Annotated in this window: 54 protein-coding genes and 4 pseudogenes; 25 read left to right on the plus strand and 33 right to left on the minus strand. The window is 68.5% G+C overall.

Annotation, left to right across the window (positions count from 1 at the left end; genetic code table 11):
- A partial coding sequence (locus tag ABZ717_RS11090) for a transposase (RefSeq protein WP_358508258.1) occupies positions 1–225 on the plus strand: 225 nt, incomplete at its 5' end.
- Here the strand turns inward: ABZ717_RS11090 and ABZ717_RS11095 are convergent.
- The 4 genes and pseudogenes from ABZ717_RS11095 to ABZ717_RS11110 all read right to left on the minus strand — a co-directional run bounded on the left by ABZ717_RS11095 (position 144) and on the right by ABZ717_RS11110 (position 1,307).
- The gene (locus tag ABZ717_RS11095) at positions 144–581 is read right to left on the minus strand and encodes a hypothetical protein (RefSeq protein WP_358508259.1); all 438 of its coding nucleotides are present in this window, start codon (positions 579–581) and stop codon (positions 144–146) included. The two genes, ABZ717_RS11090 and ABZ717_RS11095, sit on opposite strands and share 82 nt — an antisense overlap.
- A 13-nt stretch (positions 582–594) precedes the next feature.
- Positions 595–735 (minus strand): hypothetical protein, encoded by a 141-nt coding sequence (locus tag ABZ717_RS11100; protein WP_358508442.1) that lies wholly within the window; start codon positions 733–735, stop codon positions 595–597.
- Positions 736–898: 163 nt separating this feature from the next.
- Positions 899–943, minus strand: a pseudogene (locus ABZ717_RS11105) (hypothetical protein); the annotation flags it as partial.
- A 28-nt stretch (positions 944–971) separates the two neighbouring features.
- Complete coding sequence (locus ABZ717_RS11110) at positions 972–1,307, minus strand: transposase (RefSeq protein ID WP_358508261.1); 336 nt, start codon at positions 1,305–1,307, stop codon at positions 972–974.
- A gap of 495 nt (positions 1,308–1,802) precedes the next feature.
- Here ABZ717_RS11110 and ABZ717_RS11115 point away from each other — a divergent pair, with 495 nt between their 5' ends.
- The 5 genes from ABZ717_RS11115 (at position 1,803) to ABZ717_RS11135 (ending at position 5,636) form a co-directional block, all read left to right on the plus strand.
- Positions 1,803–2,564, plus strand: coding sequence for a response regulator transcription factor (locus ABZ717_RS11115; protein WP_358508434.1), 762 nt, complete (start codon positions 1,803–1,805; stop codon positions 2,562–2,564).
- Between the two features lie 380 nt (positions 2,565–2,944).
- Positions 2,945–3,604, plus strand: a complete 660-nt coding sequence (locus ABZ717_RS11120; protein ID WP_358508263.1) for a hypothetical protein — start codon at positions 2,945–2,947, stop codon at positions 3,602–3,604.
- A gap of 30 nt (positions 3,605–3,634) precedes the next feature.
- Positions 3,635–3,964, plus strand: coding sequence for a transcriptional regulator (locus ABZ717_RS11125; protein ID WP_358508265.1), 330 nt, complete (start codon positions 3,635–3,637; stop codon positions 3,962–3,964).
- 10 nt (positions 3,965–3,974) lie between these two features.
- Positions 3,975–4,859, plus strand: a complete 885-nt coding sequence (locus ABZ717_RS11130; protein WP_358508267.1) for an ABC transporter ATP-binding protein — start codon at positions 3,975–3,977, stop codon at positions 4,857–4,859.
- A 33-nt stretch (positions 4,860–4,892) separates the two neighbouring features.
- Positions 4,893–5,636, plus strand: coding sequence for an ABC transporter permease (locus ABZ717_RS11135; RefSeq protein ID WP_358508269.1), 744 nt, complete (start codon positions 4,893–4,895; stop codon positions 5,634–5,636).
- Between the two features lie 9 nt (positions 5,637–5,645).
- Here ABZ717_RS11135 and ABZ717_RS11140 read toward each other — a convergent pair whose 3' ends face one another.
- The 15 genes from ABZ717_RS11140 to ABZ717_RS11210 form a co-directional block, all read right to left on the minus strand.
- A complete protein-coding gene (locus tag ABZ717_RS11140; protein ID WP_358508271.1) occupies positions 5,646–6,128 on the minus strand; it encodes a hypothetical protein in 483 nt (160 codons plus the stop codon).
- Positions 6,129–6,328: 200 nt separating this feature from the next.
- The gene (locus ABZ717_RS11145; protein ID WP_358508273.1) at positions 6,329–6,514 is read right to left on the minus strand and encodes a thiazolylpeptide-type bacteriocin; all 186 of its coding nucleotides are present in this window, start codon (positions 6,512–6,514) and stop codon (positions 6,329–6,331) included.
- Between the two features lie 43 nt (positions 6,515–6,557).
- Positions 6,558–6,743 (minus strand): thiazolylpeptide-type bacteriocin, encoded by a 186-nt coding sequence (locus ABZ717_RS11150; protein WP_358508275.1) that lies wholly within the window; start codon positions 6,741–6,743, stop codon positions 6,558–6,560.
- Positions 6,744–6,787: 44 nt separating this feature from the next.
- Positions 6,788–8,041 carry an iron-containing alcohol dehydrogenase gene (locus tag ABZ717_RS11155; protein WP_358508277.1) on the minus strand — a complete coding sequence of 418 codons (1,254 nt, stop codon included), beginning with the start codon at positions 8,039–8,041 and terminating at the stop codon, positions 6,788–6,790.
- Entirely contained in the window at positions 8,041–9,327 is a 1,287-nt protein-coding gene (locus ABZ717_RS11160) for an aminotransferase class III-fold pyridoxal phosphate-dependent enzyme (RefSeq protein WP_358508278.1), read from the minus strand. Before ABZ717_RS11160 ends, ABZ717_RS11155 begins: the two co-directional genes overlap by 1 nt.
- Positions 9,324–11,324 carry a hypothetical protein gene (locus tag ABZ717_RS11165; protein ID WP_358508280.1) on the minus strand — a complete coding sequence of 667 codons (2,001 nt, stop codon included), beginning with the start codon at positions 11,322–11,324 and terminating at the stop codon, positions 9,324–9,326. The genes ABZ717_RS11160 and ABZ717_RS11165 overlap by 4 nt, the downstream gene beginning before the upstream one ends.
- Positions 11,321–12,055, minus strand: a complete 735-nt coding sequence (locus tag ABZ717_RS11170; RefSeq protein ID WP_358508282.1) for a hypothetical protein — start codon at positions 12,053–12,055, stop codon at positions 11,321–11,323. The genes ABZ717_RS11165 and ABZ717_RS11170 overlap by 4 nt, the downstream gene beginning before the upstream one ends.
- Positions 12,056–12,131: 76 nt before the next feature.
- On the minus strand, positions 12,132–12,947 hold the full coding sequence (locus ABZ717_RS11175) for an ABC transporter permease (protein WP_358508284.1): 816 nt from the start codon (positions 12,945–12,947) through the stop codon (positions 12,132–12,134).
- Positions 12,944–13,912, minus strand: a complete 969-nt coding sequence (locus ABZ717_RS11180) for an ABC transporter ATP-binding protein (RefSeq protein WP_358508286.1) — start codon at positions 13,910–13,912, stop codon at positions 12,944–12,946. The genes ABZ717_RS11175 and ABZ717_RS11180 overlap by 4 nt, the downstream gene beginning before the upstream one ends.
- Positions 13,909–15,717 carry a thiopeptide-type bacteriocin biosynthesis protein gene (locus tag ABZ717_RS11185; protein ID WP_358508287.1) on the minus strand — a complete coding sequence of 603 codons (1,809 nt, stop codon included), beginning with the start codon at positions 15,715–15,717 and terminating at the stop codon, positions 13,909–13,911. The genes ABZ717_RS11180 and ABZ717_RS11185 overlap by 4 nt, the downstream gene beginning before the upstream one ends.
- The gene (locus ABZ717_RS11190) at positions 15,714–17,078 is read right to left on the minus strand and encodes a hypothetical protein (protein ID WP_358508288.1); all 1,365 of its coding nucleotides are present in this window, start codon (positions 17,076–17,078) and stop codon (positions 15,714–15,716) included. The genes ABZ717_RS11185 and ABZ717_RS11190 overlap by 4 nt, the downstream gene beginning before the upstream one ends.
- A 10-nt stretch (positions 17,079–17,088) precedes the next feature.
- Positions 17,089–19,032: a TOMM precursor leader peptide-binding protein gene (locus tag ABZ717_RS11195; RefSeq protein WP_358508290.1), complete on the minus strand. Its 1,944-nt coding sequence runs from the start codon at positions 19,030–19,032 to the stop codon at positions 17,089–17,091.
- Positions 19,029–20,852: a hypothetical protein gene (locus ABZ717_RS11200; protein ID WP_358508291.1), complete on the minus strand. Its 1,824-nt coding sequence runs from the start codon at positions 20,850–20,852 to the stop codon at positions 19,029–19,031. Before ABZ717_RS11200 ends, ABZ717_RS11195 begins: the two co-directional genes overlap by 4 nt.
- Entirely contained in the window at positions 20,849–21,997 is a 1,149-nt protein-coding gene (locus ABZ717_RS11205) for a hypothetical protein (protein ID WP_358508293.1), read from the minus strand. Before ABZ717_RS11205 ends, ABZ717_RS11200 begins: the two co-directional genes overlap by 4 nt.
- Positions 21,994–24,669 carry a lantibiotic dehydratase gene (locus ABZ717_RS11210; RefSeq protein ID WP_358508296.1) on the minus strand — a complete coding sequence of 892 codons (2,676 nt, stop codon included), beginning with the start codon at positions 24,667–24,669 and terminating at the stop codon, positions 21,994–21,996. Before ABZ717_RS11210 ends, ABZ717_RS11205 begins: the two co-directional genes overlap by 4 nt.
- 606 nt (positions 24,670–25,275) lie before the next feature.
- Between ABZ717_RS11210 and ABZ717_RS11215 the strand changes: the two are divergent.
- Positions 25,276–25,590, plus strand: a pseudogene (locus ABZ717_RS11215) (transposase family protein); the annotation flags it as partial.
- 208 nt (positions 25,591–25,798) lie between these two features.
- On the opposite strand, the pseudogene ABZ717_RS11220 reads toward ABZ717_RS11215, so the two are convergent.
- The 6 genes and pseudogenes from ABZ717_RS11220 to ABZ717_RS11245 all read right to left on the minus strand — a co-directional run.
- Positions 25,799–25,945, minus strand: a pseudogene (locus ABZ717_RS11220) (IS5/IS1182 family transposase); the annotation flags it as partial.
- Between the two features lie 124 nt (positions 25,946–26,069).
- On the minus strand, positions 26,070–26,657 hold the full coding sequence (locus ABZ717_RS11225) for a hypothetical protein (RefSeq protein WP_358508298.1): 588 nt from the start codon (positions 26,655–26,657) through the stop codon (positions 26,070–26,072).
- 255 nt (positions 26,658–26,912) lie between these two features.
- Positions 26,913–28,124: an MFS transporter gene (locus ABZ717_RS11230; protein WP_358508300.1), complete on the minus strand. Its 1,212-nt coding sequence runs from the start codon at positions 28,122–28,124 to the stop codon at positions 26,913–26,915.
- A gap of 752 nt (positions 28,125–28,876) precedes the next feature.
- A complete protein-coding gene (locus ABZ717_RS11235; RefSeq protein ID WP_358508302.1) occupies positions 28,877–31,237 on the minus strand; it encodes an FtsX-like permease family protein in 2,361 nt (786 codons plus the stop codon).
- Positions 31,234–31,974 carry an ABC transporter ATP-binding protein gene (locus ABZ717_RS11240; protein WP_358508304.1) on the minus strand — a complete coding sequence of 247 codons (741 nt, stop codon included), beginning with the start codon at positions 31,972–31,974 and terminating at the stop codon, positions 31,234–31,236. Before ABZ717_RS11240 ends, ABZ717_RS11235 begins: the two co-directional genes overlap by 4 nt.
- Positions 31,971–32,498 (minus strand): PadR family transcriptional regulator, encoded by a 528-nt coding sequence (locus ABZ717_RS11245; RefSeq protein ID WP_358508306.1) that lies wholly within the window; start codon positions 32,496–32,498, stop codon positions 31,971–31,973. Before ABZ717_RS11245 ends, ABZ717_RS11240 begins: the two co-directional genes overlap by 4 nt.
- Before the next feature lie 231 nt (positions 32,499–32,729).
- On the opposite strand from ABZ717_RS11245, the pseudogene ABZ717_RS11250 reads away from it, so the two are divergent.
- The 4 genes and pseudogenes from ABZ717_RS11250 to ABZ717_RS11265 form a co-directional block, all read left to right on the plus strand.
- Positions 32,730–32,879: pseudogene (locus ABZ717_RS11250) on the plus strand (cell division ATP-binding protein FtsE); the annotation flags it as partial.
- Between the two features lie 86 nt (positions 32,880–32,965).
- Positions 32,966–33,877 (plus strand): permease-like cell division protein FtsX, encoded by a 912-nt coding sequence (ftsX, locus tag ABZ717_RS11255; protein ID WP_358508308.1) that lies wholly within the window; start codon positions 32,966–32,968, stop codon positions 33,875–33,877.
- Positions 33,878–34,382: 505 nt separating this feature from the next.
- The gene (locus ABZ717_RS11260) at positions 34,383–35,084 is read left to right on the plus strand and encodes an AAA family ATPase (protein WP_358508309.1); all 702 of its coding nucleotides are present in this window, start codon (positions 34,383–34,385) and stop codon (positions 35,082–35,084) included.
- A gap of 278 nt (positions 35,085–35,362) precedes the next feature.
- Positions 35,363–35,953, plus strand: coding sequence for a LysR substrate-binding domain-containing protein (locus ABZ717_RS11265; RefSeq protein ID WP_358508436.1), 591 nt, complete (start codon positions 35,363–35,365; stop codon positions 35,951–35,953).
- Between the two features lie 83 nt (positions 35,954–36,036).
- On the opposite strand, the gene ABZ717_RS11270 is transcribed toward ABZ717_RS11265, so the two are convergent.
- Both ABZ717_RS11270 and ABZ717_RS11275 read right to left on the minus strand, forming a co-directional pair.
- Positions 36,037–37,119, minus strand: a complete 1,083-nt coding sequence (locus ABZ717_RS11270) for an NAD(P)-dependent alcohol dehydrogenase (RefSeq protein WP_358508310.1) — start codon at positions 37,117–37,119, stop codon at positions 36,037–36,039.
- A 334-nt stretch (positions 37,120–37,453) separates the two neighbouring features.
- Entirely contained in the window at positions 37,454–38,071 is a 618-nt protein-coding gene (locus tag ABZ717_RS11275; protein WP_358508312.1) for a hypothetical protein, read from the minus strand.
- 499 nt (positions 38,072–38,570) lie between these two features.
- Between ABZ717_RS11275 and ABZ717_RS11280 the strand changes: the two genes are divergently transcribed.
- The 6 genes from ABZ717_RS11280 to ABZ717_RS11305 all read left to right on the plus strand — a co-directional run bounded on the left by ABZ717_RS11280 (position 38,571) and on the right by ABZ717_RS11305 (position 42,541).
- Positions 38,571–39,122, plus strand: a complete 552-nt coding sequence (locus ABZ717_RS11280; RefSeq protein ID WP_358508314.1) for a snapalysin family zinc-dependent metalloprotease — start codon at positions 38,571–38,573, stop codon at positions 39,120–39,122.
- A 79-nt stretch (positions 39,123–39,201) separates the two neighbouring features.
- On the plus strand, positions 39,202–39,846 hold the full coding sequence (locus tag ABZ717_RS11285; RefSeq protein ID WP_358508438.1) for a HemK2/MTQ2 family protein methyltransferase: 645 nt from the start codon (positions 39,202–39,204) through the stop codon (positions 39,844–39,846).
- Entirely contained in the window at positions 39,839–40,054 is a 216-nt protein-coding gene (locus tag ABZ717_RS11290; RefSeq protein WP_358508316.1) for a CDGSH iron-sulfur domain-containing protein, read from the plus strand. Before ABZ717_RS11285 ends, ABZ717_RS11290 begins: the two co-directional genes overlap by 8 nt.
- Positions 40,051–41,052, plus strand: a complete 1,002-nt coding sequence (locus ABZ717_RS11295; protein ID WP_358508318.1) for an iron-containing redox enzyme family protein — start codon at positions 40,051–40,053, stop codon at positions 41,050–41,052. Before ABZ717_RS11290 ends, ABZ717_RS11295 begins: the two co-directional genes overlap by 4 nt.
- Entirely contained in the window at positions 41,049–42,068 is a 1,020-nt protein-coding gene (locus tag ABZ717_RS11300) for an L-histidine N(alpha)-methyltransferase (RefSeq protein ID WP_358508320.1), read from the plus strand. The genes ABZ717_RS11295 and ABZ717_RS11300 overlap by 4 nt, the downstream gene beginning before the upstream one ends.
- A gap of 236 nt (positions 42,069–42,304) precedes the next feature.
- Positions 42,305–42,541, plus strand: a complete 237-nt coding sequence (locus ABZ717_RS11305) for a hypothetical protein (RefSeq protein ID WP_358508322.1) — start codon at positions 42,305–42,307, stop codon at positions 42,539–42,541.
- Positions 42,542–42,585: 44 nt separating this feature from the next.
- Here the strand turns inward: ABZ717_RS11305 and ABZ717_RS11310 are convergent, their stop codons facing one another.
- A complete protein-coding gene (locus ABZ717_RS11310; RefSeq protein ID WP_358508324.1) occupies positions 42,586–42,831 on the minus strand; it encodes a hypothetical protein in 246 nt (81 codons plus the stop codon).
- A 638-nt stretch (positions 42,832–43,469) separates the two neighbouring features.
- Between ABZ717_RS11310 and ABZ717_RS11315 the strand changes: the two genes are divergently transcribed.
- The 3 genes from ABZ717_RS11315 to ABZ717_RS11325 all read left to right on the plus strand — a co-directional run bounded on the left by ABZ717_RS11315 (position 43,470) and on the right by ABZ717_RS11325 (position 44,535).
- Positions 43,470–43,673, plus strand: coding sequence for a CsbD family protein (locus tag ABZ717_RS11315; protein WP_358508326.1), 204 nt, complete (start codon positions 43,470–43,472; stop codon positions 43,671–43,673).
- A gap of 178 nt (positions 43,674–43,851) precedes the next feature.
- On the plus strand, positions 43,852–44,010 hold the full coding sequence (locus ABZ717_RS11320; RefSeq protein ID WP_358508328.1) for a hypothetical protein: 159 nt from the start codon (positions 43,852–43,854) through the stop codon (positions 44,008–44,010).
- 87 nt (positions 44,011–44,097) lie between these two features.
- Positions 44,098–44,535 (plus strand): hypothetical protein, encoded by a 438-nt coding sequence (locus tag ABZ717_RS11325; RefSeq protein ID WP_358508330.1) that lies wholly within the window; start codon positions 44,098–44,100, stop codon positions 44,533–44,535.
- Here the strand turns inward: ABZ717_RS11325 and ABZ717_RS11330 are convergent.
- Positions 44,513–45,424, minus strand: a complete 912-nt coding sequence (locus ABZ717_RS11330) for a LysR substrate-binding domain-containing protein (protein ID WP_358508332.1) — start codon at positions 45,422–45,424, stop codon at positions 44,513–44,515. The genes ABZ717_RS11325 and ABZ717_RS11330 overlap by 23 nt on opposite strands.
- Positions 45,425–45,500: 76 nt before the next feature.
- On the opposite strand from ABZ717_RS11330, the gene ABZ717_RS11335 reads away from it, so the two are divergent.
- Positions 45,501–46,481: a bile acid:sodium symporter family protein gene (locus tag ABZ717_RS11335; protein WP_358508333.1), complete on the plus strand. Its 981-nt coding sequence runs from the start codon at positions 45,501–45,503 to the stop codon at positions 46,479–46,481.
- 64 nt (positions 46,482–46,545) lie between these two features.
- On the opposite strand, the gene ABZ717_RS11340 is transcribed toward ABZ717_RS11335, so the two are convergent.
- On the minus strand, positions 46,546–46,977 hold the full coding sequence (locus tag ABZ717_RS11340; RefSeq protein ID WP_358508335.1) for a Fur family transcriptional regulator: 432 nt from the start codon (positions 46,975–46,977) through the stop codon (positions 46,546–46,548).
- 145 nt (positions 46,978–47,122) lie between these two features.
- Positions 47,123–48,568, minus strand: a complete 1,446-nt coding sequence (gene argG, locus ABZ717_RS11345) for an argininosuccinate synthase (protein ID WP_358508337.1) — start codon at positions 48,566–48,568, stop codon at positions 47,123–47,125.
- Between the two features lie 269 nt (positions 48,569–48,837).
- On the opposite strand from argG, the gene ABZ717_RS11350 reads away from it, so the two are divergent.
- Positions 48,838–50,016, plus strand: coding sequence for an anhydro-N-acetylmuramic acid kinase (locus ABZ717_RS11350; protein WP_358508339.1), 1,179 nt, complete (start codon positions 48,838–48,840; stop codon positions 50,014–50,016).
- 64 nt (positions 50,017–50,080) lie between these two features.
- Positions 50,081–51,583, plus strand: a complete 1,503-nt coding sequence (locus ABZ717_RS11355) for a sodium:solute symporter (RefSeq protein ID WP_358508341.1) — start codon at positions 50,081–50,083, stop codon at positions 51,581–51,583.
- A gap of 34 nt (positions 51,584–51,617) precedes the next feature.
- On the opposite strand, the gene ABZ717_RS11360 is transcribed toward ABZ717_RS11355, so the two are convergent.
- Complete coding sequence (locus ABZ717_RS11360; protein ID WP_358508343.1) at positions 51,618–52,697, minus strand: RNA ligase (ATP); 1,080 nt, start codon at positions 52,695–52,697, stop codon at positions 51,618–51,620.
- A gap of 61 nt (positions 52,698–52,758) precedes the next feature.
- Complete coding sequence (locus ABZ717_RS11365) at positions 52,759–53,562, minus strand: protein phosphatase 2C domain-containing protein (RefSeq protein ID WP_358508345.1); 804 nt, start codon at positions 53,560–53,562, stop codon at positions 52,759–52,761.
- A gap of 129 nt (positions 53,563–53,691) precedes the next feature.
- On the opposite strand from ABZ717_RS11365, the gene ABZ717_RS11370 reads away from it, so the two are divergent.
- Together ABZ717_RS11370 and ABZ717_RS11375 are read left to right on the plus strand one after the other, a co-directional pair.
- Entirely contained in the window at positions 53,692–54,231 is a 540-nt protein-coding gene (locus ABZ717_RS11370) for a type I-E CRISPR-associated protein Cas6/Cse3/CasE (RefSeq protein ID WP_358508347.1), read from the plus strand.
- Between the two features lie 253 nt (positions 54,232–54,484).
- Positions 54,485–56,116 (plus strand): family 10 glycosylhydrolase, encoded by a 1,632-nt coding sequence (locus tag ABZ717_RS11375; RefSeq protein ID WP_358508349.1) that lies wholly within the window; start codon positions 54,485–54,487, stop codon positions 56,114–56,116.
- Positions 56,117–56,129: the final 13 nt, after the last annotated feature.

The following is a 56,129-nucleotide window of genomic DNA, read 5'->3' on the forward strand; positions in this document are numbered from 1 at the left end:
CTGCGCCGATGGCTCCGCGAACGCGGAATCGTCCATCGCCTGGCCCGCAAGGGTGTGGAGTCCTCCAAGAGGTTGGGGCGCCACCGCTGGCAGGTCGAGCGCACCATGGCCTGGCTGGCCGGATGCCGCCGACTCCATCGTCGCTACGAGCGCAAGGCTGAGCACTTCCTCGCGTTCGCCGGCATCGCCTGCACATTGATTTGCTTCCGCAGACTCACCAAATGAGATGAGCTCTTAGGGATGGCCACCACCCGGTAGCGGCCCGCACCGCAGGCGTGTTCGACCAGGTAGTGGTCGCCTTCCCAAGCCGGTATCCGCCCCAGATACGCTCCGGCCTGGACCACCTCGGCCAGGGCCGCTTGGTCGTTCGTGGTGTGGGGGAAGTAGGTCACGTCCACACTGGTGTGCGGGCTGATCGGCAACTGCGGGTGTTCTTCCAGAAAGGTCGCCAGAGCGCGCATGTCGGTGATGATGAGCTCGCGCAGCTCGGGGCCGGCGGCTTCGGTGAAGAACTCCCGCTCGGGCAGGAACGGGCCCGGCACGGTACGACGCTTGTCTTCTTCGGGTTGGGTGTGGCTCATGCCAGAGCCTCCATCACACCCGGCACGAAACATTGCGCTCCCAGCGCACGTTCAGTTTGCGGTAGGAGCCCGGCCAGGCGATGGAGCGCTCGACCTTGTGCCGGTGCCTGCCCAGCCGCTGGGAGGACTCGACGCCGGGGCGGGCGATGCGCACGCCGATCGGGCGTTCGCGCAGCCAGCGGCGCCGGTCGCGGGAGTGGTAGGCCTTGTCGCCGTGGAGCTTGGCGGCGTCGCCTGCGGGGTCCTCTGCGTGGGCGCACCGCTGGTATGCCCCGTACCAAGGGTTTGAGTGCTTCGGCGTCGTCGACGTTGGCCGCGGAGGTCGCGCAGGTCGGAGGCAATCCTTGGTTGTCGCAGAGCAGATGGAGCTTGGAGCCCGGTTTGCCGCGGTCAGTAGGTTTTGCCTCTCTTGGCGCGGATCGACCGGGAGTCGACGGTGGCGCGGGACCAGTCCAGCAGGGCCCTTCTACCCGGCTCGTCCACAACCGCGCGGTGGATCGTGGGACACAGGCCCATCTCGGTCCAGGCCTGGAACCAGCGGTGCTCGGTGGCACGGGTGATACCGAACAGCCCGTCGGCCCTCTCCCAAGAACAACCCGATGTCTGAAGGAACAGCACGGTGGTCAACACGGCTCTTTGGTCGGCGCGAGGGCGGCCGGTCTTCGGGGCCGGCGGCAGCAGGGGTTGGACGATCTCCCAGAGCCCGTCGGGCAACACATCGCTCACCGCACGTGATCATGCCAGGCTCAGCACCACCTCGCAGGGCTTTTGAGATGAGCTCTAACGCTGGGAGACATGAATGTCATTCAGCGTAGCGAAATGTCCCTTTTATAACGATTGTACACCTAGGACTCGGAGGCGGGTCCGGTGGATCAGCATGGGGTATGCAGGTAGACCGAACCCAATAACCGGCAACAGCCACAGACACTTATCCCGGACACCCGATAAAAAGAAAGCCGACCGACAGAAATAAGACACCCCGACCGGGCCGCGTACCAGGAAGACCGGTCAGAACAACCTATTTTTCCGGCACAGGACAACCGCCTCACCAGAGATAATAAGGCTCACATGCCTTCGCGCCCCCGAAGGCAAATGTTTTTTACACTGCTGCGATTCATGTAGGAAACGAGCCAAAAAATGGGCACCCAATCCAACGAGTTCGAAAAATTAGAACTTTTCTACGCACCCCTCGAGGAAACAGCGCAGGCAAACCTTCCCTCGATGGCTGGGACACAGGAAAACAAGGACTCTGCGAAAAGTTCGGCCGGTAAGACCGACGGTCGATGTCTCACGAAAATAGTGATAGCTGCGGACCATACTCTGACGCGGTTGGGACTCCGGGCTTTATTCGAACAGGTCAGTGGTTTCACTGTCACTGAAGTGGAGGCCGACCCCGAGCAGATATTGCATATCGTCCGAGAACGCCCGCTCAACATCCTCGTCACAGAGATGCGATTCACCGGAGAAGATGTCTCGCCGGACATTAGAAGCGCTTCGCGCACCGTACCCGTCATGGCATTCTCCGCCTATTGGATCCAGGAGAGCTTCCATCTCGCCCTGGAGTGCGGAGTTCGTGGGTTCATGACGAAGGATGCCGATGTTGAAGAAATCGTCAAATCCGCGCGCACCGTCGCCAACGGGGGTACCTATATCGACCCCCGACTCAGCACCCAACTGGTCGAAAGGCGCCTGACCTGCGAACTCACCGAACGTGAGACCGATGTGCTCCGGTTCATCGCGACCGGGCACACCACCTCGGAGGTCTCGCAGAGACTGCACATCAGCAACAGGACCACCGAGTCCGTCCGCTCGGCGCTCAAGCAGAAGCTCGGGCTCACCACCAGGGCCCAGATGCACACCTATGCCTGCGAGAACGGCTACCTGGCCACGACCTGCTCCTGTTCCGACGGGACGAACGAGAAGACACCGCTACTGCGGCCCGCAACCCGGGCGCTGCCGCCCAGGCCCGAGGGCACGCACTGACCGGCACACCACCCTGCCCCGCCTCCGGGCGGTCCGTTCAAAGGGGCGCCCTCGTGATGCCTTCAGTGGTCCGGTGACAGGACCCTCTGGCCCCGGGCCCGGCTCCGGGGGCGCCCCCGGAGCCGGGAGGCGCCGTCCTGAACGGGCACGCCCGCCCCGGCCGCACCGCCGTGCTCGGAAACCACACGTACGGCTCCGCGGCTGACCGGAGAGGTATCCGGGATCCCGGACGAACGGCCCGCCGGTGTCTGCACCGCTGACCCCCTGGTGTTCTGCGTTGTTCCGACACTTCTGCACCGGACCTGTCTATTGTTCCACCAACTAGTTTGTGTTATAAAGTTGTTTGTCTTCTGAACTCGACCGAACGAAGAGGCGAGACCATGTCCGGTCCCGAGATGCCCGGTCCCGACGAGGAAGAAGGTGAGTTCCTCCCACCCGCTGAAACCTTGGCCCTGGTCGAGCAGCAGCGGGCCGCGGCGAACGACGAGCTCTCACTCGACTGGCGGCTCATCTACGGGGTGTGGGGCTCTGCGTTCCTGTTCGGCTTCGGGGGGCTCTACCTCCAGCGCACGGCACTGGACTCGGTCCCGGCGGTCGTGGCGGGACTCGTCCTCTTCGCGCTCATCCTCATGGCTCTGACCGTCACGGCCACGCACACCTCGCGTGTGACCCGAGGGTTGCGCGGCGTCTCCGCCACGGCCAACTCGATGCTCGGCTGGACCTATCTGCTCGGCTTCGGCGGGGCGCTGACGATCACGTTGGCACTCTTTCGCGCCGGCGCCCCCGAATCCGTCACGGCCCTCTCCCTGCCCGCCCTCTCCCTACTCGTCGTAGGGCTGGTCTACATGACCTCGGCCGCGCTCGAACGCGCGCGGCTCCAGTTCCTGCTCGGAGCATGGATCGTCTTCACGGACACCACGGCGATGCTGACGGGCATGCCCACGGCCTACCTGGTGCTGTCGCTGGCCGGCGGCGGCGGTTTCCTCGTGGGCGCCGGCCTTCACATCCTCTTCCGGCGTCGTGGCCACAAGCCCCAGTAGCCGACCTGCCCGCAAGATCGGGGTCCACTCATGAACTCGTTGCCCGAACTCGATCCCGTGATCCACGCGCAGGCACGCCTACGAGTGATGGTCTCGCTCCAAGAGCTCCCGTACGGGGACCAGATGAAATTCTCACGCTTGCAGCAGCTCCTCGGGATGACCGCGGGGAACTTGTCGGTCCACATCCGCAAGCTGGAGGACGCGAACTACGTCGATGTCCTCAAGACCCACCACAAACGTGCACCGGTCACCTACCTCTCTCTGACGAAGGCAGGCAGACGAGCTCTGGAGGCATACGTGGACACGCTCCGCGACCTGCTCGACGGCACCGGACCTGGGCCGAAGACACCACGGAAGTGAGGAAACCAGAATGACGGAACACCTCGCACGACTGATCGATGTTTCGCGGTACTACGGTTCGACGGTCGCCCTGGATCACGTCGACCTGGACGTCGCCGCCGGAACCACGTTGGGGCTCCTCGGGCCCAACGGTGCCGGCAAGAGCACCCTGCTCCACCTGCTGGTGGGGTTGCGCCGCCCCTCCACGGGCCGGGTGGAGCTGTTCGGCGGTTCGCCCACCGACGCCTCCCGGCGCCGTCACCTGGGCATGACCCCGCAGCAGACCGGGTTGCCAGACACCCTGCGCGTCCGCGAGTTCACCGATTTCGTCGCTCGGCACTACCACTCCCCCGTCCCCTCCGGGGAGATATTGGAGCAGTTCGGCCTGAGTGACCTGGAGCGACGGCAGGCCGGAAGCTTGTCCGGCGGGCAGCAGCGTCGGCTCGCGGTGGCGCTGGCCTTCATCGGACGGCCCCGGCTGGTGCTCCTGGACGAGCCCACCACGGGCCTGGACGTGGAGGCGCGCAAAGCGCTCTGGGAAGGCGTGCGCGAGCACGCGGCCAAGGGCGGGACCATCGTGCTCACCAGCCACTACCTGGAGGAGATCGAAGCGCTCGCCGAACGGATCGTGGTGCTGGGTGCGGGCGGGATCGTCGCCGACGGCGACCTGGACTCCATCAAGGCGTCCGTGACGATGCAGGAGGTCCGTTTCACAGCGCCCGGACTCCCCGAGCTGCCCGGAATCGAGCACCACGAGCAGACGGGTGACCTCCACACCATCCGCACGGGCGACTCCGACCAATTCGTCCGCGAACTGATCCACAGCGGGGTCGAGTTCACGCACTTGGAGGTGCGCCGCCCTACCTTGGAGGACGCGTTCCTGAAGATCGACGGATCCACGAGCGCTGCGGCCTAGGGGCCGGCCCCCACCGACCGGTAGGAGAACCAGATGTCCCTCGCTCTCAACCACGCACGAATCCTGTTCCTGGAGACTGTGCGCGTACCCATCGCCCTGGTCTTCAACGTCGCTTTCCCCGCCGTCCTCCTGCTCTTCTTCGTACTGCCCAACGAGGCCATCTCCGGTGACCCCGGCGCGGCCACGGCAGCCACGATCCAACTAACCGTCTTCGCCGTGATGAACGCCTGCCTCCTGAACTTCGGGGTCGGTGTCGCTGAGGAGCGGAGCCGCTCCTGGGAGCCGTTCCTGCGTTCCCTCCCGGTGGGGGCGATGTCCCGGATGTCCGGGAGGATCATGAACGGAATGGCCTTCGTCGTCATGGCCGTGATTCCGGTGCTGATCATCGCGCCCCTCCTCACGGAGGCCACCGCGAGCCCGAGCCGGCTCATCCTCGGTTTCCTGGTCGTGCTCCTGTGCTCCTTGCCGTTCCTCTTCGGCGGCCTCGCGATCGGTTACTCCATGCCGATGAAGGCCGCTCTGCCGGTGGCCCAAGGGATCATGTTCCCGATGGCGTTCGTGGGCGGGCTCTTCCTCCCTCCGGAGATGCTCCCCGGCTGGGTCGACTCGGCGTCGATCGCACTCCCCACGCGAGCTGTCCGCGACATGGTGCTCTGGGCGGTGACCGGCCAGGATGTCTCGTTCTGGGCGGCCCCCTCGTTCATCGGGTGGACGGTGCTGACGGCTGCGCTCGCGGTGTGGGCCTACCGGCGGGACGAGGGGAAGCGTTACACGTGACCCGCGGACCTACGGAACTTCGGTCCCCGGACGCGGCCCGGGGACCGAAGGGGTCCGCTGCCCGGAGCGCACGATCAGGGTGAAGCCGACCACCGCCGGCGCCAGGAGGAAGACGACGATGTTGAGGACGACGTGCGGCAACGGCAACGAATCGAAGAACTGCCCCACCATCGTCAGCACCAGGGTCAGGTACGAGGTGGACATCAGGCGCTGGTGCCACGGCAGCCAGTTCCCGACCTTCCCGCGCAGCAGGACGGGCAGCGAGAGCCCGGCGGCCAAAAGGAGGGTCGCGGCGATCGACACCGCGTGGAAAACCCCGAAGAAGGCGTCCTCCGCCGATGCGATACCGAACGAGCTGACCAGCATGGTCACCATGCCCGCGGCGTACGTGCGGCCGGCGTATCTGTGCAGGCGGGTGCCTTTGGGCAGCAACAGGACCGCTCCGCCAACGAAGACCGCCAGTAGTCCCGACACGACGTGAACCGCAATCACCGGTGTCATGGTGTCCGCTCCCTCGTTGCCGCTGGGGTCGGTCTCTCGTGCACGCATGAGGGCCGCCACGCGGTACCGGGCTCGCACCGCGCTTACTTCGGAGCGTAGTGGCCCGCGTGGATCAACGGTGTGGTTCCATCACAGGGAGGTGGTTCCGGGACGCTTGCACCGTCCCGGAACCACCGTTTCACTCAGTGACCTCAGGTCGAAGTCAATGAGCAGCACGAGGTCGCCGCGCAGCACGAGCACGAGTCACACGAGCTGGCACCCGACGAAGCACCCGTCTCCGGCAACGCCACAGCATCACGCACCGTGGCAACCTCAACGGCATCGAACGACAGGTCCTCCAGGTCCAAGTCGCCGAAACCAATCTCCATCTTCTGCATCCCAATCACCTCCCTCCACAAACGATCCCGACACCCCGACCCATCAGGTCGAAGTCAACGAGCAGCACGAGGTCACCGCGCAGCACGAGCACGAGTCACACGAGCTGGCACCCGACGAAGCACCCGTCTCCGGCAACGCCACAGCATCACGCACCGTGGCAACCTCAACGGCATCGAACGACAGGTCCTCCAGGTCCAAGTCGCCGAAACCAATCTCCATCTTCTGCATCCCAATCACCTCCTTTCCCTTCGGTTTTTCGGAGCCGGTACGGGTCAAGGGACCCGGCCTGCGCTCCGGTAGAAGTCTTTGAGTACGGCACGGTCCACACCGGAGAGCCGACCCGTTCCGCTCCACCCCTCATGGGCGTGCGCGGCGAGCCGTCCGGGCGCGGAAGCGTTCAGACCGAGGTCCGTCAGGCCGCGCGGCATCTCCCATGTGCCCAGACGTCCGGGCAGTGACTCTTCCAATCCGGGGCCCGCGCCGAGTAGAGGGGACAGAACCGATTCGAGCCGGCGCATACGCGCCGACGAACCGAAACGCGCACCGAGTCCGCTCTCTGAGCGGATCTCACGCAGGTACGCGGGAAACAGTGCCGACATGGCCCTTCCCTTGGGCACTCCCGCCTCGGTGCACACCGCGTCTTGGAGGTACCAGAGCACATGCGCCCAGCGCCCCCGCCCCAGCCCAGCCAGGTGACTGGCCGAGACGGTGACCGTCCAGGCCAACTCGGCGCGGGCGGCGCCGTCCTCCGGGGAGCGGTACAGCCGGTCGACGGCCGACATGCACCGCGCGATGAGCGTCTCCGCGAGCCCGTCCGTGACATCGAGGGCGTCGTCCCCGGCCAGGTAGGGGCACAGAATCCGGGCGAGTGTCTCGACACCGCCCTCGACGAGAGCCGCCCCGGTCAGGGTGGAGGTCAGGTCGGGGTCGATCAGAGCGCAGCTGGGCAGCAGATGCCCGGAGACGAGGAGGCGCCTGCGTTTCGCGTGCGAGAGGGCGGCAACGCCGTTGGCCTCGGAGCCGGTCGCGGCGGTCGTGGGTATCAGGAGCGTGGGCAGAGCGGGCCGTGGATTCACCGACGGCGCCTCGTCCAGGTCGAGCAGTGGCCCTGCCGACCACTGCTCGGGGGAGAGCAACCAGGGGTTGGTCACCATCAGGGCGGCCAGTTTGGCGGTATCCATCGCGCTGCCGCCGCCGATGCCCACGACGGTGTCGCTGCCGGCCCCGGCGACCGCCCGCACCGCACGTTCGACACTGTCGAACGTGGGCGGGCCGGTGACGTCGACGACCGCCAGGGGAGGCTCCGTGTGCACCGACATCGACGACAGGAGTCCGGTACCGCGCTCGGTGGCGCCGAAACGGGCGTCGACGACGATCGCGGGGGTTCCGCCGAGCGCAGCCGTTTCCGGTCCTATCTCGTCACTGACGCCCGTACCGAAACGTAATCTCGTCGGCACTCGCCAGGTGAAGGGGCGGGCCGAGCCCGCGCTCCGAAGGCTTTCGGTGTGCTGTGGTGCGGTCGTCATCACAGTTCCAGTTCGTCGAAGACTTGGCCGACGGACCCGAGGACCAGCTCGATGTCCTGGTCCTCGATCACGAGCGGTGGGAACAGGCTGAACCCCAACGGCGAAGGGTGCACGAGCACGCCGAGGGACCGGAAGCGTTCGACCAGGGCGTTGGTCTCGGCCATCGTGATGGGTCCAGACCTTCCCTCCAAGTGGACACCGATCATGAGGCCACGACCGGTGACCCTGCGGACCTGCCCCCTGGCTCTGGGGGCGAGCGCGGTCAGCCGTGCGGCCAGGTCCTCGCCCGTGCGCAGGGACCGCTCCACCAGGCCGTCGGCCTCGATCACGTCGAGGGTGGCCAAGGCCGCGGCGCAGGCCAACGGGTTGCCGGCCTGGGTCTCACCGTTCAGGAACGAGGTTCCGCTGTCGTGGAAGGCGGCCCACACCCGTTCGTGGACGAGGACGGCCGACATGGGGAGGTAACCGCTGTTGATGCCCTTGGACATCACGAGCAGGTCCGGGGAGAGGCCGAACCACTCCGAGGCGAACATTCGGCCCGTACGGCCGAACCCTGTGGCCACTTCGTCGGCGATGAGGCAGATGTCGTGGGTACGGCACAGCTCCGTCAGCCCTCGGAAGAAGTCGGCGTGGGGGACGACGACACCGGCCGAGCCGAGGATCGGCTCCACAATGACGGCGGCCAGGCTGTCACTCTCGGCTGTGAGCCTTTCCAACGAGGCGGCCGCACCGGCGGCGTCCACCGGGGTGGGCACGTGCAGGACGGAGGACCGGTCGACCCCGTACTCCTCTTGTTCGAGGTCTTCACCGGTGACGGACGCGGGGCCGTAGAGGGTGCCGTGGTAGGAGTCGGCCAGGGCCGCGACGGTCCGGCGGGCCGACCGTCCGATCAACCTCTGGTACCGGCGGGCCAGTTTGAGTGCGGCGTCCACCCCGCTCGCACCCGAGGTCCCGTAGTAGACACGGGTCAGGTCGGGGGCCGGGGCGATCTCCACCAACCGACGCGCGAATAGGAGCGCCGGGTCGTTCCCGTAGCGAAAGAGCGTGCCGTAAGCGAGGCGGTCGAGTTGTTCCCTGAGGGCATCGGCTATGCGCGGCTCGTCGTACCCGCAGTGCATGTTCCACAGTCCGGCGTTGCCGCTGACGTACTCCTGTCCACTGTCGTCCGTGACCCACGAGCCGTGGCCGCCCGTGATCGTCACCGGGGCCCTGAGGTATCCGTGCATCTGCGTCATCGGGTGCCACAAGGGGTAATCAGCCGGGTCGGTTCCCACCGTGTGTGTCATGTCGCTCTCCTCATCGCATCGGGCATGTCCGGACCGACGAGTCCGTGCAGGGCCTGCCCGCTCCGCCGCAAGGCCTCATCGGCGTCGGCCCGGCCGAGTCCGTGCTGTCGGACGAGGTGTTCGCGGGCCGCTTCCCCCAGGTCCCACCTCACCTCGGTGAGCAGGGCGAGGGACGGAGAGACCCGGTGGCAGCGCCCGGTGTCGCCCGCGTACAGGTAAAAAGTGGCCCGGTGGCGGAGCAGCACCGCCCCGTTACTCCACCGGTGGGCGGAGTCCGCCGTGTGCGTGATCGGCCCGCCGCAGCCGCTGATCCGCAGTCCGCCCATGCCGCCGCGGGCGAGTTCGGGGAACTCGCCGCTGAGCGCGGTCACGGCCGCCGCGGCGCCTAGCACCCGGTCCAGCCAAGGGGGAACGGGGTCCCTCCGTGCGGGCCACCCCGCCGGACGACAACGGCATCCGTCGTCCCGGCCCTGGTCCTCCTGCGGGGCGATGGCGCGAACGGCGGCGCGCAGTCGGGCGGGATCGTCACCGACGGTGCCGACCACGGGACCACCGGAGCCCGTACGCACCAGGCCGTCCGGGTCGACGAAGAGCCTCAGCCCCGCGGCACCCGCGCACGGGCCGGCACCGACCCGGCACAAACCCGAGATCTGCACCTCGGGCTGGAAGAGCCGGACGCCGAGCGCGCCTTCCCGCCACGCGAGTTCCGCGTCCGTGAGCAGGTCATCCGCGTCGGCGGGGGACCCGATGTGCAGGAGGTGCCCCGCACGCAAGGGCCGCTCGGCCTTCGCGTACGCGACCACGGCGGACGGTGCGGCGACCACTGGCACGTGGGCGGCGGTCGTCTCGGTGCTGCCTCCGGGCACCACCACGGAACCGCCCGAGGCGACCGCCGACCCGATCCACGCCCGGTGTTCCGACGGGGGCCGGCGGTGTTCCCACCACAGGTGGTGCGGCGCGGCGGTGACGGGGGCCCGGTGGTACCTGCCGGTGTGGGACCGGCGTACCCCTGCCGCGTCCTCACGGCGACGGCGGCGTAACCGGACCACCGCCGAACTCCACGGGGACACCCCGGCCAACGCCCCCGCGCCCGCCAAGCGCCGGAGCCCCACGAGGTCGGTGGCTACGTCGGCGTCGGGCACGGCCCTCAGGAGTTCGGCCACGCCGGGGGCCGCACGGGGTTCTTCGCCCTCGGGCACGAGGATCACGATCCTGGGGAGGAGCCCGTACGCCGCGCAGGAGGAGAGCGCCCCGCGCACCTTTTGCACGGCCCCGGCGCCGGGGGAGAAGGTCAGCGTGATGTTCCGGAACCCGACCCCGGCCAGGTCGCGGGCCGACGGGCCGTCGAAAGCGGTGGCCGACAGCCGGGGCTCGACGGTGACACCGCGCCGGGCGAACCGGCGCAGACCCGAGGTGAGGGCCCGGGCCAGGTCACCTCCGCCCAGGTCGGCCCCCTGCCCACCGATGAGCGGCACGGACATGGGGGCGGTCGCGCGTCCGGCGATGTGGTCCAGGTCCGCTACGACCTCCTCAATCGGGCGAAGGCCCGACGCTTCGGCGCGCACCCGCACCCCGACCGTCTCTGCCAGCCGGACCGGGACGACCCCGTGTCGGTAGGGGGAGGCAGGGGCCGTCCCGTGCGCGAAGAGTTCATCGGCCCCCTCTCCGCTCCCACGTACGACGTGACCGGCCGACGCATCGACCGTCCCCGTGGTCACGGAAACGCCCGAACCGGCCAACCGCGCCGCCGTCTGGGCGGCGGCCTCGTGCGTCCGAGCGTCGGCGAACAGGGCAACGGCTCGGGGCCGTTGCCGGAGCATCGCCGCCGCCCACTCGTCGATCGTGCCGACCGGACGGGTCAGGAGCAGACGGACCGGGGCTCCCGAGACGGCGGCCCGCGCGCACGCCTCAGCCGTGTCCAGGTCGGCGGCGAAGGACACGCCGGCCGAATCGTCGCGACGCAGCCTCGCCACGAGGAGTCTTCCCACCCTGCTCATGTCGCACCCCCTTCCGGGACGCCGCGGGGGCGTTCCCAGAACGAGGAGCTCACGATCGGTTCTTCGCCCCTGGTCGCCACGAGCGCGGCGGCCAGGTTGAGCACCATGGTTCCGGCGAAGGGCAGCACCATGGCCGCGGGGAGGAACAGGCCGAGCGAAAAGAAGACGACCGGAGAGATCCGAGTGGTGAGGAACCGCTGTCGGCGGTCGGTGACCCCGGCCGCCCTCATCACCGCCACGCCTGTGGCCGTGGCCGCGACGGCCAGGCACAGCGCCCACGCCCATCCGCCCGGACCGAGCGTGACGGGCGATGCGGCCAGACTCGGCAAACCGTAGAAGGAGGCGCCCCCGGCGGCTTCGCCGGTACGACTCCACACCGCGATACTCACCACGAGCAGCGCCTGTACGACCCCTGCGGCCGTGGCCGCCCTGCTCCGCAGCCCGAGCAGGTCGAGTTCGGCCCGGACCCCCGATGCGACCTCCGCGCGCACGTCCCGGTCGCGGGGGTCCCTCCCCCCGGTGATGACCGGGGCGACGTACTGCCGGGTGATCCGTGCCCTGGCCGAACGCACGAGGAACGGCCAGGTGAGCACTCGCCACAGGGCCCCCGTGACCAGTACCGACCAGCCCCAGGCAAGACCTCCCGGCAGAGGCTCGAACAACCGGGCCACGGGCCAGAGCACCGCTTGGGTCACCATCCCGGCGACGGCGCTCACCGACTCGAACGACATGATCCCCGTCTTCCTCTCCTGGCGTGTCCTGCATCGCACCGGGTCCGGTCGGGCCCGCGAAGGGCCCCTCCGGACTTCAGTTCTGGGGCTCCCAGGGCATGGTCTTCAGAGCGGCAAGGATCGCCGCCGCCCCCCAGACCGCGATGATCGCCAGGCTCGGTAGGTCGAGGGCGAGCCCGGTTGCCGCGGGGTCCAGCGCCGTACGTGTGGCCTCGACCATCGGCGCGAACGGCAGCAGGTCGACGACGGTCTGCACGGGGCCGGGCAGGGGCAAGGGGAAGAAGACCCCGGAGACGAACAGCAGCGGGAACAACGTCGCGGTCGAAACCATCAGAGCCGCTTCCACGCTCGGGATCAGCCTGGTCACCGCCAGGCCCATCGCGCACGAGGCGACGCTGCCGAGGAGGAAGACGATGACCAGGCTCGGCAGCGCGGCGGGCCGGAGTTCGAGGCCGAACGCCAGCAGGGAGACCGCGAGCATGATCACGATGGAGGCTCCGCTCAGGAGGACCGAGCCCCCGATGCGGCTACCCATGTGCAGCACCTTCGGCATGGGGGTCTGGCGCACACGTTTGAGTACGCCCTTCTCACGCGCGATAACGATCCCCGTGGCCATGTTGAAGTACCCGGCCGCGGTGATGATGAAGACGATGATCGCCGCGGTGGTGCTCTGAACCGCCGCCGTCCCGCCGACCGTCTCCCCCGACTGGAGCAGGTTGAACATGACGTTGAAGAACAGGGGGAAGAACAGCGCGATGAGCAGCGGGAACGGGGTGCGCCCGGCGGTGATGAGCCCGAAACGCATGTCGTGCAGCAGGAGGCGGATCTTACCGGTCCGGTGGTTGGGGACCGGCGACGGCAGGGTCACCGCAGGGGTGGTCGGTGCGCTCACGAGAGGACTCCGTTCCGTTGGGTGCTCCGCTCCCGGTCGGCCAGGATGGACAGGTAGAGCTCTTCGAGTTCGGGGCGGCGCACTTGGAGGTCGGGCAGTTCCACTCCGCTGCGGACCGCCCACTGGGTCAGCTCGTTGAGGTCCCTGGTCATCTCGGTGGTGTGCAGCAGCACCCGCCCGGCGGTCTCACGGGCACGCTGGGCCAGTTCGGGCGGCAGTGCGCTGGTCCCCGCACCGCCGTCGCGGTAGGAGATTGTTCCGCCGCGCTCGTCCGGAAGGAGCGCCTGGGGCTCTCCGATAGCGGCGACGTTCCCCTCGTGGAGCACCGCGACGCGGTCGCAGAGGCGCTGGGCCTCGTCCATGTTGTGCGTGGTGATGAGAACCGTCTTGCCTACCGCACGCAGTGCGCCCACCGTCTCCCAGCACCGATCCCGTGCCTCGATGTCCAGGCCCGTGGTCGGTTCGTCGAGGAAGACGACGTCGGGATCGCCCACCAGGGCCAGGGCCAGGTCGAGCCGCCGTTGCTGACCGCCGGAGAGCCGCCCCGTCCTGGTGTTGCGCTTGGCTTCCAGGCCCACGAGCTCGATCACTTCGTCGACGGGATAGGAACGGCTGTAATAGCCGCCGAACAGCGCGATGTGTTCACGCACCGTCAGATAGAGCTCGAAACTCGCCTTCTGCGGCACCACGCCGAGGCGGTCGCGCACGGAGGCACCGGCCTTCATCGGGTCCATGCCGAGGACCTCCACGGTCCCAGTGGTGGGCGCGATATGGCCCTCGAGGATCTCCACGAGCGTGGTCTTCCCGGCGCCGTTGGGGCCGAGGAGGCCGAAGACCTCCCCCCGGCCGACCTCGAAATCGAGACTGTTCAGGGCCCTGAGTTCTCCGTACTTCTTCGACACCCCCCTCAGGAGCATCGCCGGCCCGGGTTCCGGGTCCGGCCTTCCGTTCGTTCGCTGGGTCATGTGAGCGGACCTCCTGCGTCAAGGGGCGGAACATCGGTACCTGCCCGGCCCGCGACCGGGATCAGGTAACCGAGGACTTCGTCGTAGCCGTCCAGGTGGGCGAGTTCAGCCGCCGCGTCGTCGTAGAAACCGCCCACCGGCACCGAGGCGAGCCCGAGAGCGGTACCGGCCAACAGGAGCGTCTGGGCGATGTGGCCGATCTCGAGCATCGCGAAGCGGTGGGCGCGCAGGCCGTACCGCTGCCTCAGACCTCCCAGGTCGGCCCCGACGAACAGCAGCAGCGGGGTCCGTGCCACGTCGATCCGGGGCCTGTCACCCTCGAAGAACGGCGAACAACGGCTGAGGGCGTCCTTGTCCACGGGTCCGCCCACCTGCTGGACCGAGTGCCGTTCCGGCAGGTACTCGTACAGGACGGGGCGCAGCCCCGGCACCGCGAACGGGACGACCCGGAGGATCAGCGGGTAGGCCATCCCCGCGCTCGGTGCGGCCCGTACGCCGCGCCGCATGGTCTCGCCGCCGGCCTCGAACGGCTCCGAGCCGACGATCCCGGCGCCGAAGGCGAGGAGCGTCGACAACTGTTCGATGGTGACCTCGCCGGACAACCCGCCCCTGGCGCTGCGGCGTCCGGCCATGGCTTCGGCCAGCGGGCACGCCAGGGCGTCCGGGTCGGGCCGGGGCAGCTCAAGGGGTTCGTCACTCGCGAATTCCAGCGTCCGAACGATCGGCCGGCCCGGCCTCGGTCGCTGGGCGGGGAAGGCGGAGGGACGGAACTTGCTGTACTCGTGGTAAGCCCGGTCAGCCGCTGCCGCGTCGTCGTCGAAGTAGGACGGTGCTGCCTGGCCGGGCGCCGACAGGACGAAGGACGCCAGCCACGCAAGGTAGACCTCGTCCGAGGCCGTGAGCCCCAACCTGTTGGCCAGCATGTGCAGTTGGGAGACCATGACCGCCTCCGGCCCCGCGGTCAACCCCTCCGTCCGTTCGAGCCCGCGCAGCTCTCGCATGGTCGCCGTGACCGCGGACCACCAGTACCGGTAACCGCCCGGTGCCCGCTCGGCCAACGCCGCGTGCCGACCGAGCAGCGCCGGGGCGGAACCGACGAACGTGGCTTCGGCCGCGGCCCGCACGTCGGAGGAGCGGGCCGCCACCACCTGGTCCAGGTAGCGCCACATGATGGTGTACTCGCGCAGCCAGCGGACCCCGTCGGCGGACCGGTCGTAAAGCGCCCCGACGAAACCGAGCAACAGGTCCAGGGCCACACCGGTCCGTTCCTTCTCCCCCTCCGTACGGGCGATGGCAGCGGCGGCGACGTCACTGGAGACCTGGAACAGTTCTTCGGCCAGGCCCATGGCCGCCGGCCCGCCGTACCGTTCCACCTCGGGTTCGTACACCGCCTCGCGTACGGCGCCGTCCGGGTACCAGCCCAGCGCCTCGGCCTCTTCTCCTTCCACCCCGAACCGGCGGTAGTAGTTCGCCGGTTCGAGTTCCTCCTCGGGCGGCGGAGAGTGCGCCAGGAACGTCTCCAGAGCTTCACGCATGGCCTGCAGAGCCGTGCCGAGCCGTTCGGGGTCGTGCCCGCAGAGACGTACCCGCACGTGCGGGCCGCCCTTCCAGTAACGGATGAAGAACCAGCCGTCCACGTGCCCCTGCTCCCGCAGGGCTTTGGCGGTGGGCGCCACCGCCTCCACGACGAGCCTGTCGGTCGCGGCGCGGCCCCGGTGGCAGTAGGCGTACAGGGCACGCCACAGCCGGGGGCCGTCCCGCTGTTCCCGTTCGGCTCTCGCCGTTGCTTCGAGCGACTGGTTCATGGGCGCACATCCAGGAGTAGGTCGGTGTAGCGGTTGACACCGAGCAGAGCGAGGTAGCTCGGCAGCCGTGCTTCTGGAAGGCCGAACGCGGCCGCGAGCAGGTCCGGGTCGAAACTCCGTGCGGGGCGCAGGAAGACCCCCAGCGCGGTCATGGCCATCCCCACGGCCTGGGCCGCCGCTCCCAACTGCCGCTGGGCCTCGCGCATCAGGGGTTCCCCGCCTACCGCGACCTGGGCCTCGAAGTCGTGGACGAACAGCAGGGCCGCTGGGCAGCCCGCGACGTCCATCTGGGTGGGCGGGTAGCTGTAGGCCCGCTGTACGGCCTCCATCCCGGGGCCCGGGCCGAGCCGCTCGGGGGACAGGCCGGGGCGTACCCGGTAGCAACCCGGGTCCAGTCCCGGGACACGCTGCGCCAGGAGGAGGACGTCCGCTCCGCCCCGGTCCGGGGTACGGGGGGCAGGGCCAAGAGCTTGTTCCAGCGCCGGACCGATGGCCTCCGCCACCCCTTCGGGCAGTGGCCCGGGCGCTGCCCCGAACCCCTTGTTGGCCCGACCGGCCGACCGTTCGAACAGGACCTCCGCCCAGTTCGACGTGCTCGCCGCCACACCGGAGCGGCCCCGTTCCCGGACCGGCCCGGCGGCCCCCTCGGGCGGTGTGGATCGGGTGCCGAGCCCGACGACGCCCACCTGTATCCAACCGTCGCCGGGGTCCAGCCCGAGCCGTTCGAACAGGGCTTCTCCGTCGCACGGGTACTCGCGTACCGGGAGCCCGTGGGCGTGCCCGACCTCGGCCAGCAGTTCGGTGAGGTGTCCGGCCTCGCACAGGCTCAGCGCCCATCGCAGTTCCCGGTAGCGCAGGGGCAGGCTCGGCACATGGACGATCACGGCCAGGGCCGCGCCGCCCGTTCCGTCGAGTTCGCGTTCCAGGTCCCCGACGGGGCCGGGCCCGACCGGCCAGAGCCTGTGACCGGCCACGTCGTAGTGCCACGCGGCGCCATCGGTGAGCAGGAAGACCTGTGCGGTGTAGAAGCAATGGGAGGCAGGGTAGGCGCGGTGGGGGTTGACGGCGCTGCGGACCTCGAAACGCTGTGGTCCCGATGCGGCGATGGTTCCCAGGACGCGGCGGAGGACCGGTGTGGCCTCCGGCACCGTCCCGTTGGGGTAGGCGGCCCCGGACAACAGCCGGTGCAGGCCGCGGGGCAGGTCGACGGCTCGGCCGGTGGGGCGCACCGGGACGGGTGTGCGTCCGTCGCCCTCGGGTGCGATGTCCAGTTGCCCCGGACGCGCCTGGCGCAGCGCGAAGGTCAGTAGGCCGTCCGCCGTTCCCGGGGAGAAGGGGGACGGATGTTGCAAGGCGTCCATCGGTGCCTCCTCAGGGGAACGGGTGTGGCGGGACGAGGTCGGGGTCGACGGCCGGCTCGTCCGCCCTGCGGTAGCCGAGCCGGGACGGTAGCTGCGTCAGCCTCCGCAGGTGGCGGGTACGGCGGTGGGCGTGCCCGAAGGTCATGGGGACCGCTTGGGGGACGAGGACCTTCACCGTCGCGGGTTTGGGATCGGTGAGGCAGTGGTCGGTCTGGTCCACGACGATCGCGTCCAGCCCGTTGGCGGTGAGCGCCGAGACGGCTGTGCGCAGGACGTCGGTGAGGTCGTCGCGGACCCACCTGGCACGCCAGTCGCCGAACCGTTCCCACAGGGTCCGCGCTGGGCGGTCCGGGTCGAGGAAGGACCACCACGGGCGCGTCTCGGGAAAGTTGTAGAGGACCGTGTGGTCGTGCAGGGTCTGTGCCCGGGTCGGGTCGTCGAGCAGAGGCCGGGCCTTCTCCTCCTGCTCGTGGCGCATCTTCTCCGGCAGCCGCTCACGGATCACCGCGTTGGTCACCGCCTCCATGGCCGCTGACGAGACAGCGCGGCGGGGGTCGCAGTGCGCGCCCGCGGCGAAGAACGCGACCGGTCCCTCGTCGTCGCGCCGGACCACCAGGCTGAGCACCGCCGGGATACCGATCTCGGTGGTGATGTCGAAGAGCGACAGGTCGTAGCCGAAGGTGTCGAGCAGGGCGCGCATGCCGCGCAGTTCCGGGACCTCCTCGTCCGACACCCGCAACGGATGCGCAGGGCGCTTCGTGTACCAGGTCAGCAGGAAAGCGTCCCGCTCCACGACCTCGAAGAGGCCGTAGAGGGCGGCCTCCTCCGGGGAGGCGCCCAAAGCGCAGCCGTTGGAGCTCTCGTACAGGAAGCGCGGGGCGTGCCCGGTACGGCCCCAGCCGTCGATGTTCCAATAGGCGACGTGTTCGGGGACCAGGACGGGTTTGCCCTCCCCCAGCTTCCAGCCCCAGACCCAGTCCGTGGGCACGTCGGGGTCGTAGGGGTGGAAGGCGAAGAGCGGGTCGGAGTAGCACCGGGGGTCGTGGAGGCCGAGTTCCTTGAGGTCGACGGCCTCGTCCAGCTCGTTCTCCGCCCCGCGGACAACGGTGCGCTTTCCGTGGGGGGTGGCTGAAGCGAGCCGTTCCATGGCCTCGTAGAGGGCGATGGTCTCGCCCCGGCCGTAGGTGGCCGCGCGCCCGTGCCCCCCTTCCCCCGGGTGACCGCTGGGCAGCGCGAGTTCGGCACTACTCAGAGCCATCACCGAGTTCTCGGAGCGGAAGATGTGGCCGACGGGACCGTAACGCCAGTCGTGTATTTGTGCTCGCAGGAGCTCGGGGGGACGGCCGGCGGTCTCGGCGCGGAACGCCTCGGGGTCGGACTGGGGACGGGGCTGGAGCGCCATGGCGGCGAGTTCGGCTGAATCGACGGGAAGAACGCTGCAACCGGGGCAGTTGGGCAACGGAACCATCGTGTGCGTGTGACTGGTCAGGTCGCCGCGCACCACGTGGATCTCACGTTCGCCGAGCAACCTTCCCGAGAGCGCCTGCTCGGCCAGGAGGCTGAAGTGGTCGAGGTGCGCACGGGTGAAGGCGAGCCCGGGCACGGGTGCCTCCAGTGGCTCCTCCCGAAAGTTCTGACGCCGCCAGAGGTGGCGTCGGCGTTCCGCGCAGACTTGGCAGCCGGGCCTGCCGGGTACGACCCACGGCCCCACCACGCCGAGGTCACCGATGAGGCGTAGCGGCAGCAGCCTCGCCACACCACGGACCCTTGCCTGCTCCTCGGCGTCCCGCTGCGGCTCCCAGCCGTCACGGGCGAGCACCACGGTGTCGCCCTCCGCCACCACCGCCTCGGCCAAGGAGTCCACGGCGACCGCACCGCCGTCGAGTACGAGGCGGTCGACGATCGTGTCGTAGAGCTCGCCCGAGCCGGCCAGCCACGTGGTCGGTTCCATCATCGGTCCTCCTCACGGGCCACGCCCACCCAGCCGAAGGAACCGACCATGTCGAGTGCGGGTTCGGCCGACCACCGGCCGGCGACAGGGCTCTCACCGGGCAGGCACAGCGCGGTCAGCACCTCCCGGGCCGGCCAGTCGGGCACTCTCGTGTCTCTCACGGCGCCCGGGGGCACGGCGAGCACGGGGACGAGAGGCCGTTCACCGCCTGCTTGGAGCACGGCGGTCGCGTGCTGTACCGCGGAGAGGATCGCGAAGCCCGTGTCGGCGTGTGCGATACGTGCGAGCACACGCCCGTCCTCGTAGACCTCGACGAGAGCGACCGCCCCGGGTGCGGACCGGGGCCGGCTCACCTCGGCGGTGAGCCGCGTGTCCGTCACGACCCCGGCCTGCCCGAGCGCGGAGCGCAGCCGCTCGTCGACAGACGGGTCGCCGTAAGGGACGATCCGCCCTCCCCCACGGGTGGGGAAGGTGTGCGTGCTCTCGGTGACGAACCGGGCTCCGCGTTCTTCGGGATCCGAGATCCACTCGGCCAGGAGCCGCTGGACACCGTCGCCGATCATGTCCTCGATGCCGCTGCCGGCGCACGCCACCGCTCGCGAAGGGCGGATGTTCCCGCTCTCGGAGGGCCCCGTCGGCCAGAGCTCCTCGGGCGGGTCCCCGACGAGGTTGCGGGCGGCCTCCAGTCCGGCACGGTACCGGGCGACGTCGCCGGTGTGCGCCCAACCGAACGCGGCCGCGGCGCTGTCGATCCGGTCCGGGAGGCGTGCCATGGCCAGGGCCAGCGGCATCTGCGGGAGCTCGCCCGGGACGGCCTCGGGCAGGATGCCGGTGCGGTCGTCGCAGAGGTCGATCAGCCGGTCGGGGTCGGTGGCGGTGGAGGGGCCCTCGTCCGGGGCGATGGCGCGCACCGGGTTTGCCCGCCAGACCGGCCTGGACGTGGTCTGGAGCCGTTCGGTGTCCAGAACGTAGGCCATGCCGTCGTACTCGGTGACCACCCCGGTCAGGTGGTAGAAGACCTGGAGCGCGGCCACGTTGCCCGCCATGGTGGCCGCCACATACGGGACGGGTGCCGGCTCGGCGTCCGGCGTCCGGGCACGCAGGCGGTACAGGGCCCAACCGAGATCGGGGGCCTCGGGGGCGGAGCGCACCGGGCCGATCACGGCGTAGCGGCCCATCTGGGCCACGCCCACGCTCGCGGCCCCGGTCCAGGGTGCGTCCTCGGCGTACGGGACGGCGGGGTCGACGAACAACCGGACCGGCCCGCCGTCCGTTGAAAGGTCCACGGAGTGGTCCAGCCGGGCCGACGTCGCCTCGGCCAAGCCGCCGAGTTCGGCCACGACGGTGCGGTCGGTGGCCGAGACGGCCCCCGCCCCGAGGTTCAGCAGGCACCGGGTCGCCGCGAGCGCCACGGGCCCCTCCCCGTGGACCACTACCGGGTGCTCGCGCAATCTGGTGAAGGCAGCGACGGGGTCGGGTGCCGCGGATTCGAGGAACGCGAAGGTCCGGTCGTGGTCAGGGTGTTCCGGGACGAGGGCCCGGCGCTGTTGCGCAGAGGGTTCGGCGAGCAGGAACCCCTTTTCGAGGAGCTCCTCCAACAGCTGCGTTACGGCGCCCCGGGCGCTCTCGGGCAGCGCCCCGACCAGCTCGTCGAGGGCGACGCCCTCGTGCAGGTGGGGGAAGAGGGCCTCCCACAACCGTGCAAGCGCGGGGGAACCCTTCACGACCATGCTTTCCTGCCAGCCGATGAAGAGCAGGCCCCCCTCGACCGGGGTGACGTGCACAGCGCCCCGCAGCCGGGCACGGGTTCTGGTCATGGTCATCGAACGGCCTCCGTGCCCTCGCCTGGCTTGAGAATGGCGCGCCACGAGACGCCGGTCACCGCCTGCACGGCCTCGCTGATGGCATGAGCCAGAAACAGCCGCTCCGCCGGTGAGACGTCCAGAACGAGCAACTGCGTGTAGAGGAGGTTGACCATGAACCGGTAGGAGGCGAACCACCTCCCGCCGAGGGGGTCGGTGTACTCCTGGTCGCGTAGGGCGGCGTGGAACTCGCTGTACTCGCGGTCGTCGCCCACCGCGTATTTGCGGCGCAGATGGTCGTTCAGGTCCTTGGCCCGCTCGGTGTAACCTTCGTGCAGCAGTGGCGCGATGCTGCCCGTCCGAGCCAGTTCCATCGCCCGCTCCCAGAACCCCTGGAGCGCGTCGGACCATCGGTGCAGGACCGGGTCCTCCCCCTGGTACCGGCTCGGCTCGGAGACCTTTCCGACCACGGAGCCGACCAGGTTCTCGAAGGCCCTGCGGGCGGGTCCGTACCGGGCGTCGAAGTCGGCCCGCATGGAACCGTCCCGGTCGTAGTCCTGGAGGTGGTCCTCCAGATGGGACTTGTACGACAGGTATCCGTGGTAGAGCCCCCGGTCGGGGTAGGTCGCGGCCAGCAGCACCATGAGGGTCGCCGCGCCCTGGATCCGTGCGGCACGGTGTTCCTCCGACGCCGCCATGATGTGCTCCAACGGTTCCAGCAGCGCCTCGTTGAAGGCATCGCGCAGGTCCCGTGCCGCAGGGTCCTCGATCAGCCCCGGTTCGAGGGACGGGTCCAACAGCCGCACGCTGTTGTCCGGCCAGATCGGGGCGTAGGGAGGCGGGACCAGTTCGGCTTGGCCGAGCTGGTCCGACATCGCCAGGTACCCGTCCTCGTCGAGCTGGTATTCGGAGCGGTGTCCGGCTATCCGTTCGGTGAGCGTATTGAGCTCCGCGTGGAGCGCGGCCGTGACATCGGCGTGCGACTCGCCCGACGCGACGATCTGCACGTGCGGGCCGAACCTCCAGTGCCTGGTGATGTGCACGTGCCGGATTCCGTCGGCGCCTCTGATGCGTTCGGCCGCGGGCATGAGGACCGCAGCCACGAACCGGCGCTTCGTCGGGGCGTGGTGGGCCACGGCGATACTTGCTCGGGACAGATGCGTCACCGTGCCGCCTTCCGGTAAAACTCGGCCACCAGCTCGACTGCGTGACGGCCTTCGGCCAAGGGGAAGTGTTCGTCCGGCCCGGGCAACGCCTCCTCGATGACGATGTCGGCGCCGGGCTGGTCCGCCAGCAGCCGATTGAGGTGGCGTACGTGCAACCGGCTCAGCGTGTTCACGTACTGGGGTTTGCGATTGTCCATGTAGGAGCCGAAGTAGTCGTCGACTTGGCCCGGGTGGAGCTCCGGGGCCGGGGGGTGCACGAAGACGTGTTCGGGTATCCCCTGCTCGGTGCGCCACTCGCAAAGGCGCAGGAAGTAGTCGGCCTCGGGCTCACCGGCGGTCGGGCGGGGAAAGAGCCCCGACCGTACGTGCCACCGCTCCCGGGCCAACCACAGTGACCCGAACCGGATACCGGAGTAGTGCCGCACACCGGAGCGGTCCACCGTGGCCGACCTGTCCGCGCTGACCTGTGGTTCGAAGAAGATCGACCCGCTACCGCCCATCGCCGTCAGCGGGAGCAGCCGCGACGGCAGGTAGTACGGGATGAGGAAGCCCAGGTAGAGGGGGTGCACGCGCCTGCCCGAAGCGGGGTCCCACAGGAGTATCCGGTCAGTGAGCGGGTCGTGGCGTACGCGCAACCGGCTGAGCGGGAGAGTGCCCGGCTCGCCGCGTTCGTCCCAGTCGATATCCACCTCGCCCAGAAGTGGATGGATGTTCGCGTTGAACCCCTGGACCGCCCGGATCTCGCCGACGACGTCGCCCGAGGGTTGGTACTCGCATATCCGGTCGCGCACGCCCTCGACGATGCGGGGGTCGGCGCCGGTCAGGAACCGGCTGATGTAGTTGCCCCAGCCGTTGTAGATCTTGTTCAGCACCGCCCCGGTGGGCGGGGAACCACCGAGCGGTTGCAGGAAGACCCCGTAGGAGGCGGGAGAGTCCGGCACCCACTGCGGCGCGTGCTCGTCCACGTACCGGGCCCATGCGGGGTCGAGTTCCGCGGGTCCCCCGGTGGCCCCGGGCCCGTGCAGCTGCCTGGCCACGTCTCCCACGATCTCGGAACGCAGCGGGACCAACCGGGACAGCACCGGATCGTTGTGCGCCAGTTCGTGGTCGAATCCCTCCGTGATCCGCAGCGCGTCCTCGTACGCCGGGATGAAGACCTCCCCGAGGGCGTCGAGGTCGTCGCACTGGCCGCCCTGTCCGAAACGCCGGGTGAAGCGGTGGGTCAGCACGCGGGAGAAGACGTGTTGTTCGTCGAAGACCTGGAGAACGGAGAGCAGTCGTCCGCAGTCCTGGAGGATCGGTTTCCAGTCCTCGGCCCCGGTCACCGCCGAGGCGTTCACCCGTCCGTCCTCGAACCAGATGGGTTCGGGTGCCGGCCTACGGGACGTGTCGTCGCCGAGCGCACCCAGGGCACGGTCACGGTGCTCGCGCCCCTTCCGGATGAGCTCGACCCGTCGGTGCGGATCGGCCGAGGGGAAGGCGTCCTGGCTCGTGCACAGCCGCGCCAGCTCACCTCGGAGCGAGTCGACGGCCGCGTCCCCGGCCGAGGGGGCCAGCCACGCATGAAGTTCCCGCAGCACATCGGGGGTCATGTCGTCGATGACGGGCTCGGCCGCCAGGACGCCGATGTCGCAGAGCCGGGACACGAAGTCGGTGGCCTTTCGGCGGTCGACCGAACGAACGTTCCGGGCGATCACCTCGACCATCTCCGCGAACGTCGCACGGCCGCGTTCTCTGTCACGGAGCCAGTCCAGCAGCGCCATTGCGGCGGGGTTGGCCGGAACAGTCACCTTGGCCTCGCCGTAACGTTCGGTGATGACGGCGGCCTCCTCACCGAGCCGCTCCCGGTTGCCGGTCGCGATGAACCGGCCCTCCTCCAGACGCAGTCCCGGCGAGACGTGGAAGTACATCCGTTCGCGGGTGACCGGCAAGCGGGAAAGCCGTGCCTCCAACCGGCGCAGCAGGCCGCGGTTGGCCTCCACGGTGGAGGAGACTTCCAACCGCCCGCCCGGTACGGCGCTCCGGTCGAGGAAACCCGCGACGGTGTAGAGGCTGAAAGGGCTCGTCTTCGTACCGGCCCGCATCGCGTACCGCAGCAGAGGCTCCTCCGACTTGCGGACCGATTTCTTGGCCTCTTCCCAGACGACGGACTTGTACTTGTCCGCGGCGGCGGGCAGGAACTCGCTGGAGACCGCCAGGGAGCGACGCAGATGTTCGCCTTCGAGGAGCGAACGTAGACCGGCCCTCTCCTCCCGCAAAGCGTCCGCGTGGCCGTCGGTGACGCCAGCCCGCAGCTCCTCCAGACGCACCTGCCGGTCGAACCAGGCGAGCGCTTCCGGAACCGTTGCCCGGACCGTCCCGCGGTCCAGTCCCTTCGGCAGCCGGCGGTTGTGCACCGCCCTCCGCAGCGGGAGCACCACCTTGTGCCGGAGTTCGCGCCCGACCTGCCCCGCCGTGTCGTAGAGCAGGTCGGTCAACCCCGGTGCGGCCCGGTCCTGCTCCGCCCGGACGGCGGCCATCTCCGCCAAGCGCAGGGCGTCTTGGTCGGCGTGCGCGGACCGGAGTGGAACCGCGGGTGTGAGGTTCACCCTGAGCAACAGGTGGGGTGTGGCGTCGAAGGGCGCGATCCGCCCCACCGAAACAACGGTGTCCGTCTGGCTATCGGGGACCAACGACCCTCCTCCTGACCGTTTGCGCTTGCGTCCTTAGAATGTGGGAGAGCCCGTGGGTGCCGTCAGCGCAATTCCCCGCAAAGTTGCTGCGGCATTCCCGTAAAACGTGAAAATAAAAGCACGCCTACGCTGCAAGGACGGAAAACCTCCCCGCCGCCGATGACCCGGAGGAGCCGTTCGGGTAGTGCCATTGAATCTGCTCGTAAAGCAAATTACGCCACAACTGCAACACCGATACCAGGGACAGGGACGGCCGTGCGGGAGAGCGACACATGTGCCGCCCGCACCCCTGGTACGGCGGACTTTCCCCTGCACATCAATGAGCCTTTTTCATCCTGTGGGTGCTGGTCACAGTCCTGCACCCAGGGCTCCGGCAAAGTCTGGTGATTCGAGCCTGACCGGCCCTGTCACCGGCCACGAATAGCAGCCCGGGCATGCCCCTGTGGTCCAGGTCTCGTTCAAGTTCCTGGATCACGCAGTTCATCCGATTTGACCTGGAACGATACACACAAAAGCAGGCACGGAACCCGAGATCATGAAGGTGTCTAAGCCACATGATCACGAAAGTCTGCCGTGCCTGCCTGCTCATCTTCGCCGATCCCGGCCGTGCTCGCCAAACTCGGCCCCCTGGACCCCGACTCCATCACCGACCTCCGCCCTTACCTGGACGCCGTTGCCGACCCACGCTCCCCACGGGGACGCTGGCACTCCCTGACCTGCATCCTGCTCGTGTGCGCGTGTGCCACCATCTCCGGCGCCAAGAGCATCGACGAACTCGCCGAGTGGGGCCAACGCGCACACCCCAGCGTCCTGGCAACCCTCGGAGCACGACCCCACCCCCTGGTCTGGCGTCGCTCACCTTCCGCACCCACCATCGACCGCGTTCTGGCACGCATCGACGGTGACGCGCTCGATGCCGCCATCGGCGCCTACCTCGCCGACCAACACCAAGCCACCGCTGAGGTGACCGAAGGCGCGGACACCCCGAGGCCGAGGCGGACCGCGATCGCCCTGGACGGCAAAGCACTCAAAGGCTCAGCCCGCCTGGGGCAACGCTGCCGCCACCTGCTTTCCGCCATCACCCACTACCGCCCCGTCACCCTCGCCCAGGCCGAGGTGGGCGCCAAGACAGGTGGACCAGGACCAGCAGGGCCTGTTGCGCGGGGTCCAGGCGCCGCCATCGGGAACCGGTGTTCTTGCGGTGGGCGCGGATGGTGCGGGCGGCCAGGTTCAAGGTCCGGCGTGACAACGGCAGCGCGGAACGGTGGAACCGCATCGGAGCCCTTGGTGTGGGAGGTTTTCTTGGTCGTTAACCCATCTTCCAGGGGCTTCTTGCTTTCAGGGGTGCTCCCGCATGGTCGGCACACGGCTGTGACCAGTGCCTTCAGGATGAAAAAGGCTCAGTACAGGAGGTTGTACGTAATGGCCTCGGTCAGCGCGATACCGAAGAGCACAACGACGATGCCCGGGTAGAGACGGATATTGTCTCTGATACCGGCTCGGTACCCTGCCCAAGCCGACGGGAGCTCGCGCCGCCGGTAACCGAAGGTCGACTTCCAAAGGACGACGGACCCCAGCATCGCCAGGACATAGGCCTGGAACTCGATCACGAGAACAGGGGAACTGGCGATGACCGCGATCGCCTCTTCAGGCGACGTAGGGGAGAACGGAATACCGATATAGACGGCACGCCATACCGTCGCGGCCACGCCGAAAAAGGGAATCACGAGCGAAGGCAGGGTCGTCGTCAGCAGAGCGGCGAACAGGAGGTTCGCAAGGAACGTCAACAGCGTTGTTGTCACGATGTCGCCGCTCTCATAAGCATCGACGACCATGGACGCGCCCGGCGCATCGAGGAAGCCTTCGATGTTCTTGAGCCCCCACTCATACATCCCGGGGATGAGAGGGGTCACGATCATCGTCGCGGCGAGGGTACCGTAGACGACCACGTTGAGAAGAAGGTACGTCCTCCAGTTCTCGCTTAGCACGGTTCGGAAGTTTACGTACATCCGCATGGATTTATTTCCTAACATGTGATGGACGCGAATCGTTGAACTGTCATTTGACCGTGATGGTGAAGCCAATCGCTCCCTTCTGCTTCCCGTTGTCATCACGGGCCATGGCCAGGCAGGCCTGTGTCAGTGAGGAAAGTGCGCTCACTATGGAAACGGGCGTGCGCTCGGGTACGCCTCGGAAAGAAGTCCGAGTGACCGCCCGCCGCAGATCATGAGTTCCACGGTGCGTCAGTCCCTGCCCTGACCCAAGCGGCGAAGGCGCGGGGTCAGCAGTGCGCCGAGGGCCGCGAGAATCCACAGCGTCGCGAGAGCGGTCGTCGCCAGGGGCAGTCCGCTGACCTCGATGAGCAGGGCGGCAATACCGATGCCCCCTGCGGGGACCAATGTCATGATGGCGTTCTGCGCGCCCAGTACTGTGCCGCGTTGGGAGTCGTCGACGTTCTCGATGAACGCGAGTCCGATCACGGCGTTCATCGAGCCGCCACCGAGGCCGACGATCGCCGCCCCGGCGAAGATCGACCACACCGGGCCGAGGATGCCGATGATGGAGAAGCCCACCGCGACGAGGACGAGACCGGTGATGAACCAAACGCGGTGCGGGATTCGATGGCCGAAAGCCGCGAAGCATCCGCCGCCGACCAACAAGCCGGCCGCGAGTGCGCTGAGCACGAATCCGACGAACCGGGGCTCGTCTTGGAAAGCGAAGTGGACCGGGATCACCATGCCCTGCGTCGCGGCCAGCACGATGGCCAGGGCCATTCCCAGCAGGACCAGTCCGCGCAGCAATGGTGACCGGACGATGACCCCCAAGCCGTGGAACATGGACCTCGCGGGCTGTGTGGTGGAGGGCTCCGTGTGATCACGGGATAGCACAGTCGCGCGCTTGGGGACGGCGACCGTGAGCAGGGCCGCCGCCGCTGCCAGGCCGGAGGTGATCCATAGCACTGTGACCGGCTCGAAAGCGGAGACCAGGATCCCTGCGATGGCCGGGCCGAGCAGCAGTGAGACCCCGGCCAACGACTCCCGCAGTCCGATGAGTCGCGAGGGGTCCATCGCGGCGGCCTTTGCGATCGCTGGCAGCATCGCCTCCCGTGCGGTGATGCCCGGTACGTCTCCGAACGAGTTCAGAATGGCCACGGCGACGAACCAGCCCAGGCTCAGCCCGCTCGTGAGATCAACGATCGGCAAGATCAGCAGCGCCACCGCCGAGATGACGTCGGAGAGGATGGCGGCAGTGCGACGGTTGATCCGGTCGACGAGCGAGCCCATGAGCAGTCCCGCGAGGGCCGCGGGCACCGCGGCGGCGATCGCCACGACACCCGCGCTCAATGGACTGCCGGTGGTAAACAGCACCACTAGGGGCAGAGCGATCGCGGTGATCGAGTTGCCCAACAACGAGGTGCCGAAGGAAGTCAGGTAGAAGAAGATGATCCGTTTCACGGGACAAGCTCAAACTATGACGTCGCGTCGGGGTCAAGTCCGTGCCGGCGCTGTTCACAACGAGGTCTCGGTTCGGGGCCGAAGACGGAACCACTGATGGCGCTGAGGGCGCCGACCTCTCCTGGACTCATGTTTCGGGGGTAGACGAAAAGCGCCCCGACTTCGCACTGAGCTGCTACACGACCAGACTCCAGTGCTCAGCCCCAAGCCTCCTCGTGCAAGAGGCAGCGAAGGGACTTCTCAGAAGTGGCGGGTTGACATGTCTTTGGACTGACCGGGGCATCGGACCTTTGATCCGATGGTCCACACCCCCTCGACGCGAGGGATTTCCAGGCCAGGTGGGGTGCGCCTTCAGCATCGTCTGTGTTTGAAGGCCTTGTGGGGGCTCCTGGTGTGCTCCCCTGAACCGGCTACCGCAACGGGGCCAGGTCGCTCACCTCAGACTGAGCCGCCGCACCGCGTAACAGCACGGTGGTCTCCCCGGCCTCCGCCGCCTCGCACCCGCCCCGGCGGCCCGCTTCCTCGAACCACCCCGATCCCGGTGGTCCTCGACGGCCGTTGCCCGGGGGCGGGCCAGGGCCGCACGATTGACCTTGATCGTCACGACCAGAGCATGCCACGGCTCCGCAGTGAAACTTCACCCGCTTTCACGCACCGACTCGTCAGGGCCGGCACCGGCCCTCCCGCCAGAAGAGCCCGGACTCAGGCGGTGGGTCAGAGGTCCGCCCGGGACAGCGGATCCACCGGATCACTCACTCCCAGCGCAACCCCTCCGGGCGCATGGTCCTCAGGAGCGAGGGCAAGGCCAGCAGGGTGGTCAGGACGGCCACCCCCGCACCAGCGCCGATGATGGTCAGGATCTCCGTTGGGACGAAGGCCACGGGGAGCCCCACCAATCGCTGAATCAGGGCTCCCAGAGCCATCCCGACCACCGTGGCCAGTGCGATGCCCAGGAGTACGGGAAGCACGGTCTGCCACAGCACCGACGCCACCAGGGTGCGTCGCCGGGCGCCGAAGGCGGTGAGCACCGCGTGCACCCTCCTGCGCTCGCGGATCTGCTCGACCGTGCCCACCACCAGTCCGGCGGCGATCACGGTGAGGGCGGCGAGAGCTCCGGCTGTGAGCGCGTCACGCATCCTGACCATGGTGGGGAGGGTCGCGCTGGCGAACGGGACCTGCACCCGGGCCGTCGGATCCAGAGCCGCGACGGCGGCCTTGAGCTCTTCCTCCATTCCGGAGGCGGACGGGTCGACCCGCATCCAGAGCGAGCCCGGTACCGCGATCCCCTCGGGCAGTGTGGCCGCCTCCGGAGTGGCGAGCACGGCGTCCTTCGCCGTGTGCCCCGACCCGTACCAGGGGTGCTCGACCAGGGGTCCGTCGAACTCGGTGAACTCGGGCACGGTCCAGGGGGCCGCGTTCACCTCGTCGCCGCCCCCGACCATGAGCGTCCCACCGGGTTCCAGCCCCGGTACCCCGCTGAAGGCGTCCCCTGGGGAGCACTCGGGCAGGTCGGCCATCAGCCGCAGGGAGGGGCACTCGGCGACGAGGACGCGGACCTCGGAGCCGTCGTCGGTGACGCCGTTCACCCCGCTGTAGGCCAGGACCTCCTCCACCCCCCGCACCTCCGCCACGGCACCGGTGGGGTCGCTCCCGACCGGGACCGACCGCAGGTCGGTCTGGAGCTGGAACCCGGACGCACCGAACTCCTGAGCCGCGTACACCTCCTCGATGGTCTCCGCGAGCTCCACCGTGGAATCGTCCCAGGCGTTCGCGAACAGGCTCTGCAAAGCGATGGCGCCCGCCACGGTCACCACGATCCCGTTGACCGCTCGGGTGGGCCCGCCGCCCGCCGCGCCCAGACGGCGCAGGGCCAGCTGGAGGGAGAGGGGACCGCCCGAGGCTCGGCCGAAGAACCGGTCGACCAACCAGGGCAGCACGGCCGTCGTGCCGAACAGGGCGGCCAGGAGCCCGACCGACACCATCGGGACCCACTGGCCTCCGGAGGGGCTGAGACGCATGCTCAAAACGATGAGGGAGATTCCCAGCACGAACAGGAGCAGTCGCCACCACAGTCTGGGACGCGGCCGCTCGGCCCGACGTACGGCGCCCAACGGGTCGACCACCACACCGCGCAGGGAGCCGAGCACCACCCACAGGGCCAGGATCGGTACCGCGACGAACACCAAGGGGCCGAGCGCCGGGTGCGGTGTCACGTCGGCGGTGTACAACCCGGACGAGATCGGCACCGACTCCACGATCGGGCGCCCTGCGAGGAAGAACCCCACTCCGAGAGCCAGGCCGAGCGCGACCCCGGGGAGGGTCTCACCGGCAGCGATACGCCGTGTGGTCCCGCGGTCGGCGCCCATCAGTCGCAGCGCCGAAAGGCGCCTGTCACGCTGCTCGCCGCCGAAGCGCACCGCCGCGCCGAGGAAGACCACCACGGGGGTGAGCATGACGACCACTCCCACCGCGCCGAGCAGCATGATGATGGGTTCGTGCCCGCCGGGGCTCGGCTCCCCGCCGTAGCCGGTGATCCGGTTCCCGGCGGTGTCCAGGGTCAGTTCCCCGTCACCGAGGTAGAAGGCCAGTTCGTGCGGTCCCATCAGGCCCTCGGGGCCGATCTCTCCAACGACGGTGTGGTCGAACCTGCGCTGGAGTACCTCGTTCTCCGGGTCATCGAGGAGCTCGGCCATGGCCGGGGAGAGCACGATCTCCCCGGGGCCGGGGATTTCGTCCACCCCCGGAGGGAGGGGAGGATCGGACCCCTCGGCCCGGACGATCCGTCCGTGGATCGGGTTTCCCTCGTAGTCGGTGTCGGCGAGGCTGAACAGCAGGGTGTCCTCGCCCGCTGGCGGTGCCGGGTACTCCGCCACCTGGTAGTCGAAGCGGTCCGCGTGCCGTTCGTTCAGGTGGGCCATGACGGTCGGCAGGGCAGCGGCCAGAAGCAGGGCGGCGGTGGCCACGCCCACCCCTATCGCCGTCAGTACGGTCCGCAGTACGACTTCCCCGCCACCTCGCAGGGAGAGCCGGGCGCCCAGCCAGAGGTCCTTGATCAAGGACAGGCGGCCTCGCTCCTGCCGGACCTTCTCGGGGGTGTTTTCGCGAAGGCTCATCCGAGCCCTCCGACGTCACGGGTGCGGCCGTCCCGGACTATGACCTCACGGTCGGCGTAGGCGGCCACCCGGGGCTCGTGCGTCACCAGCACCACGGCGGCCCCGCTCTCCCTCGCGGCGTCGGTGAGCAGCCGGATCACCCGCTCCCCGTTGAGGGAGTCGAGGGCACCGGTCGGTTCGTCCGCGAACACCACCCGGGGGCGGGTGATCAGGGCCCGGGCCACCGCGACCCGCTGGCCCTGGCCACCCGAGCACTCACCCGGGGTCTTCCGGGCGACCTCGGCCACGTCCAGCCGCTCCAGCCAGTCGACGGCGGTGCGTTCGGCCAGGCGACGGGACTCCCCGCCCAACCGCAGGGGCAGCGCGACGTTCTCCACACAGGAGAGTTCGGGGACGAGTTGGCCGAACTGGAAGAGGAAGCCGAACTCGGTGCGGCGCAGGTCGCTGAGCCGGGAATCGGAAACCTCGGTGAGGTCGATCTCGCCGTAGCCGACACGGCCGCCGTCGGGCCGCACGATCCCGGCCAGGCAGTGCAGCAGGGTGGATTTTCCGGAGCCGGACGGGCCCATGACGGCCACGATCTCACCGGGGTACAGGCTCAGGGAGGCGTCCTCCAGAGCCTGGGTGAGGCCGAAGGACTTGCGCAGTCCCGAGCCGACGAGCAGCGGTTCCACGGTCTCCTCCGGGGTGCCGGCGCTCTCCGGGGCCGGTGTGGTTCGGGGGGCGGAGTGGGTCATCGGCTCCGGACCTCCCCGGCGAGGTCGTTCAGCCGGGCGGCGGTCAGTTCCAGCCAGCGCAGGTCGGCTTCGAGGTGGAACAGGGCGTGGTCGCAGATGAGCTGGTCGGAGAGGTCCCCGTCGGCCTTGCGGCGGGTGAGCACGCGCATCTGGCGCAGGTGCTCGGCGCGCTGGACGTCGAGGATGTCGTCGGCCGGGCGGCCGGTGAGCAGGGCGAGCACGACCTTGGTGTACAGGATGCTCTGTAGGTAGGGCTCGGGGCTCTCCGGGCTGGAGAGCCACTTCTCGACGTCGGTGATCCCGGCGTCGGTCACGGTGTAGCGCTTGCGCTCGGGGCCCGCGCCGGGCTCCACCGAGTCCACCTCCACCAGCCCGTTCTTCAGGAGCCGGGACAGGGTGGCGTACACCTGCCCGTAGGCGAGCGGGCGCTTGGTGGCGAAGCGCTCGTCGTAGGCTCGCTTGAGGTCGTATCCGTGCTGGGGCCGGGTTTCCAACAGGCCCAGGAGTGTTTGTCCGAGTGACATGAGGCCGACTATACACTCTATGTATACTCCGAGTGCATAGTCATGGGTGCGGCATGGTTCCGTGTGTGTCGGGCGGCTCGGCCCACCCGGTCGCCCTCAGCACCCCGCAGACCGGAGACACCACCACCCGCCGGCCCACCCACAGGTGGCCGAGAGCCGTCCCATCGATCGAGGGGAGGCGATCCCAACACGCTTCAATGCCGCCATGACACCCGGCACGGAACAGTGCCGGACCGCATCAACCGCACGGGAACGACCGTCGTCATGGCGACGCACGACGCCGCCATCGTCGACTCCACGCGCAAGCGTGTGATCGAGCTTGAGGAGGGCTTGGTAGTGCGCGACCAGATGAGTGGCGTCTACGGCCAGGCGTACCGACATCTGACTTGTTCGTCGCCAGGCGGTCGATCGGCGACCCCGAGACCACCGGCATGGCGAAGCCCCGAAGGATGGACCTTTAACAGATCATGCGAGCACAATTCGTTCTCTCCGAGACATGGATCGGCCTGCGTCGCAACCTGACGATGACCATCGCCGTCATCACGACGGTGGCCATCTCCCTCGCCTTGTTCGGCGCCGGTCTACTGGTCAACCAACAGGTCGCCGAGATGCGCGACTACTGGGACCAGCGGATCACGCTGACCATCTACATGTGCAACGACATCTCGCCGACCTCGGCCTGTCAAGAGAACGGCGCCGCGGGCGAGGGCGACCGTGAAGCCCTCGAAGACCGGCTCAGGTCGCTATCGGAGGTCGAGGACTTCCGCTACCTGACCGCGGCCGAGGCCTGGGCCGACTTCCAGGAGGGCGTCGGTTCCTCCAACGAGGCGCTCGCGGACGCCACGGAGGAGGGTGACATCCCGGACAACTACCGGGTACAGCTCACCGACCCGAACCACTACGACGCGGTGCGCGCGGCCGTGGACGGGGCCGACGGCGTCGACTCCGTCTCCAACGGCCAAGACGTTCTCGAACAGTTCTTCGGTCTGCTCGACGGTCTCAAGTGGGCCGCCCTGGTGGTCGCGGGCGTGCAGTTGGCCGCCGCCGCACTGCTGATCGGCAACACCATCCGGCTGTCGGCCTACAGCCGTCGTCGGGAGACCGGCATCATGCGTCTGGTCGGCGCGTCGAACTTCTACATCCAGCTGCCCTTCCTCCTCGAAGGAGCCATCGCCGGTTTCATCGGTGGTGTGATCGCGTCCGGGTTCATCGTGACCACCAGGTTCACGCTGCTCACCCAGATCGAGGAGTGGTTCCAGTTCGACGTGGCCTTGGGCACGGCATCGCTGCTGTCCGTCATCGGCGTCTCGATGGTCCTCGGTGTGCTCCTGTGCACCGTGACCTCGTTCCTCACCCTGCGCCGCTACCTGAAGGTCTGACGGGTCACCTCCGGACACAGGCGGACGCCGGGTGTCGAGTGCCGGGGAGCAGTTCACTCCAGTGAGGTGGAGAGCCGGGAAGGGGCCCGCCTTGGGAGGGAAGGGACGGGTGCCGTGGTCAGCCCAGGCGCGCGCCGCGTTCGGCGAGTGCCCGACGGACGTCGGCGGCTACGGCGTCCGTGTCCGGGCTCCGACGGCAGGCACGCGGCAAAGCCCCAGCGGCGGAGCGAAGCGGCGCTGCGGATCCTGGGCTTGGAATGAACGGGGGTGGAGAGCGCCGGGCCGGGCGCTGAGCCGAGACGCGCCTGAATCCACGCCTTGGGACACACCGCCCAGAGGGCTTCCTCCCGTACATCGGTCCCCGCCCCCAGACGCTTGCGCACCTCTGGTGTCTCCTGCGTTTCTCGGAATCGTCGTTGCCCGGTAGCGTCATGACATTGGTGAAGCGGCCACGGTGGGGCCGCGCCTCACCGACACGAAGGTCGGCTTTGAGGAGCTACCGAAGATGTTCCAAGGGCCGGCTCGGTATGTGCCCACGGCGAATGACGCGACAGTGCGCGGCGCGGTCTACCCCCGGCGGTCGCTGGTCCTGGTCGCCGGGGTACCCGGGGCCGGGAAGAGCACCCTGCTGCGGCGGCTGTTCGGACTCCGCGGAAACGAGGGCCGGACCGTGCTCACCGCGGAGGGTGTGCGGGTGATCGACTCGCTACAGTCGCGATACCACCTGGGAGCATTGCTCGGTCGGGTCCCCTACCCACTGTGGCGCTGGGTGGTGCACGTACTACACCTGGCCCGGATGGCCGCGGCGTTGCGTGGCGGCCCGGTGGTGGTGCACGAGTGCGGGACTCGAAGCCCGGTCCGCGTGCTGCTCGCCCTGCTCTGCCGACTCCGCCGATACGAGATGCACGTGTTGATGATCGACGCCACTCCGCAGGAGGCCCGGGAGGGGCAGAACACCCGAGGGCGGCGGGTGACCGAGCGCAGCCATCGGGCGCATTCGCGGCGCTGGCGCCGGCTGCGCGCCGCCACCCGGCACCGGCCGGCGGCGTTCGCGCCGGGCGCGCGCAGTGTGCTCGCACTCGACCGGCGCCGGGCGAGGGAGCTGGCCTGGATCCGATTCGGTCCCCGCGCGAATATCCGTTCCAAGGGAGTCGCTCAGTGGCAGGAGCTCATCCTCCCCGAACCAACGGAGGCGGTTTTCCGCTGACGCATCATTTTGGTGCTGTTCGCCATCCTTTGGCGACGGGTGGCCGTAGTTCTTGACAGAGCCCGCGGCACAGAGCATGGGGAAGCACCGTGAGCGGCAGGACTCGGCTGATCAGCAGGACCGTACCTCTTGAGAGAGGTGCGGTCCTGCTCGTCGCCGCGGAGGTGCAGCCGAGTTGACCGGCACGGACACCGTTATCGATCGACTCGTGGGTGAGGATCACCGCGGCCGGGCGTCGGACACGGCGTGCCGGGGACTCGAAGCGGCCGCTCGTGCTCGTGACGAAGGCAGGGGCGTCTCATACGCTCTTGCGGCGGCTCCTCGACGCGATCGCGAGCGAACCCGGCGCGGCACCGGTGGAGGTCTTCCTTTGTGAGGTCGGTGAGCAGGCCGGGCTGCTCCGCGACGGGCGCGCCGACGTGGCACTCATGCACCGGCCCTTCGACGATCTCGCGGGGTTCGACACCGAGGATCTCTTGGTCGAGGGCCAGGTCGCGCTCCTTCCCTCGGGGCACCCGCTCGCCTCACACGATCGGCTCACCTTGGCGGAGGTCAGCGATGTACCGGATCTACCGATCGCTCGATGGCCCCGGCTCGACGGGTCCTACCCGGAGGGGCCCGGTCCGGAGGTGCACACCCAGTCACAGCTCGCTCAGCTCGTGGCGCTCGGCAGGACGCTACTCGTCATCCCCGCCTCCAGCCGTGCCTGGCAGTGGCCCGATCACGTCGCTGTGCCGGTCATCGACGCGCCGAACGTCACCACGGTGATCGCGTGGCCGCCGAACAGCCGCTCACCGGCGGTCGCCTCACTCGTCCGCTCAGCGGCCGAGCTCCACGGCACCGCACCGCCGCACAGCGCCGTTCCGTGAGGGGGAGCCTCACCGTGGACTCCTCTCGGTGGGCCCGCTGCGTCCGGTGGGGGAAGGTGACGGCGTCGCCTTGGCGGAGGAGATCACCGAAGGACCCCGGGCCTGGCATCCTGTGGTCGGTCTCGGCGCAGGGTGGCGACGTCGATGACGAACCGGTAGCGCACGTCCGAGGCCAGGACGCGCTCCCAGGCCTCGTTGACCTGCTCGACGGAGATGACCTCGGCCTCTGGGACGATGCCGTGTTCGGCGCAGAAGTCCAGCATCTCCTGGGTCTGGGCGATCCCGCCGGTCTTGGACCCGGAGAGGGAACGCCGGTTGAGGATGAGACCGAACACGTTCACCGATGCCGGTTCGGACGGGACGCCCAAGTTCACGAGTGTGCCGTCCACCGCCAGCAGGTTCAGGTGGGCGTTCAGGTCGATGGAGGCGCCGGCCGTGTTGATGACGAGGTCGAAGGTGCCGGCCAACAGCTCGAAGACGGCCGGGTCGTCGGTGGTGTGGTAGTGGGCGGCGCCGAACCTCAGGCCGTCCTCCCACTTCTTCAGGTTCTGGGAGAGCACCGACACCTCTGCTCCGAGAGCGTGGGCGATCTTGACCGCCATGTGCCCCAGACCGCCCAGGCCCACCACGGCGACCTTCGTGCCGGGGCCGGCGTTCCACTTGCGCAGTGGTGAGTAGGTGGTGATCCCCGCGCACAGTAGCGGCGCGGCCCTCTCGAACGGGATGGAGTCGGGGACGCGCAGCACGAAGTGCTCATCGACCACGATGCGCTCCGAATAGCCGCCCTGGGTCATCGAGCCGTCGCGGTCGAGGCCCGCATAGGTGTCGGTGCATCCGAGCCGGCAGTACTGCTCTTGACCGGCCCGGCAGTCGGCGCACTCTCGGCAGGAGTCGACCATGCAGCCCACTCCGACTCGATCGCCGATCCGGTGTCGCGTGACCTGGGGCCCGACCGCGGCGACGGTGCCGACGATCTCGTGCCCGACGGTCAGCGGGTAGGGAACCTCGCCCCAGTCGCCTCGGGCCACGTGGATGTCGGTGTGACAGACACCGGCGTAGGCGATGTCGATGAGGAGGTCCCGGGGGCCGACTTCTCGGCGCTCGATGGTGCCCGGCGTCAGCGACGCGTTCGGCGAGGTGGCCGTGTAGGCACGCACGAGGGACATGGGTCTCCTTACGGGTTCATGACGAAGGCGCTGCGGCGGATAGGCGCTGGTGATCGCGCTCGGGTGGCCGGCACCGGGAAAAGTCAACCACCTGCGTCGCCGCAGGTGGAAGCAGTTGTCAGAACCCGTCAAGGGTGTGTCGGGGGCTTATCGGATGATCGATACCGACTCCGCCCCAAGAGAAAGGGGGGACGACCTTCATCCCCCGTTGCTTCACGCGATCCGGCTGAGTGCCCTCGTTCTCGGCGGGGTCGGGTGGGTCACCTGTTCGACCGAACCGGTCGACCCGCCCCGACGTCTCCGCTCACCGGGCATGGGACCGCTGGGTGTTCCATCACCAGAAGTGGTCCACGAGGATCTTGGCGTCCTCGACCTGGTGCCCGTAACGGTCGGGGTAGGCCGAGCGCTGGACGTCCTGGGCGACGTCACCAAGGGGTGCCTCTTCCCAGCTGTTGTCCGGGTAGACGACCTCCAGCTCGTCGAAGAAGGCGTCGGTGGCCGTGGCCGGGTCGAGGCGGTCGTCCGAGGAACCGTAGTGGTCACGCTGCTGGTAGAGGCCGACGCTGTCGCGGTCGCCGCCGGTGAGGTTGTCCAGGTGGGTCTCGACGATGACCGTCGACATCGCGATGGCGGCCGCCTGCTCGTCGAGTCCGCGTTCCTTCGCGGTCTCCACGACCGCACGGGCACAGGAGGCACGGTGTCCGTCCATGCTGCCGGCCATGTCGTCGTTCAACTTGTCGTTGAGCTCTTCGGCGGCCGCCTTGTCGTCCTCGGTGTACTCCTCGCCGCTCTCCTCGGAGCTCAGCGCCACGCATCCCTTCTCAGGGTTGTCGGAGTCCTTGTTGTCCTCGGCGGAGGCGATGCTCGGGCCCCCAAGGAGGATCCCGCCGGTCAGGACCAGGCCCGTGGTTGCGGTAAACACACTCTTCGGTATCAGTTCGATAAAATTCATGAGTGCAACTTATGTGACGGTCAAGCACTTTGACCAGGCCTGTAGCCGCTCTGACCAGGTAAGAAAGAAAACACCGAGCCGGAGCAACCTTTCGGCCGGATCGCATGCGCGGCACATCCGCCCCGCATCGCCCGCCCCACAGCGGAAGCCGGGCCCGCGGTGCCTCCCTCCCCCTCCCCCCGAGACCCCCTCACCCGAGCCTCATTCGATGTCAGGACGGTCACTTTTTCTTGGTGTTCACCACCGTCGCGGTGGTCGAGGAGGCCGGTGGAGTGACCCGTTTTCGACGCGGCGCGCATCCACTCGGTGGGCAGGCCGACCTGACGGACCTGTTCGGCAGTGGCGTGGCGCAGCACCGATCGCAGGGGCAGGAGTCGTTCGGCGCCGGCGGATATCGATGGCTCTGCACTCCTTGTGGCGATACGACGCTACGCATAGCATCACCCCGACCCCACAGGGTCACCGACGACATCGGCGCCTTCACCCCAGGGAGACCCCCGTGCTGAGACGTATCCTCACTTCCCCGCTGTTCGCACTGAGCGCGCTGACACTGATGCTGGTGGGCACCGCGCCGGCCATGGCCGCGAACGAGACCGTCCTGTACTACGACGACAGCCAGGCCGCGGAGTACACCTCCGCCGTCTCATCGGCCGTGGACGTGTGGAACTCCAGCGTCGACAACGTGCGCCTGGAACCCGCCTCCGACGGACAGCACTCGGAGATCCTGATCATCGCCGACGACGACTGGCCCCGCGCCCACCTGGGCCCGGTGCGTCCGGGCGGGCAGGTCACCGTCTGGATGGGCCGCCAGGGCACCGCCGAAGGCTACGACGCCGTGCGCATCGCCGCGCACGAGCTCGGCCACAGCCTGGGCCTGCCCGACGCCAAGCCCGGCCCCTGTTCCTCGCTGATGTCGGGCTCCACCGGTGGCGTGGACTGCACCGTCTCCTCGCCCAACGACGCCGAACGTTCGCGGGTCGAAGCCAATTACGGCGGTGGCCTGGCCGGACAGCACACCACCGATGGACGGATCCTGGTCGACCGTCTCTGAAGGAGACCGAGCTCGGTGAGGCGCCCCAAGGGAACGATTGTCCGGTTCCCGGTCGGGTAGTGGTACAGCCATGTTGTTGGTGAGACCTCCTGGTGTCTACCGAGCGCAAGAGGACACCTCGTTACTACGTCACGTATTGCGTCGGCGCGGCCGGCTCTCCGGCCGTTCGGTTCTCGATGTCGGATCGGGCACCGGTGCCCTCGGCATCGAGGCCTTCCGCGCCGGGGCGACCAGCCTCACCGCGATCGACCTGTCCCTACGCTCGGTCGTGGCGAGCTGGCTCAACAGCCGTATCCACGGGATCTCGGCGACGGTCCGGCGCGGCGACCTGTTCGCCCCCGTGGCCGCGCGTCGCTTCGACCTCGTGCTCGCCAATCCGCCCTACGTACCCGGTGTCGGTCCGATGCCGTCCCGGCACCGGGCCGCGAGGTGCTGGGACGCGGGACCGGACGGTCGGGTCCTGCTGAACCGCATCTGTTCGGGGGTGTCCTCGGTGCTCAGCGAGGACGGCGCGCTCCTCCTCGTGCAGTCCACCCTCTCCGACGAACAGGCCACCTTGGACCGGCTCGCGGAGGCCGGGCTGGTGACGGAGGTTCTGGCACGAGCCCGCATCCCGTTCGGGCCGGTGTTACGAACGCGCGTCCCGGAACTGCGTACCCGAGGGTTGCTCGGCCCCGACCAGACGGAGGAGGAACTCGTGGTCATCGAGGCGTGCCATGGCTGAGTCCCGTCGCCGGGTCATCGTCACCGACGAGGGTCCGATCCTCGTCTACGGCCCGGTCGACGTGGAGATGTCGGATGGAACACGTGTGCTCAGCGACCGAGCGGTCACCGCGTTGTGCGCGTGCGGCCGCAGTGGACGCCGCCCGTTCTGCGACACCAGCCACCGTCGACGTGTACGTGACGAAGAGGGGAAGGAGAACACATCATGACCACGACGAGGTCGAGGGCGCCGACGCTTCCGGCCCCTCGCGGCCCCATCTCGGAGGGGGTTCTGTCCGCACTACGTGGAAACCCGAACGAGGTTCCCGCGGTGGAAGGTTCCGCGCCCTATGGAGACGACCTTCAACTGGCGCTCTACTGCTGCTACGAACTTCACTACCGTGGTTTCGACGGAGTCGACGACGACCGTGAATGGGATCCCGCGTTGTTGGCGGTCCGCGCCGAGTTGGAGGGGGCTTTCCTCAACGCGCTCAGGCACGACGTGCCCACCGGCACGGACATCGACGACGAGCTCAACGGACTCCTCGTGGAGAACCTCGACGCGTTCGGCATCTCCCACTATCTACGCCGGCGCGGGGAATTGTGGCAGCTGCGGGAGTACATCGCTCACCGTTCGCTCTACCACTTGAAGGAGGCCGACCCGCAGACCTTCGTCGTCCCGCGCCTGGACGGTCCGCCCAAAGCCGCCTTGGTGACGGTGCAGCACGACGAGTACGGCGCCGGCGACCCCGAGCGGACGCACTCGAAGCTCTTCGCCGACATGATGGCCGAACTCGGTCTCTCCGACGTCTACGGCGCCTACGTCGACTCTGCTCCCCCCGCGATGCTGGCCGAGGTCAACTTCATGTCCTTGTGCGGGCTGCACCGTGGATTGCGCGCGGCGCTGATCGGGCAGTTCGCCACCGTCGAACTCACCTCGTCCCCCGGCTCGGACCGTCTGGTCAAGGCCATGCGGAAGCTGGGCTGCGGTCCGGCGGCCATCCGCTTCTACGCCGAACACGTGGAGGCCGACGCGGTGCATGAGCAGCTCATCCGTCGTGAGGTGATCACGCCACTGCTCCAGGCGGAGCCCGAACTGACCGCCGACGTCGTCTTCGGGATCCGTAGCAGTCTGTTCCTGGCCGGCCGGCTGGAGGAGTACCTGTTCCAGCGTTGGCGCCGTGGTGAGTCGAGTTTCCGCCCCGAGGCGGGAGTGAAGACCCCATGACGTTCGCCGAACCATCGGAGACGCGGACCGGCGTCGTCCGGCTCCCAGACCCTGGCGACGCCGTGCCGGAGGACACCGTCGTGCGCGACGCCCTGCGGGGGACACCGCCTCGGTTGCCGCCCTGGCTCGGCTACGACGCGGTCGGCTCCCGGTTCTTCGAACAGATCACCGAGCTGCCCACCTACTACCTGACCCGGGTCGAACGCGGCCTTCTGGAGCACCACGCACAGGAGATCGCCGCGGCACTCGGCTGCGGGCGGATCGCGGAACTGGGCAGTGGCAGCGCGAAGAAGACGCGATTGCTGTTGGAGAACCGCGTACGGCTGCGCCCGACCACCTATCTACCGATCGACGTCGACGAGGGCATGCTGCGTTCCAGCGCCGCGACGTTGCGCTCGGAGTTGGACGGTTTGGCCGTCACGGGTCTGTGGGGGCGTTACGAGGCAGGGCTGGAGTGGTTGCGCACCCGCCCCGGTGAACCACTCTCGGTCGTCTTCCTCGGAAGCAGCTTCGGTAACGCCACACGGGAGGAACGTGATGGGCTGACCGGAGAGATCGCGCGCTGTCTGAGGCCGGGTGAGAGCTTCCTCGTCTCCGTCGACCTGGACAAGGGCGGGGAGGCCCTGGAGACCTGTTACAACGATCCACCCGGACACTCGGCCTTCGCCGACTTCCGACTCAACTACCTCACCCGGCTCAACGAACGCTACGGCGCCGACTTCGTGCTCGACGACTTCGTCCCGGAGGCTTGGTACAACCCGGAGACCTCCACCGTGGAGGGGCGCCTGCGCGCGCGGGCCGATCGGACGGTGCACGTGCCAGGACTCGGGATCACGCTGGATCTGCCGCGCGGTCGGTTCGTCAACGTCGGCTACTCGGTGAAGTTCGATGAACGGGGGTTGGCCGACGAAGTGGGGGCTCACGGTTTCACCCCGCGGGCCCAGTGGGTGGATTCCGAAGCCGGGTACGGGCTGTTCCTCTTTCGCCGGGAGGAGATTCACCGGGAGGAGACATGAGCCGTCACCGTGGCCCGACCGGGCCCGGCGCGTGATCGGCCAGAGCACGTATCTCCGCGGCGACCCCGTGCCTCACCGGCCCGGGGATGTCGTGGCCGACGCCGTCAGTGGCGAGATCGACCTGGACGTCCAGTCGAGCGGAGACCCTGTCGAGGACTTGGCGACGCTCGCCGGGCGCCAGAAACAGGTGTACCTGCGCCACCCTTGGATGCTCGACATGCCCCGCGGAACCCACCGTGGGTCCCCGGCGCATGGACTACCTGGTGCGGGCCCTGCAGGTACTGGAACCGACGTCGTTGTCCCGATCGGCCCGCTTGGAGACCATCGGACTTCTCAACGGGCTGGTGACCCTGTTCGCCCGCACCGAACTGCGCCGCCGACACTCCTCAGGGGACACGGCCCACACCAACACGTCCTACTTGACCACCGCCACCACCGCAGACCGGCACCCACTTCTCACCGGACTCCTCTAGACACCCTGAAACAACCTCGGAGGCCCAGTGTCCGCCTGCGAAGCTCAGTGTCTTCGGGGGCGTTCCCAGATGAGCCCGGCGGTGACCCACACCAGCCCCACACCGGCGAGGGTCACGAAGCACCACTCGACGAGGCTGAGCGGCCACCAAAGCAGCGCCCAGAGGGCCAGTGCGAACATCGCGAACACACCGAGCACGACCAGGATGACGCGCACCGTTCCCCCCTGAATCACTACGACGTCGCGGCGGAGCGGGCGACCACCGAAGGTCGGTAGAACACCCCCGTTCATGGAGTCATCCCCGAGCCCGCCCAAAGAACCATCCAAACATGTCACCCGCATCGACGCAGCCGACAGGCTCGATCGCACGTGAACCGCTGGACCTCGCATTCTCCGCGCTCGTGAACACGGCGAGCTCATCGAGCGATGTGGAAGCGGTGAAATCAGCGGGAAGCCTCGGGAAACGCGGAGCTCGGGGGTGGCGCGGAGGGGGCGGAGGTGGGGAGGGGGTGAGGAGGAGGAAGAGCGAAAGAAGATCGCGACAAGCAGAAGTTCAGGGCGAGGTTGTGGGTGAAAGGTCAGTGCGTGGGGCGCCTCGGGCAGGGGCCCGACCAACCACCCGAGCAACACCCAACACCCCCACCACCAAAGCCCCGATGCCCATTCCTCCAAGCCGGAGATCTCTCCGGCCCTTCGAGGAAATCCCCGAACAACCCATTGTTCCTCTATCGGATAACCGCGCAGTTCAGGCGCTTGGGTTCCATTTCGATCCTCCGATCATGCCAATGGCTTGGTCCACGAACGAGGCGTGAGTGTGCTCCATGCCACGTCGATTTCTCCAGGGCATGTCCGCATGAAATCCCACAGAAGTGGCAGGTACCCGAGTGAGACAGGCAAGCGACGCCACCGATCCTTCAGGAGGAGGGCTCATGAGCCGGTCGGAGAAACTCAGGGGTAATGCCACCCAGATACGCGGCAGGGTCAGGGAACTGGCCGGGCGGGCGACGGGGAACTCCCGGATGCGCTCCCGTGGCCGTTTCGAACAGTTCAAGGGAAAGGCCATCCGGCGCACCTCGAACTTCAAGGACAGCATCCGTGGAACCGTGCGCGACCTGCGTGCGGGCAAACGCTGACCCCACGCCCCGAACCACTTACCCCATACCCCGCGCAGACGTACAAGGGCCGGCCCGAACTCTCGGGCCGGCCCTTCGTTGGTCGTTGGGATGAAGCGGAACCCGACGGGTCGGTCCGCGCGTCCCAAGGTGCGGCCACCCACTCACCCCGCGTCTCCGCAGGAGAGGTCACCGCACCGTGGGCTCCCCCGCCTCCACCGGCTCACTCGACGATTCCAGCCCGCCCTTCGGGTGTAGTCCGATCGCCGCCCTACTCATCGGTGGAGTGTCGTACATGTTCCTGCTCTTGTTGGTTCCCGGGCTCACCGCGATGTTCGTCGGGATCGGCGCCGTCTAAGAGGATCCCCCTCCCGAGCCCGACCCGGTCATCCCGGCCTTCGTCACCACCGCGTTCCTCGCCTTCGCCGTACCGATCACGTTCGTGTTGAGCGACGATCGGGGGTTTCGGTGGGCCGGTGCGATCGTCGTCGTGGTGGTCGTCCTGCGAATCGCGATGGACTGGGCCTTGGTCGTCCAGGACGAACGGGAAGCGTTCGACAAGGTGGTGCTGACGGTCTCCGAGTACCCGGACCGGGCCGCCCTGTTGGAATCCGAGGAGTGGTCGGCCATCGATCGCCACGTCTGTGAAGAGGTCGAGGAGGCCGGGCACACCGTCATGCTCGTCGAGGAGAAGGAGAGCCACTCGGGCCACCTCGATCTCCTCGTACGGCTGGAATGGCTGCCGGGTGTCTTCGTCGAGATCGAATCATGGGAGGGCGCCGACCTGACGGAGCTGCGCGCGCTGGTCGGCTCTCTACGGCCGGTCGAGGAGGGCGACGCCGTCACGCTGGCGGAGGAGGTCACTGGAGGTCCCCGCCCCTGAGCGCGGCCCCTTCCCCATCGCCCCGCAGTACGCGGTGGTCGTCCTGGAGTGCTTCGACGAGAGCCCGCACGGCTGGAGGGAACGTGGTGCCTCGGGTCATCAGTACGAAGGCCGTCTCGGGTAGATCGGGCAGTCCGTGGTCTCGGTGGACCAACCCGTCCGGGATGAGGGAGCGCGCGAACGGCATGACGCCGATGCCGGCGAGGGCCGCGGCGCGGAGTCCGCTCAGGCTCCCCGAAGTGCAGGTCACCCGATGTGCGCGTCCGGCGGACATCAGGGTGTCCAGCGCGGCGTCGCGGGTCAGGCTGGGTCTGGGGTAGAGCACCAACGGGACCGGCTCGTCCTCGTCGATGCGGACGTCGGGGGCCGAGACCCACACCAACGGGTCGTGGAACAGGATTCGTGGCCGAAAGGCGTCCACACCCGTGGTGGCGTTCAGGCGCATGGCGAGTACGGCGTCGAGTTCCCCGGCCCGCAGTCGGCGGTGCAACGTCACGCTGAGCTCGACGGTGAACTCCAGGTCGACGTACGGGTGGAGCGCGCGGAAGCGGCGCAGGAAGTCCGGTAGGCGGGTCAGGGCGAAGTCCTCGGAGACACCGAACCGCACGCGTCCGCGCGGCTCGGAGGAGACCACGGCGCCGATCGCCTCGTCGCTCAGGTCGAGGATGCGTTGGGCGTATCCCAGGAAGGCCTCTCCGGCCGCCGTCAGGCGCACGGCGTGGGTGTCGCGCTCCAGCAGCGTCCGCCCGAGCGTGGTCTCCAGGCGCCGTACGTGTTGGCTCACCGCGGACTGGCTCAGGCCGAGTCGCCGTGCCGCCCCGGAGAAACTGAGCTGTCCGGCCACCGTGACGAAGGTGCGTACCCGCACCAGGTCGAGTTCGTCGCGCATGGTCATCACGTTAGCTGAATACAGTCAGTACGGTATCCCTGTTTCCGAATGACCATTCGGCCGGGAGAGTGGAAACATGCTCTCCCGTCTGCGCCGCGCCATCGACCCGTTCCTGCTGCTGTTGCTGCTGTTGCCCGTGGTGGCGACGTTCGCGCCGGCGCGTGGTGTGGCGGCGGATGCCTTGGACCACATCACGGTCGTGGCGATCTGCCTGCTGTTCTTCCTGCACGGGGCCAAGCTCTCTCCCGCGCAGACCCGGCAAGGGTTCTCCCGTTGGGGCTTCCAGTTGCTCGTGCTGGCCTGCACGTTCCTGGTCTTCCCTCTGCTCGGCCTGGGGATCGCGGCGTTGCCGTCCTCGGTGCTGAACCCGGTGATGGCCACGGGTTTCCTGTTCCTGTGCGTCCTGCCGTCGACCGTGCAGTCCTCCATCGCGTTCACCTCGATCGCCCGTGGCAACGTGGCGTTGGCGGTGAGTTCGGCGTCGATCTCCAACGTGCTCGGAGTGGTGTTGACCCCGCTGCTGGCCGCGTTCCTTTTGGGGTCGGCGGTGGAGATCACCCCGGAGTCGTTGCTCGGGATCTTCGGGCAGCTCGTGGTGCCCTTCGTCGCCGGTCAGCTGCTACACCGACGGATCGGGCCGTGGTTGAAGGAGCACTCTCGCGCGGTGTCGGTGGTCGACCAGGGGTCGGTGCTGTTGGTGGTGTACGCGGCGTTCAGCGTCGGTGTGACTCAGGGGTTGTGGCAGGTCGTTCCACCCACGCAGCTGCTCATGGTCGTCCTGGTCTCGTGTGTGCTCCTGGCGATCGTGCTCGCCCTGTTCACCGGACTGGGCCACGTGCTGCGGATGGAACGGGCAGACCGGATCGTCCTGATGTTCTGCGGCTCGAAGAAGAGTCAGGTGAGCGGGCTTCCCATGGCCATCCTGCTGTTCCCGTCGGAACAGGTGGGGATGTACGTGCTGCCGTTGATGATCTTCCACCTGATCCAACTGTTCGTCTGCGCGGTGATCGCCCGCCGGGCCGCCTCCCGGGCTCCGGCGACCACCACCGGACGTTAGGTGGCGTCGAACCGGACCTGTGCTCGGCCCACCTGGGCGACATCCGCCCGACCGGCGGGAACGCTCAGGAAACCTCTGTCGAGGAGCACTCGCCGCACACGCCCCAGTAGACGACCTCGGCCTCGTCGATGGCGAAACCGTGGCCGCCGGAGGCGGTGAGGCAGGGTGCGTGGCCGACGGCGCACTCGACGTCGGCGATGGCGCCGCACGAGCGACACACGACGTGGTGGTGATTGTCCCCGACTCGTGTCTCGTAACGCGAGACCGTGCCTTGGGGCTGGATGCGTCGCACCAGGCCAGAGGAGGTCAGGGCTTTGAGAACGTCGTAGACCGCCTGGTTGGAGACCGTACCGAGTCTTCCTCGCACGACGTCGATGATCGACTCCGTGTCCGCGTGCGGGTTGTCGTGCACGGCGGAGAGCACAGCTATCCGAGGGCCCGTCACCCGCAGAGCGGACTCGCGCAGCATGTGCTCGAAATCCGAAGGGGTTGGCATACTCCCAGTGTGCAGCGTTTTCTGGAGTCAGTCAAGTTATGGGATGTTTCCATCTTGCCTCGGGAATCCCGCCGACCCCACCGGACAACGGTCGGCCGCCCCGTCGTCTTCGGGGCGGCCGACCGTGTTCGGGCAAGGGGGAGACCTAGTCGGTACCGGACTCCATGGCCGCGTGGTCGAGCCACTCGTCCTCGTCGACCGCACCGCGCGAGGCGATGGCCTCCGCGCCGCCCTCGGGCATCGAGCCGATGAGGCCGGTCGAGGCCGCCTGGGCGGCGCCGATCGTCGTCGGGTGCTCACTGCCGACCATGCCGAGCCTGGAGTAGTCCTCCAGCTTGGCGCGAGAGTCGGCGATGTCGAGGTTGCGCATGGTCAGCTGGCCGATGCGGTCGCCGGGGCCGAACGCGGAGTCCTCGGTGCGCTCCATGGACAGCTTGTCCGGGTGGTAGCTGAACGCCGGGCCGGTGGTGTCCATGATCGAGTAGTCCTCACCGCGACGCAGCCGCAGGGTGACCTCGCCGGTGACGGCCGTACCGACCCAGCGCTGGAGGGACTCGCGGATCATCAGGGCCTGCGGCTCCAGCCAGCGGCCCTCGTACATGAGGCGACCCAGGCGGCGACCATCGTTGTGGTAGGCGGCGATGGTGTCCTCGTTGTGGATGGCGTTGACGAGACGCTCGTAGGCGGCGTGCAGCAGCGCCATGCCGGGAGCCTCGTAGATACCGCGACTCTTGGCCTCGATGATGCGGTTCTCGATCTGGTCGGACATGCCCAGACCGTGGCGGCCACCGATGGCGTTGGCCTCCAGGACCAGGTCGACGGCGGAGTCGAAGGACTTGCCGTTGATGGCGACCGGGCGCCCCTTGTCGAAGGTGATGGTGACGTCCTCGGGGGCGATCTCGACCTCGGGGTCCCAGAAACGGACGCCCATGATGGGGTCGACGATCTCGATGCCGGTGTCGAGGTGCTCCAGCGACTTGGCCTCGTGGGTGGCGCCCCAGATGTTGGCGTCGGTGGAGTAGGCCTTCTCGGTGCTGTCCCGGTAGGGCAGGTCGCGCTCGACCAGCCACTCCGACATCTCCTTGCGGCCACCGAGCTCGTTGACGAAGTCGGCGTCCAGCCACGGCTTGTAGATGCGCAGGGACGGGTTGGCGAGCAGGCCGTAGCGGTAGAACCGCTCGATGTCGTTGCCCTTGTAGGTGGAGCCGTCGCCCCAGATCTGCACGCCGTCCTCAAGCATCGCGCGGACCAGCAGGGTGCCGGTGACGGCGCGGCCCAGGGGCGTGGTGTTGAAGTAGGGGCGACCACCCGAACGGATGTGGAAGGCGCCGCAGGCCAAGGCGGCCAGACCCTCCTCGACCAGGGCGTCACGGCCGTCGACCAGGCGGGTGATCTCCGCCCCGTAGGCGGTGGCGCGGCCGGGCACCGACTCGATGTCGGGCTCGTCGTACTGGCCGATGTGAGCGGTGTAGGTGCACGGGACGGCACCCTTCTCGCGCATCCACGCGACCGCGACAGAGGTGTCGAGGCCTCCGGAGAAGGCGATTCCGACGCGCTCGCCGGCGGGGAGGGAAGTGAGTACCTTGGACATGAATATAAGCATGCACCCTTATGAATGAACATGCAATTCGGATCGCGAACCGCTGCTGTGAGCCTGGTCATCCCGCCGCCATCGGACGACGTACCGATCGACTCGCGGGACGTCCGCACACCGTTCGTCGGCCGAGTCCCGAAAAAGGTTGACGCACCCGCGACGGACGGTATATCGGTGGCACACGGTGAGTTCTCCGAACGGTCCGGGCCGGCGTCGGGGCCGCGAGCGGCACCGAACACCCCCTATCTCCCCGAAGCAGGAGCACCATGATCGTCATCGGCGTGTCCTCCGGTACCTCGGCCGACGGCATCGACGCCGCCGCCGCCCGGCTCGAACTGGACGGCGACCTGGTCCGGCTGACCCCGTTGGGCCACCTCACCCGCCCCTACTCGACCGCGCTGCGGTGGCAGATCCGCGCGGCGCTGCCACCGGCGAACACCACGCTGGAGACGGTGTGCCAGATCGACGCCCGCATCGGCCAGGAGTTCGGCGAGGCGGCGTCGGAGGCCATACGGACCTTCTGCGGTGGCCGCGCCGACCTGGTCGTCTCCCACGGGCAGACACTCTTCCACTGGGTCACCGGCTCCACCGTGCACGGCACCCTCCAGATGGGTCAACCGGCCTGGATCGCCGAGGCCACCGGGCTTCCCGTGGTGTCCGACCTGCGCTCGGCGGACGTGGCCGCGGGCGGTCAGGGCGCACCGTTGGCCGCCGTCATGGACACCCTGTTGCTGGGTGACCGAGACGAGCCCACGGCGGCGCTCAACCTGGGCGGCATCGCCAACGTGACCGTGGTGCGCGAGGGAGCCCCACCCTTGGCCTTCGACACCGGGCCCGCCAATGCCCTGCTCGACGCCGCGATGCGTCTGATCAGCGACGGAGAGCGCGACCTCGACGTCGACGGCGCGCTCGCCCGGACCGGGACCCCCGATCCGGAGCTGTCGGGGTACCTGCTCGCCGAGCCCTACTACCGGCTGGCCCCGCCCAAGAGCACCGGGCTGGAGCTGTTCGGCCCCGGTTACCTGGAGGAGGCGCTGCACAAGGTGGGCCGCCCCGAGGACGGGGACCTGCTCGCCACGCTGGTCGAGGTCACCGCGACCACCGTCGCCGACGCCCTGCGCCCGCACGGGGTGCGGGAGGTGATCGCCTCCGGTGGCGGCACCCGCAACCCCGTGTTGGTGGAGCGTCTGGCCGCCCACCTGGAGCCGGCGCGGCTCACCTTCAGCGACGCGATCGGGGTGGACGGGGACGCCAAGGAGGCGTACCTTTTCGCGCTGATCGGTTTCCTGAGTTGGTACGGGATCCCCGGTGTGGTCACCGGCTGCACGGGAGCCCGCCGCTCGACCGTGGCAGGTCGTTTCACCCCTGGCGCCGAGCCCCTGCGCCTTCCCGAACCCGTCACACAGGCACCCGCGCGCCTTCGGATCGAGGCCGCCCGGGGCTGACCCGGACCGCCACGCCCCCGCGGTCGTGTCCATCCCGCACCATGATCGCCCGGAGGAGCCGCCGGTGCAGACCGTCGACATCGTCGTCATCATCGTCTACCTGTTGTGTTCGGCCTGGTTGGGCCTGAAACTGTCCGGTCGCCAACGCGACGTCAAGGACTACTTCATCGGCAACCGTGAACTGCCCTGGTGGGCCGTGTGCCTTTCGGTGGTGGCCACCGAGACCAGTGCGCTCACCGTGATCAGCGTTCCCGGGGTCGCCTACCTGGGCGACGTCACCTTCCTCCAGGTCGCCGTGGGCTACCTGATCGGTCGGATCGTGGTCGCCTACCTGCTGCTGCCCCGGTACTACCGGGGTGAGATGACCACGGCCTACGCCTACCTCGGGCTGCGCTTCGGCCGAGGCATGCAGGCCACCGCCTCGGTCACCTTCCTGTTCACCCGGCTGCTCGCCGACGGTGTGCGTCTGTTCGCGGCGGCCATCCCGATGAAGATCATCCTGGACTCGATCGGGCTGGAGGCCTCCTACTTCACGATCGTCGCGGCCATGGGCGTGGTGACCATCCTGTACACCCTGGTGGGCGGCATCCGCGCGGTGGTCTGGGTGGACGTCCTCCAGATGGGCCTGTACTGCGTCGGTGGTGTGGTGGCCCTGGTCGTCATCGCGACCAGTCTCGACGTGAACTTCCTGACGGTCGCGGCGGAGGAGGGCAAGACCAGGTTCCTGGACTTCACCTCGAACCCGATCTCCGCCCCCTACGCCACGGTCACCGCGGTACTGGGCGGCGCCCTGCTCTCCACCGCATCCCACGGCGCCGACCAGCTCATCGTGCAGCGGCTCCTGGGGTGCCGCACGCTGCGCGACGCCCAGAAGGCCGTGATCGTCAGCGGCGTGGTGGTGTTCGTCCAGTTCGCGCTGTTCCTCACCGTGGGGTTGGCCCTGTACTCCTACTTCGAGCGCGCCACCGTGGAACAGTTGGGGATGAGCACCTCCGATGAACTGTTCCCGGTGTTCATCGCCGAGGGGCTGCCCGCGGGACTGTCGGGGCTGCTCCTGGCCGGGATCATGGCGGCCGCGATGAGCACCCTGTCGTCGTCGTTGTCGGCGCTCTCGTCCTCGACCATGGCCGACCTGTACGAGAAGTTCTCCCGTCGCCGCTTGGAGGACGGGAGAGCACTGCGGATGAGCCGTCTGTTCACCCTGGGCTGGGGGCTGGTGTTCATCGGGGCGGCCGCCATATTCACCGGCACCGACAACCCGGTGGTGGAACTGGGACTGTCCGTCGCCAGCATCACCTACGGCGGCCTGCTGGGCGCGTTCTTCCTTGGTCTGTGGGTTCGGCGGGCCCGGCAGGCCGACGCCGCCATCGCCTTCGCGGTGGCCGTGGCGACGATGGCCTGGCTGTTCCTGTTCGAGCCGGAGCTGGTGGGCTTCACCTGGTACACCGCGATCGGGTCCGCCATCACGCTGGGGGCGGGGTACCTGCTGTCGCGGCGGCACCGCGACGAGTCCCCCACCTCCGAGGCCGAGCCCTCCCCGGCCCCCGCCGGGGAGGAGCGTCCCTGAACGTGGACGGGTGAGGCGGTCGGCCCCGGCCGCCTCACTCGTACTCGGTACCGCCCTTGCGGGTCAGGTAGACGTCGGAGACGAACTTGGCGATCGTCCGTCCCACCAGTACCTCGGAGAACCGTTCACGGGCCGGTCGGACCACCAGACCCTCACGGATGTTGGTCTCCTTCCCGCTCCAGGTCTCCTTGCCATCGGCCGCCTCGAACAGCGCCTTCTCGTCGTAGGGCCCCTCGTACAGCACGGGTACCACCGGCAGGCCCACCTCGGTGAGCACGTCGCGCAGGTCCACGGCGTCCAGCCAGACCCGCTCGCCGTCCAGGTCCAGGGCGATGTCGAACACCGCGTACCCGGGCCGGTCTCCGTGGGCGGTCTCGCCGTACTTCAGGTCCTGGACCCCGGCGCCGAACACCTCACCGAACACGCCCACCCGGCGGGCACCGAACCGACGGGCCAGCGCTCGCGCGGCCGCACCGACCGCGTGGGCGCGCACCGACCTCCAGTACAGGTTCTCGCCGTCGTCGACCAGGGCGAGGCTTCTGCCGCCCTGTCCCTTGGAGGACACGAACTCCTCGTCGGTGTCGGCCACAAGCGTGTACAGGCAGGCCGTGCCGTGGATCTTCTCCGTGGCGACGACCGGTTCCCCCGGCACGAAGACGTCGGGATGGCGCTTGACGTTCTCGATCTCGATCCAGCGCAGGAGGTCCGGCGCGGACAGCACGTCGCCGCTCATGTGGATGGGTACCTCCGGCACCCACTTGGTGACCCCGAGGTCGTCGGCGAAGTCGGTGCCGGCCTCGTGTTCGGCGGCCAGGTCCCGGCCCGCCAGCCTCGTGGGGCGGCACACGATGCCCTGGGAGACCTGACCGCGCAGCCGCACGGTCTTGACCCGGTCGGCCTTGGAACCGGCGAGGCGGCCGGCCAGCCCGAGCTCGTCGATGAGGTCCTCGGGCAGGATGGCCTGTTCCGGGATGTAGAGCGCCCACTCACCGGTCCGGTAGGCGCCCTTGGGCACGACGGCGTGGAACAGGCCGACCTTGGCCAGTTCCAGGGCGTCGGCGTTGGGGTGCGGAAGGATGGTGAGTCGCTCGGCGGTCACCCGAAGGGTGGACATGCTCGAACCTCCTGGGGGTGGTGTTCGTGTCCGGGCCACTATCGCCGAATCGGAACCGGGCTCACAAAGAGTTTTCCGTCGGTGGTGCGGGGACTCGCAGGAGGAGCGCGGTGACGTTGTCGTGCCCGCCGGCGGACAGGGCGTGGTCGACCAGGGCCCGCGCTCCGCGCAGCGGTTCCGAAGCCCGCATGGCGTCGCGCAGGGCGTCGGCGTCGGGCAGGTAGCGGGTCAGTCCGTCTGTGCTCAGCAGCAGCGTTCCGGGAACACCCGGGACGAGGCTGCGCGTCCTCGGTTCGGGGAGGTCGGCGTCGGCTCCCAGCCAGGCGGAGATGGCCCCGGAGTCGGCGGTGTCGTCACGGGTGAGCGGTAGGCCGAGTCCGTGTTCGGGGAGCCAGTGGGCGCGGCTGTCGCCGATCCACGTCACCCACAGTCCCGAAGGCCCGACCACGCCCGCGACGTAGGTACAGGCCGGAGCGGTGGGTTCGGGTCCGGCCAGCGCGGTGACCGCCCTCCCGGCGATGTGGACGGAGTCGGTCAAGGCGGTCTCGGGTACTTCGCCGACGGACAGGCGTTCGATCAGGACCCGCGCGCCGACGTCGGCGGCGAGCCGGGCCGCGCGTTCGGGTCTGGGGGACATGGACACCCCGTCGCAGACGACCCCGATCCGCCAGGGGCCCGCTTCGGTCAGGGCCAGGGCGTCGGCGTTGACCCGACGCCGACGCCCCCGGTCGGTGACCCCCGCGCCTCCTTCGACGGTGAGCTCCCCGTGGGCGTGGAAGTCCTCCTGGTCGGCGCCGCAGTCCCAGCAGTGCCCGTCGGGGGCGACGGTGCCACCGCATTCGGCGCATTCGGGTTCCTGATCCATCCGGGGATCATTCCAGGCCCGAACCGGCCCGGCCGGTCCGGACCTCTAGAGTGGAGGGTCGACGTGGCGGGGTCGGACGGCCTCGCCCCCACGAGTTCCCCGCGGGGACGAACACCGGAACGGATCTCCTTGTACCTGACCAACATCCGCCTCGACCCGTATCGCGCCACCGGAATGCAGGAGTGGACGGTGATGGGGAAGGCCGTGCGCGGGGCCGTCGAACCCGACCCGGAGGCGAAGGCCCGGGTGCTGTGGGCGCGGCTGGCCCCGGACATGCTGCTGGTCAGCTCCGACACCGCCCCTGCCTGGGGCAAACTGCCCGGCGCGGTCTCGGCCACGTTCCATCCGATGCCCCTGCACCGGGCGGGTGAGACGGTCGAGTGGGAGCTGATCTCGGCCCCCACGGAGCGGCGTGGCGAGGACGGCAAGAGCGGCAAGCGCGTCCCGGTTCCCGAGTCGGGGTTCGAGGCGTGGCTGGACCGGCGGTTGGACGGCGCGCTGGAGGTGACCTCGGTGGGGTGGAAGCACCTGGGCGGCCGGCCGGCCCGATACCACTTCGACGGGCTCGCCAGGGTGGTGGACGGCGAGCGGCTGCGTGAGCTCTCGTTGAAGGGGATCGGTGCGGGGTTGCAGACCGGGGCCGGCCTGTTGCTCACGCAGGAAGCGTAAAAACCGGGAACGGACCTTCCGCCACCGAAGCACACGATCCGACCACGACAAAAACTGACACAAGCATCCTGAATGCCACATACGCCTCATAAGACGCATTGCGACCAACCTTGCGTAGGAGTGTTGCATTCAAGGGCCAAATCATGAAGGTTTTCTCCTAAGCCCGAGCTGACCGTCGCACAGGGAACCCCGAACGGACCCACCAGGACCTTCCGGGCCCCGCCCGCACGACAGAAAGCCCAAAGGAGCAACCTTGGCGTACCCGAACCGGAACCGCCCCACGGCGCGCACCGGATCAACCACGGTTCCGATCCCCCGCACCGCCGCACGCACGGCGCTGTTCGCCGGTGCCCTGACCGCCGCACTCACCGCGGCCTTCCTGCACGCGCCCCAGGCCCTCGCGGACCCCTCCCCGGAGGGGCGGAACGCCTGCGAGACCGACCCCGAGGCGCCGCCCAAACGACAGATGCGCGCCGAGTGGATCGCCGGTGTGCAGAACATCGACTGGCCCTCCCAACAGGGTCTGAGCGCCGACGAGCAGAAGGCCGAACTGGACGGCCTCTACGACGAGGCCGTCGACAACGGCCTCAACTCGGTGTTCGTGCAGGTCAGGCCCACCGCTGACGCGTTCTGGCCCTCACCCCACGAACCGTGGTCGGAGTGGCTGACCGGAGAGCAGGGCGGCGACCCCGGGTACGACCCACTGGAGTACGCGGTCGAGGAGGCGCACGCCCGCAACCTCGAATTCCACGCCTGGTACAACCCCTACCGGGTCGCCATGCACGACGACCCCTCACAGCTGGTCGAGGACCACCCCGCCCGACAGAACCCGGACTGGGTCTTCGAGTACAACGGTCAGCTCTACTACAACCCCGGGATCCCCGAGGCGCGCGAGTTCGTGATCGAGGCGATGATGCACTCGGTGGAGAACTACGACATCGACGGCGTCCACTTCGACGACTACTTCTACCCCTATCCTGCGGAGGGGCAGGAGATCCCGGACGAGGACACCTTCGCCGAACACGGTGGCGATTTCGACGACATCGAGGACTGGCGGCGCGACAACGTCGACACCATGGTCCGGGAGATGAGCGAGGCGGTGGACGCCACCAAGCCGCACGTGAAGTTCGGCATCAGCCCGTTCGGGATCTGGCGCAACTCCTCCACCGACCCCGAGGGCTCCGAGACCAGCGGTTCGCAGTCCTACGACGACCAGTTCGCGGACAGCCGCAAGTGGGTCACCGAGGGTTGGCTCGACTACATCAACCCGCAGGTCTACTGGGAGATCGGACTCCCCGTGGCCGACTACGCGGCGTTGGTCCCCTGGTGGGAGGAGGTCGCCGCGAGCACCGACACCCACCTGTACATCGGGCAGGCCGCCTACAAGGTCGGCAACGAGGGTGCCTGGTCGGACCCGAACGAACTCTCCTCGCACCTGGACTTCAACCGCGATCACGCGGGGGTGCACGGTGACGTGTACTTCAGCGCGAACTCGCTGCGCACCAATGCCCAGGAGGCCATGGAGGTCCTGGTGGCGGACCACTACTCCAGCCCGGCGCTGATCCCGATCAAGGAGGACCTGGGCGGGGCCGCGCCCGAGTCGCCGGCGGCGAGCGCGACCGACGACGGCACGCTGGAGATCACGGCCGGCTCGAGTGAGGCCCCCGCCTACTACGCGGTGTACGGCTTCGAAGGAGAGACCGACCCGGGGCAGGGCGAGTGCGGCATCGAGGACCCGCGCAACATGCTGGGCACGGTGCGCGCCGACGCGGACGGGGCGGCGACCTTCGACGTCTCCGATGGTTCGGACACCACGTACTACGTGACCGCGTTGGACCGCCTGCACCACGAGAGCCAGGTGGGCGAAGCGGTACGGCTTCCCTAGGAACCGATTCGAA

It is taken from the genome of Nocardiopsis sp. NPDC006832, assembly GCF_040635885.1.
GTDB lineage: Bacteria > Actinomycetota > Actinomycetes > Streptosporangiales > Streptosporangiaceae > Nocardiopsis.

Excerpts from the sequence above, each read along its gene's own strand:
- ABZ717_RS11180 (WP_358508286.1), bottom strand. The coding sequence starts at position 13,912 with ATGACCCAGCGAACGAACGGAAGGCCGGACCCGGAACCCGGGCCGGCG.
- ABZ717_RS11095 (WP_358508259.1), bottom strand. The coding sequence starts at position 581 with ATGAGCCACACCCAACCCGAAGAAGACAAGCGTCGTACCGTGCCGGGC.
- ABZ717_RS11330 (WP_358508332.1), bottom strand. The coding sequence starts at position 45,424 with ATGCGCGACGAACTCGACCTGGTGCGGGTACGCACCTTCGTCACGGTG.
- ABZ717_RS11130 (WP_358508267.1), top strand. The coding sequence starts at position 3,975 with ATGACGGAACACCTCGCACGACTGATCGATGTTTCGCGGTACTACGGT.
- ABZ717_RS11300 (WP_358508320.1), top strand. The coding sequence starts at position 41,049 with ATGACGTTCGCCGAACCATCGGAGACGCGGACCGGCGTCGTCCGGCTC.
- ABZ717_RS11310 (WP_358508324.1), bottom strand. The coding sequence starts at position 42,831 with ATGAACGGGGGTGTTCTACCGACCTTCGGTGGTCGCCCGCTCCGCCGC.
- ABZ717_RS11160 (WP_358508278.1), bottom strand. The coding sequence starts at position 9,327 with ATGACACACACGGTGGGAACCGACCCGGCTGATTACCCCTTGTGGCAC.
- ABZ717_RS11120 (WP_358508263.1), top strand. The coding sequence starts at position 2,945 with ATGTCCGGTCCCGAGATGCCCGGTCCCGACGAGGAAGAAGGTGAGTTC.
- ftsX (WP_358508308.1), top strand. The coding sequence starts at position 32,966 with ATGCGAGCACAATTCGTTCTCTCCGAGACATGGATCGGCCTGCGTCGC.
- ABZ717_RS11335 (WP_358508333.1), top strand. The coding sequence starts at position 45,501 with ATGCTCTCCCGTCTGCGCCGCGCCATCGACCCGTTCCTGCTGCTGTTG.
- ABZ717_RS11290 (WP_358508316.1), top strand. The coding sequence starts at position 39,839 with ATGGCTGAGTCCCGTCGCCGGGTCATCGTCACCGACGAGGGTCCGATC.
- ABZ717_RS11235 (WP_358508302.1), bottom strand. The coding sequence starts at position 31,237 with ATGAGCCTTCGCGAAAACACCCCCGAGAAGGTCCGGCAGGAGCGAGGC.
- ABZ717_RS11240 (WP_358508304.1), bottom strand. The coding sequence starts at position 31,974 with ATGACCCACTCCGCCCCCCGAACCACACCGGCCCCGGAGAGCGCCGGC.
- ABZ717_RS11115 (WP_358508434.1), top strand. The coding sequence starts at position 1,803 with ATGGCTGGGACACAGGAAAACAAGGACTCTGCGAAAAGTTCGGCCGGT.
- ABZ717_RS11295 (WP_358508318.1), top strand. The coding sequence starts at position 40,051 with ATGACCACGACGAGGTCGAGGGCGCCGACGCTTCCGGCCCCTCGCGGC.
- ABZ717_RS11350 (WP_358508339.1), top strand. The coding sequence starts at position 48,838 with ATGATCGTCATCGGCGTGTCCTCCGGTACCTCGGCCGACGGCATCGAC.
- ABZ717_RS11365 (WP_358508345.1), bottom strand. The coding sequence starts at position 53,562 with ATGGATCAGGAACCCGAATGCGCCGAATGCGGTGGCACCGTCGCCCCC.
- ABZ717_RS11170 (WP_358508282.1), bottom strand. The coding sequence starts at position 12,055 with ATGTCGTTCGAGTCGGTGAGCGCCGTCGCCGGGATGGTGACCCAAGCG.
- ABZ717_RS11315 (WP_358508326.1), top strand. The coding sequence starts at position 43,470 with ATGAGCCGGTCGGAGAAACTCAGGGGTAATGCCACCCAGATACGCGGC.
- ABZ717_RS11185 (WP_358508287.1), bottom strand. The coding sequence starts at position 15,717 with ATGAACCAGTCGCTCGAAGCAACGGCGAGAGCCGAACGGGAACAGCGG.
- ABZ717_RS11260 (WP_358508309.1), top strand. The coding sequence starts at position 34,383 with ATGTTCCAAGGGCCGGCTCGGTATGTGCCCACGGCGAATGACGCGACA.
- ABZ717_RS11155 (WP_358508277.1), bottom strand. The coding sequence starts at position 8,041 with ATGACGACCGCACCACAGCACACCGAAAGCCTTCGGAGCGCGGGCTCG.
- ABZ717_RS11125 (WP_358508265.1), top strand. The coding sequence starts at position 3,635 with ATGAACTCGTTGCCCGAACTCGATCCCGTGATCCACGCGCAGGCACGC.
- ABZ717_RS11165 (WP_358508280.1), bottom strand. The coding sequence starts at position 11,324 with ATGAGCAGGGTGGGAAGACTCCTCGTGGCGAGGCTGCGTCGCGACGAT.
- ABZ717_RS11190 (WP_358508288.1), bottom strand. The coding sequence starts at position 17,078 with ATGGACGCCTTGCAACATCCGTCCCCCTTCTCCCCGGGAACGGCGGAC.
- ABZ717_RS11145 (WP_358508273.1), bottom strand. The coding sequence starts at position 6,514 with ATGCAGAAGATGGAGATTGGTTTCGGCGACTTGGACCTGGAGGACCTG.
- ABZ717_RS11200 (WP_358508291.1), bottom strand. The coding sequence starts at position 20,852 with ATGACCATGACCAGAACCCGTGCCCGGCTGCGGGGCGCTGTGCACGTC.
- argG (WP_358508337.1), bottom strand. The coding sequence starts at position 48,568 with ATGTCCAAGGTACTCACTTCCCTCCCCGCCGGCGAGCGCGTCGGAATC.
- ABZ717_RS11135 (WP_358508269.1), top strand. The coding sequence starts at position 4,893 with ATGTCCCTCGCTCTCAACCACGCACGAATCCTGTTCCTGGAGACTGTG.
- ABZ717_RS11270 (WP_358508310.1), bottom strand. The coding sequence starts at position 37,119 with ATGTCCCTCGTGCGTGCCTACACGGCCACCTCGCCGAACGCGTCGCTG.
- ABZ717_RS11340 (WP_358508335.1), bottom strand. The coding sequence starts at position 46,977 with ATGCCAACCCCTTCGGATTTCGAGCACATGCTGCGCGAGTCCGCTCTG.
- ABZ717_RS11150 (WP_358508275.1), bottom strand. The coding sequence starts at position 6,743 with ATGCAGAAGATGGAGATTGGTTTCGGCGACTTGGACCTGGAGGACCTG.
- ABZ717_RS11275 (WP_358508312.1), bottom strand. The coding sequence starts at position 38,071 with ATGAATTTTATCGAACTGATACCGAAGAGTGTGTTTACCGCAACCACG.
- ABZ717_RS11245 (WP_358508306.1), bottom strand. The coding sequence starts at position 32,498 with ATGTCACTCGGACAAACACTCCTGGGCCTGTTGGAAACCCGGCCCCAG.
- ABZ717_RS11360 (WP_358508343.1), bottom strand. The coding sequence starts at position 52,697 with ATGTCCACCCTTCGGGTGACCGCCGAGCGACTCACCATCCTTCCGCAC.
- ABZ717_RS11195 (WP_358508290.1), bottom strand. The coding sequence starts at position 19,032 with ATGATGGAACCGACCACGTGGCTGGCCGGCTCGGGCGAGCTCTACGAC.